General features: G+C 71.1%; 51 protein-coding genes and 3 tRNA genes (2 of these 54 running past the window's edge). 41 read left to right on the top strand and 13 right to left on the bottom strand.

From position 1 onward, the window contains the following. The 4 genes from FB391_RS18365 to metH form a co-directional block, all read left to right on the top strand. Positions 1 to 133, top strand: the 3' end of a protein-coding gene (locus FB391_RS18365) for a PadR family transcriptional regulator (protein WP_141896534.1). 203 nt of this gene lie to the left of the window's left edge; the window shows 133 of its 336 coding nt (coding positions 204-336); its start codon lies beyond the left edge, outside the window; its stop codon occupies positions 131 to 133. A gap of 17 nt (positions 134 to 150) precedes the next feature. After that, complete coding sequence (locus FB391_RS18360; RefSeq protein WP_141896533.1) at positions 151 to 1125, top strand: permease prefix domain 1-containing protein; 975 nt, start codon at positions 151 to 153, stop codon at positions 1123 to 1125. Positions 1126 to 1228: 103 nt separating this feature from the next. Then, positions 1229 to 2029 (top strand): LLM class F420-dependent oxidoreductase, encoded by an 801-nt coding sequence (locus tag FB391_RS18355; RefSeq protein WP_141896531.1) that lies wholly within the window; start codon positions 1229 to 1231, stop codon positions 2027 to 2029. 121 nt (positions 2030 to 2150) lie between these two features. Further along, a complete protein-coding gene (metH, locus tag FB391_RS18350; protein ID WP_141896529.1) occupies positions 2151 to 5783 on the top strand; it encodes a methionine synthase in 3633 nt (1210 codons plus the stop codon). A 210-nt stretch (positions 5784 to 5993) separates the two neighbouring features. Here the strand turns inward: metH and FB391_RS18345 are convergent, their stop codons facing one another. Together FB391_RS18345 and FB391_RS18340 are read right to left on the bottom strand one after the other, a co-directional pair. Next, positions 5994 to 9125, bottom strand: a complete 3132-nt coding sequence (locus FB391_RS18345; RefSeq protein ID WP_141896527.1) for an ATP-binding cassette domain-containing protein — start codon at positions 9123 to 9125, stop codon at positions 5994 to 5996. After that, positions 9122 to 9685: a hypothetical protein gene (locus FB391_RS18340; RefSeq protein WP_246093609.1), complete on the bottom strand. Its 564-nt coding sequence runs from the start codon at positions 9683 to 9685 to the stop codon at positions 9122 to 9124. The genes FB391_RS18345 and FB391_RS18340 overlap by 4 nt, the downstream gene beginning before the upstream one ends. Positions 9686 to 9772: 87 nt before the next feature. Here FB391_RS18340 and FB391_RS18335 point away from each other — a divergent pair, with 87 nt between their 5' ends. Both FB391_RS18335 and FB391_RS18330 read left to right on the top strand, forming a co-directional pair. Next, positions 9773 to 10687 (top strand): 1,4-dihydroxy-2-naphthoyl-CoA synthase, encoded by a 915-nt coding sequence (locus FB391_RS18335; RefSeq protein ID WP_141896525.1) that lies wholly within the window; start codon positions 9773 to 9775, stop codon positions 10685 to 10687. Positions 10688 to 10691: 4 nt separating this feature from the next. After that, a complete protein-coding gene (locus FB391_RS18330) occupies positions 10692 to 11846 on the top strand; it encodes an AMP-binding protein (RefSeq protein ID WP_141896523.1) in 1155 nt (384 codons plus the stop codon). A 4-nt stretch (positions 11847 to 11850) separates the two neighbouring features. Here FB391_RS18330 and FB391_RS18325 read toward each other — a convergent pair whose 3' ends face one another. Beyond that, positions 11851 to 12234 carry a VOC family protein gene (locus tag FB391_RS18325; protein ID WP_141896521.1) on the bottom strand — a complete coding sequence of 128 codons (384 nt, stop codon included), beginning with the start codon at positions 12232 to 12234 and terminating at the stop codon, positions 11851 to 11853. An 86-nt stretch (positions 12235 to 12320) separates the two neighbouring features. Here FB391_RS18325 and FB391_RS18320 point away from each other — a divergent pair, with 86 nt between their 5' ends. Next, entirely contained in the window at positions 12321 to 13304 is a 984-nt protein-coding gene (locus tag FB391_RS18320) for a 1,4-dihydroxy-2-naphthoate polyprenyltransferase (protein WP_141896519.1), read from the top strand. Positions 13305 to 13360: 56 nt separating this feature from the next. On the opposite strand, the gene FB391_RS18315 is transcribed toward FB391_RS18320, so the two are convergent. After that, positions 13361 to 13660, bottom strand: coding sequence for a DUF4229 domain-containing protein (locus FB391_RS18315; protein ID WP_141896517.1), 300 nt, complete (start codon positions 13658 to 13660; stop codon positions 13361 to 13363). Positions 13661 to 13735: 75 nt separating this feature from the next. On the opposite strand from FB391_RS18315, the gene FB391_RS18310 reads away from it, so the two are divergent. The 8 genes from FB391_RS18310 (at position 13736) to FB391_RS18275 (ending at position 21888) form a co-directional block, all read left to right on the top strand. Next, complete coding sequence (locus tag FB391_RS18310; RefSeq protein ID WP_141896515.1) at positions 13736 to 14218, top strand: PLDc N-terminal domain-containing protein; 483 nt, start codon at positions 13736 to 13738, stop codon at positions 14216 to 14218. A 1-nt stretch (position 14219) separates the two neighbouring features. After that, positions 14220 to 16043, top strand: coding sequence for a 2-succinyl-5-enolpyruvyl-6-hydroxy-3-cyclohexene-1-carboxylic-acid synthase (gene menD / locus FB391_RS18305; RefSeq protein ID WP_141896513.1), 1824 nt, complete (start codon positions 14220 to 14222; stop codon positions 16041 to 16043). Positions 16044 to 16078: 35 nt separating this feature from the next. After that, positions 16079 to 16942, top strand: a complete 864-nt coding sequence (locus FB391_RS18300; protein ID WP_141896512.1) for a polyphosphate kinase 2 family protein — start codon at positions 16079 to 16081, stop codon at positions 16940 to 16942. 85 nt (positions 16943 to 17027) lie between these two features. Further along, complete coding sequence (locus FB391_RS18295) at positions 17028 to 17381, top strand: PadR family transcriptional regulator (protein WP_141896511.1); 354 nt, start codon at positions 17028 to 17030, stop codon at positions 17379 to 17381. Beyond that, positions 17378 to 18277, top strand: coding sequence for a permease prefix domain 1-containing protein (locus tag FB391_RS18290; RefSeq protein WP_141896510.1), 900 nt, complete (start codon positions 17378 to 17380; stop codon positions 18275 to 18277). The genes FB391_RS18295 and FB391_RS18290 overlap by 4 nt, the downstream gene beginning before the upstream one ends. Positions 18278 to 18345: 68 nt before the next feature. Then, a complete protein-coding gene (locus tag FB391_RS18285; protein ID WP_141896509.1) occupies positions 18346 to 19371 on the top strand; it encodes an ABC transporter ATP-binding protein in 1026 nt (341 codons plus the stop codon). After that, positions 19368 to 20201, top strand: a complete 834-nt coding sequence (locus FB391_RS18280; protein ID WP_141896508.1) for an ABC transporter permease — start codon at positions 19368 to 19370, stop codon at positions 20199 to 20201. Before FB391_RS18285 ends, FB391_RS18280 begins: the two co-directional genes overlap by 4 nt. A 28-nt stretch (positions 20202 to 20229) precedes the next feature. Further along, positions 20230 to 21888 carry a DUF885 domain-containing protein gene (locus FB391_RS18275; RefSeq protein WP_141896507.1) on the top strand — a complete coding sequence of 553 codons (1659 nt, stop codon included), beginning with the start codon at positions 20230 to 20232 and terminating at the stop codon, positions 21886 to 21888. A 273-nt stretch (positions 21889 to 22161) separates the two neighbouring features. Here the strand turns inward: FB391_RS18275 and FB391_RS18270 are convergent, their stop codons facing one another. Further along, positions 22162 to 23460, bottom strand: a complete 1299-nt coding sequence (locus FB391_RS18270) for an isochorismate synthase (RefSeq protein WP_246093607.1) — start codon at positions 23458 to 23460, stop codon at positions 22162 to 22164. A gap of 22 nt (positions 23461 to 23482) precedes the next feature. Here FB391_RS18270 and FB391_RS18265 point away from each other — a divergent pair, with 22 nt between their 5' ends. The 5 genes from FB391_RS18265 (at position 23483) to FB391_RS18245 (ending at position 28566) form a co-directional block, all read left to right on the top strand. After that, the gene (locus tag FB391_RS18265; protein WP_342778218.1) at positions 23483 to 24217 is read left to right on the top strand and encodes a DUF402 domain-containing protein; all 735 of its coding nucleotides are present in this window, start codon (positions 23483 to 23485) and stop codon (positions 24215 to 24217) included. A 10-nt stretch (positions 24218 to 24227) separates the two neighbouring features. Then, positions 24228 to 25022, top strand: a complete 795-nt coding sequence (gene ubiE / locus FB391_RS18260) for a bifunctional demethylmenaquinone methyltransferase/2-methoxy-6-polyprenyl-1,4-benzoquinol methylase UbiE (protein WP_141896506.1) — start codon at positions 24228 to 24230, stop codon at positions 25020 to 25022. A 9-nt stretch (positions 25023 to 25031) separates the two neighbouring features. After that, complete coding sequence (locus FB391_RS18255) at positions 25032 to 26087, top strand: polyprenyl synthetase family protein (RefSeq protein ID WP_141896505.1); 1056 nt, start codon at positions 25032 to 25034, stop codon at positions 26085 to 26087. A 77-nt stretch (positions 26088 to 26164) separates the two neighbouring features. Further along, positions 26165 to 27538: an FAD-dependent oxidoreductase gene (locus FB391_RS18250; protein ID WP_141896504.1), complete on the top strand. Its 1374-nt coding sequence runs from the start codon at positions 26165 to 26167 to the stop codon at positions 27536 to 27538. 23 nt (positions 27539 to 27561) lie between these two features. Continuing rightward, entirely contained in the window at positions 27562 to 28566 is a 1005-nt protein-coding gene (locus tag FB391_RS18245; protein ID WP_141896503.1) for an alpha/beta hydrolase, read from the top strand. Between the two features lie 263 nt (positions 28567 to 28829). Here FB391_RS18245 and FB391_RS18240 read toward each other — a convergent pair whose 3' ends face one another. Beyond that, positions 28830 to 29321: a hypothetical protein gene (locus FB391_RS18240; RefSeq protein WP_141896502.1), complete on the bottom strand. Its 492-nt coding sequence runs from the start codon at positions 29319 to 29321 to the stop codon at positions 28830 to 28832. A gap of 232 nt (positions 29322 to 29553) precedes the next feature. Here FB391_RS18240 and FB391_RS18235 point away from each other — a divergent pair, with 232 nt between their 5' ends. After that, complete coding sequence (locus FB391_RS18235) at positions 29554 to 31647, top strand: winged helix-turn-helix domain-containing protein (RefSeq protein WP_141896501.1); 2094 nt, start codon at positions 29554 to 29556, stop codon at positions 31645 to 31647. A 9-nt stretch (positions 31648 to 31656) separates the two neighbouring features. Here the strand turns inward: FB391_RS18235 and FB391_RS18230 are convergent, their stop codons facing one another. Both FB391_RS18230 and FB391_RS18225 read right to left on the bottom strand, forming a co-directional pair. After that, on the bottom strand, positions 31657 to 31980 hold the full coding sequence (locus tag FB391_RS18230) for a carboxymuconolactone decarboxylase family protein (RefSeq protein WP_141896500.1): 324 nt from the start codon (positions 31978 to 31980) through the stop codon (positions 31657 to 31659). A 124-nt stretch (positions 31981 to 32104) separates the two neighbouring features. Next, positions 32105 to 32581 carry a CinA family protein gene (locus FB391_RS18225; protein ID WP_141896499.1) on the bottom strand — a complete coding sequence of 159 codons (477 nt, stop codon included), beginning with the start codon at positions 32579 to 32581 and terminating at the stop codon, positions 32105 to 32107. 123 nt (positions 32582 to 32704) lie between these two features. On the opposite strand from FB391_RS18225, the gene FB391_RS18220 reads away from it, so the two are divergent. Next, the gene (locus FB391_RS18220; RefSeq protein WP_141896498.1) at positions 32705 to 33187 is read left to right on the top strand and encodes a GNAT family N-acetyltransferase; all 483 of its coding nucleotides are present in this window, start codon (positions 32705 to 32707) and stop codon (positions 33185 to 33187) included. 11 nt (positions 33188 to 33198) lie between these two features. Here FB391_RS18220 and FB391_RS18215 read toward each other — a convergent pair whose 3' ends face one another. Further along, positions 33199 to 34374, bottom strand: a complete 1176-nt coding sequence (locus tag FB391_RS18215; protein WP_141896497.1) for an alcohol dehydrogenase catalytic domain-containing protein — start codon at positions 34372 to 34374, stop codon at positions 33199 to 33201. A 263-nt stretch (positions 34375 to 34637) separates the two neighbouring features. Here FB391_RS18215 and FB391_RS18210 point away from each other — a divergent pair, with 263 nt between their 5' ends. Next, positions 34638 to 35390: an EAL domain-containing protein gene (locus FB391_RS18210; protein ID WP_185843164.1), complete on the top strand. Its 753-nt coding sequence runs from the start codon at positions 34638 to 34640 to the stop codon at positions 35388 to 35390. Here FB391_RS18210 and FB391_RS18205 read toward each other — a convergent pair. Next, positions 35380 to 36126 carry a TetR/AcrR family transcriptional regulator C-terminal domain-containing protein gene (locus tag FB391_RS18205; RefSeq protein WP_185843163.1) on the bottom strand — a complete coding sequence of 249 codons (747 nt, stop codon included), beginning with the start codon at positions 36124 to 36126 and terminating at the stop codon, positions 35380 to 35382. The two genes, FB391_RS18210 and FB391_RS18205, sit on opposite strands and share 11 nt — an antisense overlap. 269 nt (positions 36127 to 36395) lie before the next feature. Between FB391_RS18205 and FB391_RS18200 the strand changes: the two genes are divergently transcribed. Together FB391_RS18200 and FB391_RS18195 are read left to right on the top strand one after the other, a co-directional pair. Next, positions 36396 to 37130, top strand: a complete 735-nt coding sequence (locus FB391_RS18200) for an alpha/beta fold hydrolase (protein ID WP_141896582.1) — start codon at positions 36396 to 36398, stop codon at positions 37128 to 37130. Further along, a complete protein-coding gene (locus FB391_RS18195; RefSeq protein WP_141896495.1) occupies positions 37127 to 38494 on the top strand; it encodes a GGDEF domain-containing protein in 1368 nt (455 codons plus the stop codon). Before FB391_RS18200 ends, FB391_RS18195 begins: the two co-directional genes overlap by 4 nt. A gap of 58 nt (positions 38495 to 38552) precedes the next feature. On the opposite strand, the gene FB391_RS18190 is transcribed toward FB391_RS18195, so the two are convergent. Further along, positions 38553 to 39041 (bottom strand): YajQ family cyclic di-GMP-binding protein, encoded by a 489-nt coding sequence (locus FB391_RS18190; RefSeq protein ID WP_141896494.1) that lies wholly within the window; start codon positions 39039 to 39041, stop codon positions 38553 to 38555. 256 nt (positions 39042 to 39297) lie between these two features. On the opposite strand from FB391_RS18190, the gene FB391_RS18185 reads away from it, so the two are divergent. The 9 genes from FB391_RS18185 (at position 39298) to FB391_RS18145 (ending at position 49263) form a co-directional block, all read left to right on the top strand. After that, positions 39298 to 40545, top strand: coding sequence for a sugar ABC transporter substrate-binding protein (locus tag FB391_RS18185; RefSeq protein WP_141896493.1), 1248 nt, complete (start codon positions 39298 to 39300; stop codon positions 40543 to 40545). A 75-nt stretch (positions 40546 to 40620) separates the two neighbouring features. Next, a complete protein-coding gene (locus tag FB391_RS18180; protein ID WP_141896492.1) occupies positions 40621 to 42240 on the top strand; it encodes an ABC transporter permease subunit in 1620 nt (539 codons plus the stop codon). A 1-nt stretch (position 42241) separates the two neighbouring features. Beyond that, positions 42242 to 43252 (top strand): sugar ABC transporter permease, encoded by a 1011-nt coding sequence (locus FB391_RS18175; RefSeq protein WP_246093606.1) that lies wholly within the window; start codon positions 42242 to 42244, stop codon positions 43250 to 43252. Positions 43253 to 43255: 3 nt separating this feature from the next. Further along, entirely contained in the window at positions 43256 to 44737 is a 1482-nt protein-coding gene (locus FB391_RS18170) for an alpha-amylase (RefSeq protein ID WP_141896491.1), read from the top strand. Positions 44738 to 44901: 164 nt separating this feature from the next. Next, entirely contained in the window at positions 44902 to 46800 is a 1899-nt protein-coding gene (locus FB391_RS18165) for an alpha-amylase family glycosyl hydrolase (RefSeq protein ID WP_141896490.1), read from the top strand. Beyond that, a complete protein-coding gene (locus tag FB391_RS18160) occupies positions 46797 to 47582 on the top strand; it encodes a hypothetical protein (RefSeq protein ID WP_141896489.1) in 786 nt (261 codons plus the stop codon). The genes FB391_RS18165 and FB391_RS18160 overlap by 4 nt, the downstream gene beginning before the upstream one ends. Positions 47583 to 47680: 98 nt before the next feature. Further along, complete coding sequence (locus FB391_RS18155; protein WP_141896488.1) at positions 47681 to 48181, top strand: FBP domain-containing protein; 501 nt, start codon at positions 47681 to 47683, stop codon at positions 48179 to 48181. Next, positions 48178 to 49089 (top strand): PfkB family carbohydrate kinase, encoded by a 912-nt coding sequence (locus tag FB391_RS18150; protein WP_141896487.1) that lies wholly within the window; start codon positions 48178 to 48180, stop codon positions 49087 to 49089. Before FB391_RS18155 ends, FB391_RS18150 begins: the two co-directional genes overlap by 4 nt. A gap of 89 nt (positions 49090 to 49178) precedes the next feature. Continuing rightward, positions 49179 to 49263: transfer RNA gene (locus FB391_RS18145), tRNA-Tyr, on the top strand. A gap of 43 nt (positions 49264 to 49306) precedes the next feature. On the opposite strand, the gene FB391_RS18140 is transcribed toward FB391_RS18145, so the two are convergent. Further along, entirely contained in the window at positions 49307 to 50896 is a 1590-nt protein-coding gene (locus FB391_RS18140; protein ID WP_141896486.1) for a phytoene desaturase family protein, read from the bottom strand. Between the two features lie 176 nt (positions 50897 to 51072). Between FB391_RS18140 and FB391_RS18135 the strand changes: the two genes are divergently transcribed. The 5 genes from FB391_RS18135 to FB391_RS18115 all read left to right on the top strand — a co-directional run bounded on the left by FB391_RS18135 (position 51073) and on the right by FB391_RS18115 (position 55128). After that, a complete protein-coding gene (locus FB391_RS18135; RefSeq protein WP_141896485.1) occupies positions 51073 to 52107 on the top strand; it encodes a hypothetical protein in 1035 nt (344 codons plus the stop codon). Positions 52108 to 52142: 35 nt separating this feature from the next. After that, entirely contained in the window at positions 52143 to 52946 is an 804-nt protein-coding gene (locus FB391_RS18130; RefSeq protein ID WP_141896484.1) for an inositol monophosphatase family protein, read from the top strand. Between the two features lie 349 nt (positions 52947 to 53295). Beyond that, positions 53296 to 54885 carry a peptidoglycan DD-metalloendopeptidase family protein gene (locus FB391_RS18125; protein ID WP_246093605.1) on the top strand — a complete coding sequence of 530 codons (1590 nt, stop codon included), beginning with the start codon at positions 53296 to 53298 and terminating at the stop codon, positions 54883 to 54885. A 63-nt stretch (positions 54886 to 54948) separates the two neighbouring features. Beyond that, positions 54949 to 55020, top strand: a tRNA-Thr gene (locus tag FB391_RS18120). 34 nt (positions 55021 to 55054) lie between these two features. Further along, positions 55055 to 55128, top strand: a tRNA-Met gene (locus FB391_RS18115). Between the two features lie 64 nt (positions 55129 to 55192). Here FB391_RS18115 and FB391_RS18110 read toward each other — a convergent pair. After that, positions 55193 to 55864 carry a phosphatase PAP2 family protein gene (locus FB391_RS18110; RefSeq protein ID WP_141896483.1) on the bottom strand — a complete coding sequence of 224 codons (672 nt, stop codon included), beginning with the start codon at positions 55862 to 55864 and terminating at the stop codon, positions 55193 to 55195. Between the two features lie 111 nt (positions 55865 to 55975). Here FB391_RS18110 and FB391_RS18105 point away from each other — a divergent pair, with 111 nt between their 5' ends. Both FB391_RS18105 and ppk2 read left to right on the top strand, forming a co-directional pair. Next, positions 55976 to 56779: a DUF1206 domain-containing protein gene (locus tag FB391_RS18105; RefSeq protein ID WP_141896482.1), complete on the top strand. Its 804-nt coding sequence runs from the start codon at positions 55976 to 55978 to the stop codon at positions 56777 to 56779. A 14-nt stretch (positions 56780 to 56793) separates the two neighbouring features. Continuing rightward, on the top strand, positions 56794 to 57279 hold the 5' portion of the coding sequence (gene ppk2, locus FB391_RS18100) for a polyphosphate kinase 2 (protein ID WP_141896576.1). 381 nt of this gene lie beyond the right edge of the window; the window shows 486 of its 867 coding nt (coding positions 1-486); the start codon lies at positions 56794 to 56796; its stop codon lies beyond the right edge, outside the window.

Here is a 57279-nt window from a genome sequence, read left to right as displayed (position 1 = left end):
GTGGAACACCGACGAGGCGCGGCCCCGCAAGTTCTACCGCACCAGTGACGCCGGCATCCGGCTCGCCGGCGCACTGACCGACGACTTCCGTGCGATCGCGACCGCGATCGGCGGGCTCGACACCGAACTGTGAACCCCACGGAGAAAGCCATGACCACCACCGACACCCTCACCGACCGCTACATCGACGCCGCGATGCGCACCGTCCCCGAAGCACAGCGGGACGACCTCGCCGCCGAACTGCGCGGGTCGATCGACGACCAGATCGAGGCGCGGATCGCGGACGGCGCCGACCCCGAGTCCGCCGAGCGCGCCGTGCTCACCGACCTCGGCGACCCCGATGTGCTCGCCGCCGGCTACACCGGCCGGCAGCTGCACCTCATCGGTCCGCGCTACTACCTCGACTGGTGGCGCCTGCTCAAGCTGCTGCTGTGGATCGTGCTGCCCTGCGTCGCCTTCGGTGTCGCGCTCGGCCAGGTCCTCAGCGGTGCGACGATCGGCGAGGTCATCGGGTCCGCCGTCGTCGCCGTGCTGACCGCCGCCCTGCACATCGCCTTCTGGGTGACGCTCGTCTTCGTCGTGCTGGAGCGCACCGGCCACGAGACCATGACCTCCGGCCCCTGGACGCCCGAGCGCCTGCCCGAGCCGCGGCAGCGCGGGGCGGGCCTGGGCGACATGATCACCTCCATCGGCTTCCTGCTGGTGATGGCCGGCGTCATCCTGTGGGACCACTTCATCGGCCTCGTGCCGACGCAGCGCGGTCTGCCGTTCCTGGACGACGGACTGTGGCCGTGGTGGATCATGGCGCTGTTCCTCGTGATGGCCATGGAGGCGGTGCTCGCCATCGCGGTCTACGGCGTCGGGCGCTGGACCGTCGCGCTGGCCGTGGCAAACGGCATCCTGAATCTCATCATCGCGGTGCCGGCGCTGTGGCTGCTGGCAGAGGGGCGCCTGATCAACCCGGACTTCTTCCCGTCGATCATCGAGGGCGCCGACGGCGAGACGGTGCAGACGATCATCGTCACGATCGTCGGGTTCGTGATCGTCGGGGTCGCGATCTGGGACACGACGGATGCCGCACTGAAGGCGGCCAGGTCCCGCCGCGCCGCGCACGCCCTCGACTGAGGGCCGCAGCCGGGATGCGGATCCGATCGCGTGATCGGGTCCGCATCTCAGCGCGTGTCCTCAAACGAGGATGCTCCCCTCGGCGCGGCCCTAGTCTTTCCCCATGCCCCTCCTCGACACTCCCGTGCGCTTCGGCGTACAGATCCAGCCCCAGCACACCCCTTACGACGGGATCCGCGACGCCGTCCGCCGGCTCGAAGACCTCGGCGTCGACATCCTGTTCAACTGGGATCACTTCTTCCCGCTGACCGGCGAGCCCGACGGTCTCCACTTCGAGTCCTGGACGATGCTCGGCGCGTGGGCCGAGCAGACCGAACGCGTCGAGTTCGGCGCCCTCGTCAACTGCAACAGCTACCGCAACGCCGACCTGCAGGCCGACATGGCCCGGACGATCGACCACATCTCGGCGAAGGGCGGCGACACCGGTCGCTTCATCTTCGGCACCGGCGCGGGATGGTTCCAGCGCGACTACGACGAGTACGGCTACGAGTTCGGCACGCCCGGCTCGCGGCTCGACGATCTGGCCGCGGGCCTGGAGCGCGTCGAGGCCCGCTGGGCGAAACTCAACCCCGCTCCGACGCGCAAGATCCCGGTGATGATCGGCGGCAAGGGCGAGCAGAAGACGCTGCGCCTCGTCGCCCGCCACGCCGACATCTGGCACAGCTTCGTGCGGCCCGACGAGATCGCGCACAAGGTCGACGTCATCGAGCGCTGGGCCGAGCGCGAGGGGCGCGACACCTCGAACCTCGTCATCTCGAACGAGGTGTACGGACACGGCGTCGAGCACGGCGACGCGCTGTACGACGCGGGCGCGCGCCTCATCACGTTCGGATTCCGCGGCCCCGACTTCGACTTCGAGCTCATCGAGTCGTGGCTGCGCTGGCGCGACTCCAAGAACGCCTGATCCGCAGACAGCCGGCACGGACGGTGGCAGAGCAGTGGATGCCGCACGCCGGGCGCTCCGCGGGTCTGAGCGGCCCGTCATCAACGGCGCCGGCCGGTCACCCCGCGACTAAAATCGCGGGGTGACCGCTGTGACCTCCGCACCCCGCTTCGCCCTCGACATCGACGGGGTGCCGCGCCCCGAGCGTGCGCAGCGGCTGCTGGACGCCGTGCGCGGCCGTGTCGTGATCGCCGACGGCGCCATGGGCACGATGCTGCAGCGGCACGACCTCACGATCGACGGCGACTTCCAGGGGCTCGAGGGCTGCAACGAGATCCTCAACGTCTCGCGCCCGGACGTCGTCGGCGCGATCCACGACGCCTATCTCGAGGTCGGGGTGGATGCCGTCGAGACGAACACGTTCGGCGCCAACTGGTCGAACCTCGGCGACTACGGCATCGAGGACCGCATCGCCGAGCTCGCCGAGAAGGGCGCGCGCATCGCACGCGAGCGCGTCGAGGCGGCCGAGGCCGCTGACGGCCGGGAGCGCTGGGTGCTGGGGTCGATGGGGCCGGGCACGAAGCTCCCGAGCCTCGGCCACACCACCTACGACAACCTGAAGCAGACGTTCGCGCTGCAGGCGGAGGGCCTCATCGACGGCGGCGCCGACGCCTTCCTCGTCGAGACCAGCCAGGACCTGCTGCAGACGAAGGCCGCCATCAACGGCTGTCGTCAGGCGATCGTGAGCCGCGGCATCCGTCTTCCGATCTTCGTCGAGGTGACCGTCGAGACCACCGGCACGATGCTGATGGGCTCCGAGATCGGCGCGGCGCTCACGGCGATCGAGCCGCTCGGCGTCGACGCCATCGGCCTGAACTGCGCCACCGGACCGACCGAGATGAGCGAGCACCTGCGGCATCTCTCCCAGCACGCCACGGTGCCGATCGCCTGCATGCCCAACGCCGGCCTTCCCGTGCTGGGCGCGAACGGCGCCCACTACCCGCTCTCGCCGGCGGAGCTCGCAACGGCGCACGAGCAGTTCGTGCGCGAGTTCGGCCTGGGCCTGATCGGCGGATGCTGCGGCACGACGCCCGAGCACCTCGAGGCGGTCGTCGAGCGCCTGCGTCCGCTGCGCACCGCCGGTGAGCGCCACCCGGCCGTGGAGCCCGGCGTCGCGTCGCTGTACCAGCACGTGTCGTTCCAGCAGGATGCCTCGTACCTCGCGATCGGCGAGCGCACCAACGCGAACGGCTCGAAGGCGTTCCGCGAGGCCATGCTCGAGGGGCGCTGGGACGACTGCGTCGAGATCGCCCGCGACCAGATCCGCGTGGGCGCCCACCTGCTGGACGTGTGCGTCGACTACGTGGGCCGCGACGGCGTCGCCGACATCCGCGAGGTCGTCTCGCGCTTCGCGTCCGCGTCGACCCTGCCGCTCGTCGTGGACTCGACCGAGCCGGCCGTGATCCGCGCCGGACTCGAGCTCATCGGCGGACGCCCGGTCGTCAACTCGGTGAACTACGAGGACGGCGACGGCGCGGCATCCCGATTCGGACGCATCATGCCGCTCGTGAAGGAGCACGGCACCGCTGTCATCGCCCTCACGATCGACGAGCACGGGCAGGCCCGCACCGCCGACGACAAGGTGCGCATCGCGTCGCGTCTGGTCGACGAGCTGACCGGGGAGTGGGGCCTGCGGGTGAGCGACATCATCGTCGACTGCCTGACCTTCCCGATCGCCACTGGGCAGGAGGAGACCCGGCGCGACGCGATCGAGACGATCGAGGCGATCCGCCGCATCACCGCGAAGTACCCGGGCATCAACACGACCCTCGGCGTCTCGAACGTGTCGTTCGGCCTCAACCCGGCCGCGCGCAGCGTGCTGAACTCGGCGTTCCTGCACGAGGCGGTCGAGGCGGGTCTCACGAGCGGCATCATCGACGCCGCCAAGATCGTGCCGCTCGCCTCCATCTCGGACGAGCAGCGCCAGGTCGCCCTCGACCTGGTATGGGACCGGCGCGAGTACGACGCCGACGGCAACGTCACCTACGACCCGCTGGCGCGCATGCTCGATCTGTTCGCGGGCGTCGACACCGCCGCGCTGCGCAACCAGCGCGCCGCCGAGCTCGCCGCGCTGCCGACGGGCGAGCGCCTGCAGCGACGCATCATCGACGGCGAGGGCAAGGGCCTCGAAGCCGACCTCGACGTCGCGCGCGCCGAGGGCATGACGCCCCTCGCGATCATCAACGACCACCTGCTGGAGGGCATGAAGGTCGTGGGAGAGCGGTTCGGCGCGGGCGAGATGCAGCTGCCGTTCGTGCTGCAGTCGGCCGAGGTCATGAAGAACGCCGTGGCGCTGCTCGAGCCTCACATGGAGAAGTCGGATGCCTCGGGCAAGGGCCGCATCGTGCTCGCGACCGTGCGCGGCGACGTCCACGACATCGGCAAGAACCTCGTCGACATCATCCTGACCAACAACGGGTACGACGTCATCAACCTCGGCATCAAGCAGCCGATCGCCGACATCATCGCCGCCGCCGAGGAGCATGACGCCGACGTGATCGGCATGTCAGGGCTGCTCGTGAAGTCGACGGTCGTGATGAAGGAGAACCTCGAAGAGCTGCAGTCCCGCGGGCTCGGCAAGAAGTGGCCGGTCATCCTCGGCGGCGCCGCGCTCACCCGCGCGTACGTCGAGGACGACCTCGCGAGCCTGTTCGACGGCGAGGTGCGCTACGCACGCGACGCGTTCGAGGGCCTCGCCCTCATGGAGCCGCTCGTCAAGATCGCCCGCGGTGCCGACCCGGCATCGGTCGGACTGCCCGAGCTCAAGAAGCGCCGCCATGCGGCCGGCTCCAAGCTCACGCTGACCGAACCCGAGGCCATGCCGGCACGGTCGGACGTGGCATCCGACAACCCGGTGCCCGCGCCGCCCTTCTGGGGCACCCGGATCGTCCGCGGCATCGCGCTGCAGGACTACGCCGCCTTCCTCGACGAGCGTGCGACGTTCATGGGCCAGTGGGGCCTCAAGCCCGGCCGCGGCGAAGACGGGCTCTCGTACGAGCAGCTGGTCGAGGCCGAGGGCCGGCCGCGGTTGCGCTACTGGCTCGACCGCATCCTCGCCGAGGGCATGCTCGACGCATCCGTCGCGTACGGCTACTTCCCGGTCGTGTCGGAGGGTGATGACCTCGTCGTCCTGCACCACGCCGACGACCCGGCCGGCGTGCTGGGCGTGCCCGGCCTGCTCGCCCCCGACGGCGGCAGCGGCGGCCCCGTCGGCACCGACCGGCTGCGCTTCCACTTCCCGCGCCAGCGCCGCGACCGTCACCTGAACCTGGCGGACTTCGCACGCTCCCGCGCGTCGGGTGAGGTCGACGTGCTGCCGGTGCAGCTGGTGACGGCGGGCGCTGCCATCGACGCCGTGACGGCGAAGCTCTTCGCCGAAGACAAGTACCGCGACTACTACGAGCTCAACGGCCTCGTGATGCAGCTGACCGAGGCGCTCGCCGAGTTCTGGCACGCCCGCATCCGCTCCGAGCTGGGCTTCGCGGCCGAGGACCCGACCGACACCGCGGGCCTGTTCAAGCTGGAGTACCGCGGCGCCCGCTTCTCGCTGGGCTACCCGGCGTGCCCCGACATGGAGGACCGCCGCAAGGTCGTCGAGCTGCTGCGTCCCGAGCGCATGGGCGTCGAGCTCAGCGACGAGCTGCAGCTGCACCCCGAGCAGTCGACCGACGCGTTCGTGTTCCACCACCCCGAGGCGAAGTACTTCTCGGTCTGATCCTCCGGCTCGTGGATGGTGGATGCCGGGGCCCCGGCATCCACCCTTCCCCGGCTGTGCGCGCCGCTGGTGCCCCTCTGTGCGCTGTCGAGATCGGCACGCGCTGCAGCTTCTGCGCCGACCTGGCCTTTCGCGCTGTCGAAACCGTCATGCGCTGTCGCTGTGTTCTGGCGCGCATGCCGATTTCGACAGCGCGGACTGAGCCCGGTCTCAGCGGCGAGCAGGCGCCGTCGCCGCGACACGGCGCCCGACGGGCGTGCCCGTCCACGGCGGCTGCTGCAGGGGCTTGGCGCGACGGAGCGCGGCGAGCACCGGACGCCCGACCACGACCAGGCCGATGACCGTGGTGACGGCGCGCAGGGTGTCCCAGCTGAGCGTCGACGTCACCAGCGAGTACAGCAGGAAGCTCGACAGGTTCACGGACAGCGGCGCCGAGCCGTCGTACGAGATGCCGGTGCCGTAGCCCACCGCGAACGGCCAGTACCAGAGGTTCATGATGAGCCCGAAGAGGTACGAGGCGACGACGCCGTAGACGGCGAGCATCGCGATCTCGCCGGCACGCGAGCGCAGCCGGGGGAGGAGGCCCGCGCCCGCCCCCACCCACGCGCAGGCGAACATCTGGAACGGGGTCCACGGGCCGAATGTGCCGGTGACGAGCGTCGACAGGGCGATCGAGGCCATGCCCAGCAGCATGCCGAAGCGCGCGCCGAACGCGCGGCCGGCGAGGATCAGCAGAACGAACACCGCCTCGACCCCGCCCACCCCGGTGCTCGCGATCCGCACGGCCGCGCCGATCGCGGCGAGCGTGCCGAGCAGCGCGAGCATGTGCGCCGACCGGACGGTGCCGTCGAGCGTCGCGATCACCACGAGCACGGCCAGCGGGGCCAGGGCGAGGGCCGCCACCGGCACGGCCGCGTGCGCCTGAGCGGGCACCGCGGTCGCGACGAGGGGCCAGCAGAACGCGCCGAGCGCCACGAGGTTCGCCGCGACGAGGGCCGCGACCGGAAGGAGGGGACGACGGGATGCCGGCGGCCCGGCGGGTCCCGCGGCCGGTCGTTCCGGGGCCCGGACCGTCGAGACTTCAGGAGATCTGGGGGTCGGCGCCGCGGGCGGTGCGGGATTCCGGGCCTCGCGCCGCTGCGGCGTGCGATTCTGCTGAATTCTGTGCGCCGCCGGCGCGGCAGCCAGTGTCCCGGCCCGCATCTGCAGCACGCGGTCGGCGTGTGCGGCGATCTCAGGCTCGTGCGAGGCGACGAGCACCGCGGTGCCGTCGTCGGCGAGCGTCACGAGCGCCGCCCAGACGACGGCGCGGGCGGCGGGATCGAGGCCGCGCGTCGGCTCGTCGACGAGCATCACCCGCGGGGCGGTCGCGAGCTGGATCGCCAGGGCCAGGCAGCGCCGCTCTCCGGCGGAGAGGTCGAGGGGATGCCGCGCCAGCCGCGCGGCGAACTCGGGGCCCTCCGGATCCAGGCCGAGGAAGCCGGCGAACCGTGCCGCGGTGCCGGCCTGTTCCCGCGCGCCCGGGTCGCGCTTCGTCTCGCTCGTTCCTCGCTCGCTCAGCGTCCGGAGCTCGGCTGCTTCGCTCGGCATCGTCTCCGGGGTGCCAGGGTCGCGCTTCGTCTCGCTCGTTCCTCGCTCGCTCAGCGTCCGGAACTCGGCCCCCCGGTCGCTGAGCGAGCGCCAGCGAGACGAAGCGTGGCGCGTCGACCGGTGCCGATCCGCCCGCGCGCACTCGCCCGCGACGGTGTCGTACACGAACAGGTCGTCCGACGCGTCAGGGACGAGGGCCACCCACCCGGCGGCCGCAACGTCCGACCCTCGTTCCGGCAGCGCGAGCGCGCCGAGCAGGCTCGACTTGCCGGCGCCGTTCGGCCCGGTGAGGGCGACGATCTCCCCGGCGCGCAGGTCGAGATGGGCGCCGGACACGGCCACCGTGCCGCGGTGCGTCACGGTGATGCCGCGGGCCCGAAGCACCGGCTCGGCACCCGGGCCGCGAGGGGCCGACGCGACCTCCGCGGCGCCGTCCGCGGCGCCGTCCGCGACGTCGGACGCCGGCACGACCCGGGCCACCCCGTCGTCGATCCGCAGCACCTCGTCGGCGACCGGCGCCAGCGCCCCGACGCGGTGCTCGGCGACGACGACGCACATCCCGGCCTCGTGCGCGAGCGATCCCAGCTGACCGGCGACCCGCACGCGTGCCTCGGCGTCGAGGTCGGCGAGCGGCTCGTCGACGAGCAGCAGGATGGGGTGCTCGACGATCGCGGCGGCGATGGCGACGAGCGTCGCCTCGCCCGCGGAGAGACCTCGCGTCGGCCGGTCGAGCAGGCGTGCGATGCCGACCCGCTCGGCGACCTCGGCGACGCGGGCCCCGACGATCACGCGCGCGACCCCGCGCAGCTCGAGCGCCAGTCCGATCTCGTCGCGCACGCGTTCGGTCGCGAAGGCCTCGCGGGGATGCTGCAGCACCACCCCGACGCGCTGTGCCAGGTCGCGCGGAGGCACCGCCGCGCGGTCGTGTCCGACGACCCGCAGCGTCCCGGCGATCCATCCGCCGTCGGTGTGGGTGTGCAGCCCCGCGATCGCCCGCAGCAGCGTCGACTTGCCGGAACCGGTCGTGCCCGTGACGAGCGTGAGGGTGCCGGCTTCCAGTGTGAAGACCTCGGGCAGGCGGATGCCGGGGGACGAGGCATCCCGCATCGCCGGCGCCGTGCGACTCCCTGAAGGGGTGTCGAGACCCGCGGTTCCGCGTGTCCGGTCCGCTTCGCTCGCCGGATCGAAACCGATCGACACCGCCCGCGCTTCGACGGGTGCGAGGCAGTCGCCGTCGAGGCCGCGGCCGGCGAAGCCGCGCAGCTCGAGGGCGGCGGCGACGTGCCCCGCGCGCTCCAGGGTGCGCTGCAGCAGGGGCAGCAGCAGGCGGACCCCGCCGCGCTCGCCGCGCAGCCGCTGCGCGAAGCGCACCGCGCGGGCGCCGTCGGCGAGCGAGGGCAGCGTCGCCCAGGCGATCGCGAGCGCCCGGGCGATGCCCCGCAGCGGGCCGCGCCGCGACGCGCGGGCGAACACACGGTGCAGGTCGACGAGGGAGTTCAGCACCCCGAACGCGAGGATCGCCAGGGCGATCGGCAGTGCGCCGGCGACGGCCCCCACGAGGCCGTCCGTCGTGACCGGGCCGAGCAGCACGACGTGCGCGAACGGCGGCGCGAGGCGCACCTCGGGGAGGGGGAGCAGGACCGTTCCCGAGCCATCGGCCCCGTGGAACAGGATGCGGTAGACGACCCGGGCCGCCACGAAGCCGGCGGCGAGCACCGCCGCCGCCCGCAGGGGCCCGGGCCGGAGGATCATGACGCGGGCGCCGCCGGTTCGCCGTTGAGGGTGAACAGCAGCTCGACGGCGTCGCCGGGCTCGAGCTGCTGCGTCGCGAGGCCCTCCTGCGCGTAGCCCCACTCGCCGCCCGTGGGCTTGACCCACAGCGACCAGTAGGCGAAGGCGGCCGGCATCGACTCGCACTTCTCGAAGTAGTCCGAACCGTCCTCGGCGGGGATCGCCTCGTCCTCGGCGGGTACGCCGTTGACGCGGCACACGACCTGATCGCCGTACTGGTCGGTGCCCTCGGTCTGCACCTGAGCGGCGGTGAGCGCGTCGGCCGCCCCGATCGTGTCGTCGGCGCTCACGCACCAGGTGCCCGAGACGTCGTCGGCGTCGCCGAGGGCACTCGCGTCGACGACGACGGTCACGCCCTCGTCGCCCTCGCACGCGTCCGGCACCGCGAGGGCGGCATCGGTCGACGCCTGCGCCGACGCGCTCGTCGTCGGATCGGGCGACGGGGTGGAACAGGCGGAGAGGGTGATCAGCAGAGCGGCGGACGCCGCGGCCACGGCCAGGGTGCGAAGAGTCGAGGTCACCGATCAAGGGTAGTCGGCGGCATCCCCTGTCCGGTTCCGGATGACGCCCGTATGACGCGCGCCTGCGCCCCGCCGTAGGCTGGGCGCGTGAGTGTCTCGGAACTGTTCGACGAAGACGAGTGGATGCCGGCGGCCGGAGCTCCCGAGGGCGGTTACACCGACATCACCTCGCACGTCTCCACGGACGGACGCATCGCGCGCATCGCCTTCGACCGTCCCGAGGTCCGCAACGCGTTCCGTCCGCACACCGTCGACGAGCTCTACCGTGCGCTCGACCTCGCCCGTCAGGATCCGCGCATCGGCGTCGTGCTGCTCACCGGCAACGGCCCGAGCCCCAAGGACGGCGGCTGGGCGTTCTGCTCGGGCGGCGACCAGCGCATCCGCGGCCGTGACGGCTACAAGTACTCCGAGTCCGAGGAGTCCGTCGGCGCGGACGCGCAGGCGCGCGCCGGGCGCCTGCACATCCTCGAGGTGCAGCGGCTGATCCGGTTCATGCCGAAGGTCGTGATCGCGGTGATCCCCGGGTGGGCGGCCGGCGGCGGGCACTCGCTGCACGTGGTCTGCGACCTCTCGATCGCGTCGGCCGAGCACGGCCGCTTCAAGCAGACGGACGCCGACGTGGGCTCGTTCGACGCCGGCTACGGCTCGGCGTACTTCGCTCGGCAGATCGGGCAGAAGTTCGCGCGCGAGGTGTTCTTCCTCGCAGAGGAGTACTCGGCGCAGCGCGCGTACGAGATGGGCGCCGTCAATCGCGTCGTTCCCCACGCGGCGCTGGAGCAGGAGGCCGTGGCCATGGCCCGGACCATCCTCACGAAGTCGCCGACCGCGATCCGCATGCTGAAGTTCGCGTTCAACGCCGTGGACGACGGCATGGTCGGGCAGCAGGTGTTCGCCGGCGAGGCCACGCGCCTCGCCTACGGCACCGATGAGGCGGTGGAAGGCCGCGACGCGTTCCTCCAGAAGCGGGACCCCGACTGGTCGCCGTACCCCTGGCACTACTGACGCCATGAAGCTCGAACCCGTCGTCGGCGACGACCCGCGTGACATCCTGCGGGCGCTGCGCGGTGCCCTCCACGGCGCCGGCCCTGCCCTCGGGCTCGGCATGGTCGAGGGGTTCCCGACGGAGGTGCGTCCCGGCACCGCCGTGGTCGTCACGACGTCGGGGTCTACGGGCGTGCCGAAGAGCGTCGTGCTGAGCCGCGACGCGCTGACCGCCAGCGCGCTGGCCACCGCGGACCGCATCGGCGACGGCGCGTGGCTCCTCGCCCTGCCGGCGAGCTACGTGGCCGGGCTGCAGGTGCTGGTCCGCTCGCTCGTCGCCGACCGCGAGCCCGCGATCCTGTCGGGCGCGTTCACGCCGCAGGCCTTCACGGCGGCGGCGCTGACCATGACGTCGTCGGTGGGAGGGGAACGTGTGCCCACCTACACGTCGCTGGTCCCCGCTCAGCTGTCCAAGCTGCTGGACGCCGCCGACCACCATGCCCACGCCCTGGCAGCGCTCCGCTCGTTCGAGCGCATCCTCGTCGGCGGTCAGGCGCTCCCGGCGGCGACGCTCGAGCGTGCCGAAGCCGCGGGGGTCCGCATCGCCCGCACGTACGGCTCCACCGAGACCAGCGGCGGGTGCGTGTACGACGGCGTGCCGCTGCGCGGCGTCCAGGTGCGCATCGCGGGCGGCGAGGTGCAGATCTCGGGTCCCACGCTGGCCGAGGGCTACCTCGGCGATCCGGCGAGGACGGATGCCGTCTTCCTGCGTGAAGCCGACGGCCGGCGCTGGTATCGCACGGGCGACGCGGGCCTCTTCGAGGACGGCGTGCTGCGCATCCGCGGCCGCATCGACAACGTGATCGTCTCAGGCGGGGTCAACATCTCGCTGGACCGCGTCGAGCGCATCGTCCGATCGGTCCCCGGCCTCCACACTGCGGTGGTCGTCGGGATCCCGGACGAGCGCTGGGGTGAGGCATCCGTCATCGTCGCCTCACGAGGCGAGGCACTCCGCCGCAGCGAAGCGGTGCAGCTCGACGAGGCGCGCGCCGCAGTTCAGGCCGAGATCGGCCCGCACGCCCGCCCCAAGCGGCTCGTGCTGGTCGACGAACTGGCGACGCTGCCGTCGGGCAAACCCGACCGCGAAGCGATCCGCCGCGCGGTCGCCGCCCTGCACTGACGCGTCAGGCCGCGGGATACGGACCGCTCTGCACCACGCAGAACCGGTTGCCCTCGGTGTCTTCGAGCACGATCCAGTCGGCGTCCTCGGGGTAGTGATCCCAGTCGACCTCGCGCGCGCCGAGGCCCAGCAGCCGCTGCACCTCGGCGGCCTGATCCTCGGCGTAGAGGTCGAGGTGGATGCGCGGCGGGTAGTGCTGCGGATACCCCGTCACCGACAGCGCGAGGCTCGCACCCGGCGCAGCCCAGTGGGACTTGCCGGGCGGGTCGAGGATCACCCAGTCGTCGCTCGGCTCGCTCCGGTCGACGTACCCGAGCGCTGCCCGCCAGAAGTCGCCGGCGCGCGCGATGTCTTCGACCGTCAGGACGATGGTTCCGATGCTCAGCATGCCGCCCATCCTGAGCCGCGCTGCGCACCGCCGGCCAGGGGGTTGACGCCGCGCCGACACAAACCCGAGCCCTATGATGTGCTCTCGTGGCAGGAACCCCGAGCAAGAAGCGCAAGACCGCGGGCCCGAAGAAGCAGCACCCGCGCGGCAACCCCCAGAAGTCCCACGTCTCGCGCGACCCCGCGCACGTCGAGAAGGCGACGACGCGCGACTGGATCGGCGCAGCCCGGCTGCGCACACTGCCGCTCGCGATCACGCCGATCCTGATCGGCACGGGCGCCGCGATCATCGTGACCGATGTGTTCCACTGGGTGATCGCGCTGTTCTGCCTCATCGTGTCGGTGTCGCTGCAGATCGGCGTCAACTATGCCAACGACTACAGCGACGGCATCCGCGGCACCGACGACTTCCGGGTCGGCCCGTCGCGCCTGACCGCGAGCCGCCGGGCGAAGCCGCGCACGGTGCTGATCGTGGCGCTGGCGTTCTTCGCGATCGCCGCCCTCGCCGGGCTCGCGATCACGATCCGCACGCAGCAGTGGTGGCTCATCGCCGTCGGCGCGGTGTGCATCATCGCGGCCTGGTTCTACACGGGCGGCAAGCGTCCGTACGGCTACTACGGCCTGGGCGAGCTCTTCGTCTTCGTCTTCTTCGGACTCGTCGCCACGCTCGGCACGACGTGGGTGCAGGCGCTCGCGCTGCCCCAGGAGGCCTGGTTCGGCGCGGTCGGCGCCGGCCTCATCGCGTGCGCCGTGCTGCTCGCGAACAACCTGCGCGACATCGACCAGGACCGTGCCGCCGGCAAGAAGACCCTCACGGTGCTGATCGGCCGTCGCGCGACGCAGGTGCTGTTCACGGTGTTCCTGCTGCTCGCGTTCCTCATCGCCGTGTTCCTGGCGTGGATCGGCTACCCGATCGCGTGGCTGACGCTCCTGGCGCTGCTCGCGGGCCTCCCCGCGATGCTCATCGTCTGGACCTACCGCGATCCGCGCGAGCTCGTCGTCGCCCTCGGCCTCACGTCGCTGACGTCGGTCGCCTACGGCGCGTTCCTCATGTGGGCCTTCATCGGCTGAGGCTCGGGGGACGGGATGCCGCGGCCCGCGGCATCCCGTCGGTCCGAGGTCGGGCGTCAGGCCTTGGGGGACTCGGGGGAGTCCGTGCCGGCCGCGGCGTCGGCGGCGGCATCCTCCGCCTCTTCGTCGGTCGCGGCTGCCCGCGCCTTGGCGCGGCGGTCGGCGAGACCCGTCGTGACCTCGTCGAGCGGCTTGCGCAGGAACAGCACCGACAGGCTGAGCCCGATGAGCGCCGCGAAGATCGCGGCGAGCCAGTAGTACTCGCGCATGATCGGGAACAGCATCATGATGCCGAAGGGCACGAGGAACGCCAGCAGTCGCAGAACCGAGTAGACGATGGCGGAGCGTGCTTTCACCCGTCCATCCTACGTTTGCGTCACGGAGGGCACCCTCGCCGCCCGGATCGGCCCCGTCCCGCCTAGGATGGGTGCATGGCTCGTGGGCTGCTCATTCTGGCCCTGGTGGCGACAGTGTTCTGGGTCTTCACCATCGTCGACTGCGCCATCCAGCCTCCGATCCGCCATCGCGGCGTGAGCAAGCCGGTGTGGGTGCTGATCGTGGTCCTGCTGCCGGTGCTCGGCGGCATCCTGTGGCTCGCCGTCGGCCGCGCCCGCGGATCGGTCGCCGTGCTCCGCCGCGCACCCGACGACGACCCCGAGTTCCTCGGCACGCTCGGCTCGATCAGCGACCAGGACGAGCGCATCCGCCGGCTGGAAGAGGAGCTCGCGGCGCTGGACTCCGAGGACGACGACCCGAAGTGGAACCCGCCTGCCCGTCCCGCGGCGACCGACGACCCCGCCGCCTCCGGAACCGCGACGCCGGGCACCACCGCCGCCGGGGGCACACCGCCCACGCCGCCGGCACGGCCCGAGGGCGACGACGACGCCCGCGGTCAGCGCGGAGCCATCGGCTGACGTGACCGACCCCCACCGCGCCGACGGCGCCGACGACTTCGCGCCCGCCACCGACGCCGCGGCGGCCCTGCTCGGCCGGCTGGTCGAACTGGGCGTGCGGCACGTCGTGGTGAGCCCCGGCTCGCGGTCGCAGGCGCTCGCCCTGGTCGCCGCGGAACTCGAGCGTCGCGTCGCGATCCGCCTGCACGTGCGCATCGACGAGCGCGTCGCAGGGTTCACGGCGCTCGGCATCGGACGGGAGTCCGGGATGCCGGCGGCCGTCGTCTGCACGTCCGGCACCGCGGTCGCGAACCTGCTGCCGGCCGCGCTGGAGGCCCACCACGCCGGCGTGCCGCTGCTGCTGCTGACCGCCGACCGCCCGCCCGAGCTGCGCGGCGTCGGCGCCAACCAGACGACCCGTCAGCCGGGGATGTTCGCACCGACGGTGCGGTTCGAGGCCGACCTTCCCGTGCCCGAGGCACTCGATCCCGATGGCTCGCACGAGCAGAGCGTCATGCTGCGCGCTGTCGCGGCGTCGGCCGTCGCCGCCGCGCTCGGCGAGGGGACGTGGTCTCCGGGCCCGGTGCACCTGAATCTGCCGTACCGCGAGCCGCTCGCCGGCGCGCTGCCGTCGTGGTTCGGCGTGCCGGCGGCCGAACTGCAGACCGCGTCCGATGTCGATCCCGACGGGCCCCCGACCGAGGGGGAGCCGGAGGACGAGCCGTCCGGAGCCCTCTACCAGGGCGGCGGAGGCATCGGAGAGTCCGACGTGCCCGCCGAGCCGGAGGACGCGCCGTACGTGCTCGAGCGCGGCCCGCGCACCGTGGTGCTCGCGGGCGCCGACGCGGGAGCCGACGCGGAGGCCCTCGCGCACGCGGGCGGCTGGCCGCTCATCGCCGAGATCGTGAGCGGTGCGCGCTTCGGCCGGCAGCTGGTGCACGGCTACCGCGCTCTGCTGCGCGACCCCGGGCTCGGCGGGCGCATCGAGCGCGTCGTCGTGCTGGGGCACCCCACGCTCAGCCGAGAAGCCGCACGCCTGCTCGCGGACCCCGACGTCGAGGTCGTCGCGGTGCGCGGCCCGGGCGAGCCGCTCAACCTCAACGGTGCGACCGTCGCCGTCGACCGCATCGCCGTCGCGACGGGCGACGGCGACCGCGCGTGGCTCGGCGAGTGGATGCGGGCGTCCCGCGCCGCGGCCGTCGACCTCACGCCTCCTGCGCCCGACGCCGACGGCCTGTCGTCCGCCGAACCCGCCGAGCGGCTCGGCGCCATCGCCGCCGAGCTGCAGGTCATCCGCGCGCCGCTGGACCGCGTCGCGCTCGTCGACGCGGTGTGGCGCGCGACCTGGCCGCACGACCGGCTCGTGTTCGGGTCGTCGCGTCTGGTGCGGGTGGCCGACGAGGTTCTGCCGGGCAAGAAGGTGCCGGTGCACGCCAATCGGGGACTCGCCGGCATCGACGGCACGATCGCCACCGCGACCGGCATCGCGGTCGCGAGCCAGGCGGGCGCCGGGGCCGGCGTCACGCGCGTGCTGCTCGGCGATCTCGCGGTGCTGCACGACGTGGGCGCGCTGCTGCTGCCGCCCCACGAGGACGAGCCGCGGATCCAGCTCGTCGTGGGCAACGACGGCGGCGGAACGATCTTCGACGGCCTGGAGGTGGCCGGCGTCGCCGGCGCCGAGGCGATGGATCGTGTGCTCTTCACGCCGCACGCGGTGCGACTGGAACAGCTCGCCCTCGCCTACGGCTGGGAGTACCGGCGGGTCACGACCCGGTCCGCGCTCGACCAGGCGCTCACGTCGCCCGTCGGGGGCCGCCAGCTCATCGAGGTCCCGCTGGAGCGTTGAGCCCCGGCATCCCGGATGTGGGCCATGATGGGCCCATGATCGCCACGAGTCAGAAGCACTGGAGCGGCGATGTCGCCGACCTCCTGCGCGTCGGTGACGGGTTCGTCCTCGCCGACGTCGATCCCCGTTCCACGCCTGGATACGAGCACGACAAGCACGCCGCCGCCGAGGATCTGAAGGCCGGCGCGCAGCAGCTCGACGAGTTCCAGGAGCGCCTGTTCGCGCAGAGCCGGGTGGATGCGACGGATGCCTCGGTGCTGCTCGTGCTGCAGGCGATGGACTCGGCCGGCAAGGGCGGGATCATCCGGCACGTCGTCGGGTCGACCGACCCTCAGGGCATCGCGCTCGCCGCGTTCAAGAAGCCCACGCCCGAAGAACTGGAGCACGACTTCCTGTGGCGGGTCGAGAAGCGGCTGCCCGAACCCGGGCTGATCGGCGTGTTCGACCGGTCGCACTACGAGGACGTGCTCATCGGCCGTGTGCGCGCGCTCGCTCCGGCAGAGGAGATCGAGCGTCGGTACGGCGCGATCAACGACTTCGAGAAGCGTGTGGTCGACTCCGGCACGCGCATCGTGAAGGTCATGCTCCACATCTCGCGCGACGAGCAGAAAGAGCGCCTCATGGAGCGCCTGGACCGCCCCGACAAGCACTGGAAGTACAACCCGGGCGACGTCGACGAGCGCGAACTGTGGCCGTCGTACATGGCGGCGTACCAGACCGTGTTCGAGCGGACGTCCACCGACCAGGCCCCCTGGTACGTCGTGCCCGCGAACCGCAAGTGGTACGCGCGGCTGGCGGTGCAGCACCTGCTGCTCGAAGCGCTGGAGTCCATCGACCCGCACTGGCCGGCCGCGACGTTCGACGTCGCCGCCGAGAAGGCACGGCTCGCGGCGAGCTGACCTGGCGCGCGTCAGGGAGGGCCCGGAACTCGGCCTGACAAAGTAGTTGATGCTTGCGAGTACTTGACGTGATACAGTACTTGGCATGACACAAGACGACGCGTTCGCAGCCGACCTGCTGCGCGGGCACACCGACACGATCGTGCTCGGCGTGCTCCGGCGCGGCGACGCGTACGGCTTCGAGATCTACAAGGCGATCCGCGACGCGACCGGCGGCGACTACGAGATCAAAGAGGCGACGCTCTACGCCACGTACCGCCGCCTCGAGAAGGACGGCCTGGTCGAGTCCTACTGGGGCGACGAGTCCCAGGGCGGCCGCCGCAAGTACTACCGCATCACTGACGCCGGCCGCGCGGTCTTCCGCGGCAACGTCGCGGCGTGGACGGCCACCCGGCGCATCATCGACGAACTGCTCGACGTGAAGGAGAGCCAGCAATGAACACCGACATCCATCGCCTTCTCGACGAGGCGTTCCAGGGGATCGAGATGACCCCCGACGCACAGGACCTGAAAGAAGAGGTGCGCGCGAATCTGATGTCCCGCGCCGACGAGCTCGAGGCCGCGGGGGTGACGCCGGGCGACGCCGCGCACCAGGCCATCGCCGAGCTGGGCGACGTGCGGGCCCTCCTCGAAGAGACGGCGGATGCCGCGCCCCAGCGCTCGACCGACGCCTACGTCGCGCTCATGCAGCGCCATCGCGTGCGCCCGAAGCCGGGCTTCGTGGTGCGGACCGTGGTGTGGTCGATCGCGGCGGTGGTCGGGATCACGCTCGCGATCCTCGGCGCGAGCGGCGTCCTCCCGCTTGCGCTCGGCGCCCAGATCGGGCTGTTCGGCATGGCGTCGACGGGTCTCGCGCTGCTCGTCGGCGACTCGCTCTCGCAAGAGACGACCACCAATCACCCGATGCCGCAGAACCGCGCCGCCGGCTACTTCCTCGCGACGCTGCTCGGCGCGTTCGGCCTCGGCTTCGTCGCCCTCGTCGCCTTCGGGTCCATGCCGATGTGGGGGATCGTGTTCGCCGCTCTCGGTGTGATCGCGTCGATCATCCTGTTCTCGTTCCTCGGCGCCACGCAGACCAATCGCCACAAGGCGTGGACGCGCCAGCTCGCCGCCGCCACGCCGCCCAACCGGTTCGAGCGCGAGCCCGAGACCGCCGCGCGATTCGGCGTGTACACCGCCGCCATCTGGCTCGTCACCTTCGCCGTCATCGCGGTGCTGGTGTTCACGGTCGGCTGGTGGTGGGCGCCGATCGCCTTCGTGGGCGGGTTCGCGCTCATGATGCTGCTGCTCGCCCGCATGATGTTCACCCCCGAGAAGTCCGACAAGAAGTCCTGACCCGGGAGGGCCGTGCGGCGGCCCTCCCGGCGACATATCCACCCATTCGAAGGAAGGGATGCTTCGCCATGCCCGAAAACAACGCCATCGTCGCCCGCGACCTCGTGAAGGTCTACCCGGGCCGCGGGCGCCGACCCGCCGTGCGAGCGCTGGACGGCCTCGGATTCTCGGTCGCCGCGGGCCGCGTGTTCGGACTGCTCGGCCCGAACGGCGCCGGGAAGTCCACCACCACCAAGATCCTCACGACCCTGTCACGTCCCACGAGCGGCTCAGCGACCGTCGCAGGCCACGACGTCGCCGCCGACCCGGCGGCCGTCCGCGCCGCGATCGGCTACGTGTCGCAGGGCGTCAGCACGGATGCGCTCCTCACCGCGCGCGAGAACCTCGAGATCGCCGCGCGCTTGCGCGGGGTCGGTGCCGGGGATGCCCGCGGCCGTGCCGCACACCTGCTCGACGAGTTCGGGCTGGCCGAGGCATCCACTCGTCCTGTCGGGTCGTTCTCCGGCGGCATGCGCCGGCGGCTCGATGTGGCGGCGGCGCTCGTGCACCGGCCGCGCGTGCTGTTCCTCGACGAGCCCACGACGGGGCTCGACCCCGAGGCGCGCGCCGCGATGTGGGCCGAGATCCGGCGGCTGTCGGGAGAGGAGGCCCTCACCGTGGTGCTCACCACGCACTACATGGAAGAGGCCGACCGCCTGGCCGACGAGCTCCTGCTCGTCAACAAGGGCCGCGCCGTCGTGCAGGGCACGCCGGACGAGCTGAAGGCGGCGCTCCACGGCGACTCGCTGCGCGTCTCGCTCGTCGAGCCCGACGCCGACGCCGTGCGCGCCGCCATCGCCCGCGTTCCGGGCCTGCGCGACGTCGTGATCGAGGCGTCGGGCGTGGACGGCGTCCTCGCCGCCCGCACCGACGACGCGTCGGCTGCCGTCGGCGCCGTCATCGGGGCGCTGGATGCCGCCGGCATCCGCTTCGGCCAGGTCGCGGCATCCCACCCCACCCTCGACGACGTGTACCTGCATTTCGTCGGCCACACCTTCGGCGACCCTTCGACAGGCTCAGGGACCGGAGAGCTCACCGAAGGAGTCGCAGCATGACCACGATCGCCCTCACCACCGCGCCGGCCGCGCCGTCCCGCGCCGGCTGGTTCACCCAGACAGGCCAGGTGCTGCGCCGCTGGCTCATCGCCACGCTGCGTCAGGTATGGGGACCGGTGATGTCGCTCATCCAGCCGGTCATCTGGATCGTGCTGTTCGGTCAGGTGTTCCAGTCGCTGGGCGCGCTGCCCCAGTTCGCCCCGTCGACAGGCTCAGGGACCGCGGGCTACATCGACTATCTCGTGCCCGGCATCCTCATGATGACGGTGCTGTACTCGGGCGCATGGGCCGGCACGGGCTACATCGACGACATCAACTCGGGCGTCATGGACCAGTACCTGACCTCGCCGGTGTCGCGGTCGGCCATCGTCACGGGGCAGCTCGTGCAGCAGCTGATCATCAACCTCGCGCAGTCACTCGTGGTGCTGGGCATCGGCTGGCTCGCCGGGGCACGCTACCCGGGCGGCGCCGGCGGGATGCTCGTGGCCCTCGGCGTGGCCACGCTGCTCGCGACGATCTTCTGCTGCGCCTCGACGGCCGTCGCGCTCACGGCGCGCAGCCAGGTCGCCCTCATCAGCCTGTCGCAGCTCATCGTGCTGCCGGCGACCTTCCTGTCGACGACCATGATGCCCGCCGACCTCATGCCGCAGTGGGTGCAGGACGTCTCGCGCTGGAACCCGATGACGTGGGCCGTCGAGCTCGGCCGCGGGGGCCTCACCGGCATGTACCCCGACAACGGGTGGTGGCAGGTCGCGGGTCTCACGGTCCTGGCGGCACTCGCCTTCGTGTGGGCGATGCGGTCGATCCGCGCCTACCAGCGCTCGGTGTGACGGGTCCGGTCGAGCTTAGGGTGGACCGGTGAGCTCTGACCCGGTCCGCGACATCGCGGACGCCTACGTCCGCGAACTCGCCCGCCACGAGCCCGACGCCGCACTGGCGCTCGGGCTCGAGGCGCGTCCGCTGCCGGACCTGTCACCGGAGTGGCTCGTCGCCAAATACGACCTGCAGGGATCGACGCTCGCCGCGCTGGAAGCAGCGGGCGCCGGCGATGCGGTCCTGAGCGCCGCCCTGCGCGAGCGGCTCGAGCGGGAGCGGCTGCTGTTCGACACGGGCTTCACGCCGCGCCTCGTCGCGGGGCTCGCGACGCCCGTGCACCTCGTGCGGTACGCGTTCGAAGGCACGACCGTGACGGCGGATGCCGCCGGGCGGGCCGTGCTCGCCAAGCTCGAAGCCGCGCCGGCGGCGGTGCGCGAGTACATCGCCGCCCTGCGCTGGGCGCGCGACCAGTCGGGGCGCTTCCGCGGCGGCGGCGTCGCGCCGGTGCGCCAGCTCGACGGACTCGCGGCCCAGGTCGCGATGTGGGTCGAGACGCACTGGTTCGGCTCGCTGCCGGTCGCCGAGGATGCCGACGCCGCCACCGTCGCGCGCGTGCGGTCGGCGGCGGATGAGATCGGGGTCGCCCTCGCCGAGCTCGTCGCGGTGCTGCGCGACGAGCTGCGCCCGCTCGCCCCGACCGTGGACGGCGTCGGCGATGCCGTCTACGCAGACCTCGCAGCCGGCATGCTCGGCGCTCGCGTCGACCTCGACGACACGTACGCCTACGGCTGGTCCGAGCTGGAGCGACTCGTGTCGGAGGCGCGCGTCCTCGCACGGGAGCTCGGCGGCTCGGGTGATGAGCCGGTGCGGTCGGCGGCATCCCTCCTCGATTCCGACGCCCGGTACCGGCTGGACGGCGTGGCGGCGATCCAGGCATGGCTGACCCGGCGTGTGGGCGAGACGATCGACGCGGTCGTGCCGGCGTTCGACCTGCCGCAGGCGGTGCACGACGTGGAGTGCCTCGTGTCGGAGGCGGCGACCGGCGTCGTCTACTACACCCCCGGTGCGCCCGACGGCTCGACGCCCGGCAAGGTGGTGTGGACGATCCCGAGCGGCGTGCCCGTCGCGGCGACGTGGCAGGAGGTCACGAGCGTGCACCACGAGGGAGTGCCGGGCCATCACCTCCAGTTCGTGCTGACCGCGTCCTACCCCGAGCTGCATCCGTGGCAGCGCCACCTGTGCCACATCCACGGCTATGCCGAAGGGTGGGCGCACTACGCCGAGCAGCTCGCCGACGAGCTGGGCCTGATCCGCGACCCGGCCGAGCGGCTGGGGCTCGTCCTCGGCCAGATCTGGCGCTCGGTGCGCATCGTGGCCGACATCGGGCTGCACACCGGACGACCGATCCCGCCGAACGCGCTCGTCGCGGCGGGGGAGTGGACCCCCGCGATCGCCCGCGACCTGCTCGTCGACCTCGCCCTCGTCGAGCCCGCGCTCGCCGGCTTCGAGGTCGACCGCTACCTCGGGTGGCCGGGGCAGGCGCTCGCCTTCAAGGTCGGCGCGCGGCTGTGGAACGAGGCGCGGACCGCGCACCGTCAGCGGCTCGGGGACGCGTTCTCGCTGCGTGACTTCCACCGCGACGCCCTCGCCCTCGGCCCCATGGGCCTCGACCCGCTGCGGGAGCTGCTGGCCGGCGGCTGACGCGGGAAGCCCGGGCCGACCGACCTGCGGGTGGTCGATCCCGGCCCGCGCGCCGCGGTCGGTCCCCGCCGACGTCGGTCGCGGTCGCAACGGGTACTGTCTCAAAAACGCGATGAACTCCCGGTTCACATGAGTCGATGAACTTCCAGTTCACATGCGTGTTGGGTTGTGTCGTGTGAGCCGGAAGTTCATCGCGGTTTCGGGATACAGCCACCTGCGGGCGAAGCGTCCGGCGTCACGCTGAGCGCGAACGAGGCGACGCGCGACGACGGTTCAGGCGAGGGCGTCGACGATCGGGCGGAACTTCACCCGCGTCTCGAGCAGCTCGCTCTCGGGGTCGCTCGCGGCGACGATGCCGGCGCCGGCGTGGGCGACGACCGGAATGGTGTCGGAGTACTCCGCGTAGCGCCGTGCGGGGCCGGCCCCGATCTGCGCGCAACGCAGCGCGATCGCCCATTCGCCGTTGCCGTCGCCGTCGACCCAGCCGACCGGGCCGGCGTAACGCCCGCGGTCGAAGGGCTCGAGGCGGCGGATCGCGTCGAGTGCGGCATCCGTCGGCGTGCCCGCCACGGCGGCCGTCGGGTGGAGCGCCGCGACGAGGTCGAGCGACGACGCGTGGTCGGCGAGATCGCCCGCGACATCGGTGGCGAGGTGCCACAGGTTCGGCAGCTTCAGGGTGAAGGGCTCGGGGTCGGCACGCAGGTGGCGCGTGTGGGGGCCGAGGGCATCGAGCACGCTCTGCACGGCGAAGCGGTGCTCGCCGAGGTCCTTGTCGCTGTGCGCGAGAGATGTGGATGCGGCCGTGTCGTCGTGTGCGTCGGTCCCGCGCGGGATCGTCCCGGCGAGCACGCGCGCGGTCACGACGCCGCGGGAGGCGGTCACGAGCGTCTCGGGGCTCGCCCCGATCAGGCCGTCGACGGCGAACGTCCACGTGTCGGGGTAGTCGTGGGCGAGGGCGCGCACGAGACGCCGCAGGTCGGCGCCGGCGGGGATCGTGCCGACCAGATCGCGGGCGAGGACGACCTTGTCGAGCTCGCCCGCTCGGATGGCATCCACGGCGGCGCGCACGGCGGCCTGGTAGCCGGCCGGATCGAGGGTGCCCGGTCCGAGCGTGCCCGACCAGTGCGGGCCATACGGCCTCGGCCGGACGACGGGCGCTTCGAGCTCGGCGGCGGTCGAGCGGATGCGCGTGACCCACGAGCGTCCGCGGTGGCGTCCCACGACGACCTGCGGCACGATGAGACGGCTCGTCCCCGAGGAGCGCTTGTCGAACACGAGCGTGCCGAAGGCGACCAGCCCCGTGCCGGGGAGCCCCACCGGGTCGTCGACCTCTGCCATGGCTGCGAGGTGACGCCACGCGTCCGCCGGCGCCGGGATGCTGTGACGGTCGATTCCCGGAGGCATACCGGGACCGTTCTCGTACCCGCCGACGGTGCCGATGCCGACGATGCCGTCGCCGCGGCGCAGCCACGCGAGCGGCTCGTCGGGCGAGGCATAGGCGAGCAGATCGTCGACGTGCTCGATCTCGCGGGTCTCGACCACCAGCTGCGGCGGGCGGCGCGAAGATGTCACCCCTCCAGCCTAGACTCGCGAGGTGACCGACGCCGCCGCCGCACAGCCCAGCCCGCACCGTCCCGACCGGCCCGAGGTCGGAACCGCGCTGCAGTTCCGCTGGCGCAAATGGGACGGCGGGCCGCACTGGGTCAACGACGAGGTCTACCTGGGCAGCGACCGGTGGGGCGACTGGCTCGGCCAGCGCGCCGGCTGGCGCAACGTGCGCCCCGGCCGCGCGTTCCCGGCCGAGCACGACAGCGTCACGCTGCTCCCGCCGACCGGCGACTTCGCGTACACCTACAACGCGGCTCCTCACCCGACGCGCGTCTACATCGACGTCGCGTGGGATGTGCGGTGGGATGACGGCGTCCCGACCGGCATCGACATGGACCTCGACGTCGTCCGGCGCGAACCCGCCGAGCCGTACGTCGACCGCGAGGGCGTGCTGCGCAGCCCCGGCGACGTCTACATCGAGGACCGTGACGAATGGGACGAGCATCGCGTGGCCTACGGCTACCCGCTCGACCTCGTCGACAGGCTCGAAGCCGTCGCGGTGGACCTCGAGCAGCGGGTGCGCGCCGCCGAGCCGCCGTTCGACGACGCGACGGCCGCGCACTGGCTCGCGCGCCTGGCGGCGCTCCCGCCCATCGCACCTCCCGAGCCTGTGACGTTCCCCGCGCCTGACGGCGCGGAGGGTCACGAGGACTCGACGGCCACGGACCCCGCCGATCCCGCCGACGCGTCCGCCCTCGGCGCGCCAGGCCCCGCGGCCTAGACTCGAGCCCGTGGCCCCGCACCCCTCCGATCACGAATCCAACCGCGCCGACCTGCACAAGGACCCGTCGCGCGTGAGCGGCATGTTCGACCAGGTCGCCGCCGGCTACGACCGCACCAACACCGTGCTGAGCCTCGGCAACGACCGGTTCTGGCGGGCCGCGATGGTGCGTGCCGTCGACCCGCGCCGCGGCCAGCGCATCCTCGACCTCGCCGCCGGCACCGCCATGTCCAGCGCGGCCCTCGCCGGACGCGGCGCCGAGGTCGTCGCCGCGGACTTCTCGCCCGGCATGCTCGCCGAGGGCGAGAAGCGCTACGGTCCGAAGGCGCCGGGCGGCGGCATCCCGAACCTCTCATTCGTCGAGGCGAACGCCACCGACCTGCCGTTCGCCGATGACGAGTTCGACGCCGTCACGATCTCGTACGGCCTGCGCAACGTCGATGACCCGAAGAAGGCGCTGCACGAGATGCTGCGCGTGACGAAGCCGGGCGGGCGACTGGTGGTGTGCGAGTTCTCGCAGCCGCCGTCGAAGCTGTGGGGCGGGCTCTACCGCTTCTACAACGACCGCGTGCTGCCGGTCGCCGCGCGGGCGGTGAGCTCGAACGCCGACGCATACGACTACCTGAACGAATCGATCCGCGACTGGCCGGACCAGCGCCGGCTGTCGGCGTGGATCCGCGAGAGCGGCTGGACCGAGGTCGCGTACCGCAACCTGTCGCTCGGGATCGTCGCTCTGCACCGCGCCGTGAAGCCTTTCCCGGTCGTTGAGCGGGCGACGAAGGAGCGAGACGAAACGCCCCGGTAGGCTGGCAGGGTGACACCGACCGTGCCGGGCTCGCGTATCGCGGGCAAGCTGGGCTTGACCGACCGCGTCTTCGCGGGCGCGCGTTCGCGCGGCCTGCGCAAGACGGTCGACGAGGGCCTGAAGCGCGTCGACCTCGCCCTTGAAGCCGAACTGCACGCGACCGACGCCCTGGTCGACGCCACCAGCCGCTACCTGTACGACGCGGGCGGCAAGCGCGTGCGGCCGATGCTGGCTCTGCTGACCGCCCAGCTCGGCGACGGTGCGACCGACGAGGTGATCCAGGCGGCCACGGCCCTGGAGATCACGCACCTCGGCTCGCTGTACCACGACGACGTGATGGATGCCGCAGACAAGCGCCGCGGCGTGCCCAGCGCCCACGCGGTCTGGGGCAACAACATCGCGATCCTGACCGGCGACCTGCTGTTCTCGCGCGCCAGCCAGATCATGGCCCGCAACGGCGACCGCGCCATCCGGCTGCAGGCCGACACGTTCGAACGTCTCGTCCTCGGGCAGATGCACGAGACCGTGGGGCCGACGGACGCGGACGACGCGGTCGAGTTCTACCTGCAGGTGCTGTCCGACAAGACGGGGTCCCTCATCGCCGCCGCCGCACAGGCAGGCGTCATCTTCTCGAACGGACCCGAGGAGTTCGAGCAGCCGATGGTGACGTTCGGCGAGAAGGCCGGCGTGGCCTTCCAGCTTCTGGACGACGTCATCGACCTGTCCGCCGATCCGGGCGAGACCGGCAAGGTTCCCGGAACCGACCTGCGCGCCGGCGTGCCCACGATGCCCTACCTCGTGCTCGCGCAGCGCACGGACGCCGATGCGGTCGCGCTGCGCGCCCGCATCGACGAGGGCGTCGCGCAGATCGCCGACGGGGCCGACCCTGCGCTCCTCGACGAGCCGCTCGCACACCTGCGCGACCACGAGGCCACGCAGGCCACTCTCGACCTCGCGCACGCGTGGTCGCACGAAGCCATCGAGGCGCTGGCGCCCCTGCCCGACGGCGCGGTGCGCGAAGCGCTCACCCGGTTCGCGCAGGCCGTCGCCGACCGCTCCAGCTAGCCGCGTCGGCGTTTCGTCTCGCTTCGCTCGCTCAACGATCGGAGCCGGGGCGAGCCCCGACTTCCGAAAGGACACCCATGACCAAGCTCCGACTGGCGATCGTCGGTGCCGGACCGGCGGGCATCTACGCCGCCGACATCCTGCTGAAGGCCGAGCGCAAGTTCGACGTGTCGATCGACCTGTTCGAGCAGCTGCCGGCGCCCTACGGACTCGTGCGCTACGGCGTCGCCCCCGACCACCCGCGCATCAAGGGCATCATCACGGCCCTCCGCGAGGTGCTCGACCGCGGCGACATCCGCATCTTCGGCAACGTGCGCTTCGGCGAGGACATCACGCTCGATGATCTCAAGCACCACTACAACGCCGTCATCTTCGCCACCGGTGCGGTCCGTGACACCGACCTCGACATCCCCGGCATCGACGCCATCGGCTCGTACGGTGCCGCGGACTTCGTCAGCTGGTTCGACGGGCACCCGGACGTGCCGCGCGAATGGCCTCTGGACGCGGCGTCGGTGGGTGTCATCGGCAACGGCAACGTCGCGCTCGACGTCGCGCGCATGCTCGCCAAGCATGCCGAGGACCTGCTGCCCACCGAGATCCCCGACAACGTGCACACGGGACTGGCCGCTTCGCAGGTCACAGACGTGCACGTGTTCGGCCGCCGCGGGCCCGCGAACGTGAAGTTCACACCGCTGGAGCTGCGTGAGCTCGGCGAGCTGCGCGATGTCGACATGGTCGTCTACGACGAGGACTTCGACTACGACGAGGCCGCGCAGGCGGCGATCGCGAGCAACAAGCAGGTCATGGTGATCGACCGGGTGCTGCAGTCGTGGCGCACGCGGCCGTCGGTCAACAACGCCGGGGGGACGGCATCCCGTCGTCTTCACCTGCACTTCTACGCCAAGCCGGTCGAGGTGAAGACCGACGACCAGGGTCGGGTGTCGGCGTTCGTGTACGAGCGCACGCGTCCCGACGGCGAGGGCGGCGTGGTCGGCACCGGCGAGCTGCGCGAGGTGCCGTTGCAGTCGCTGTACCGCGCGGTCGGCTACTTCGGCTCGCCGCTCGCCGGCGTCCCTTTCGACAAGAAGCACGGCGTCATCCCCAACCGGGAGGGGCAGGTCCTCAGCAAGGACTCCAACCAGCGCGTCAACGGCGTGTACGCCACAGGCTGGATCAAGCGCGGGCCGGTCGGTCTCATCGGCCACACCAAGTCCGACGCGATGGAGACCGTTCGTCACCTGATCAACGACCAGGGCACGTGGTGGCAGCCGGCCGACCCGTCGGAGGAGGCGATCCCCGCGCTTCTCGCCGAGCGCGGTGTGCGCTGGACCGATCTCGACGGCTGGCACCGTCTCGACGAGCACGAGATCGCTCTCGGCGCGCCGCACGAGCGGGCGCGCATCAAGGTCGTCCCGCGCGACGAGATGGTGACGATCTCCCGCGGGGAGTGACGGGGCCGCCATAGGCTGAGCCCATGGCCGGGCCGTCGCTTGCGTGGGTCCCCGACATCCTGGGGAAGCCGTTCGAGCAGCTCACGATGCCGCTCGGCGTCCAGGGCGCACAGGGCGAGCTCGTCGCGACGCTCGTGCGCAGCATCCCGAATCCGCTGCTGACGCTGTTCGCGCCGCTGCGCGACGTCGATGTGCTGTACGTCCACGGCTGGTCGGACTACTTCTTCCAGCGCGAGGTGGCGCAGTTCTGGACGAGCCGCGGCGCCCGCTTCTACGCGCTCGACCTGCGACGCTACGGGCGGAGCCTCCGCCCCGGGATGACGCCCGGCTACATCGACCGGCTCGAGGACTACGACATCGACCTCGCGGCGGCCCTCGACGCGATGGGACAGGGATCACCGCAGGAGCCGTCGGTGCGCCGGCTGGTGCTCATGGGGCACTCGACCGGGGGTCTCATCTTGACGCTGTGGGCGTCGCGGCACGCCGGCCGGGCGGCCGCGCTCGTGCTGAACAGTCCGTGGCTCGAGCTGCAGCTCGGGGCGATCGGGCGCCACGCGCTCGCGCCGCTGGTCGAGATGCGCGCCAGATGGGACCCGCGGGGCGCGCAGCCCGAGGTCGACTTCGGGTTCTACACCCGTGCTCAGCAAGAGATCGGTTCGCTTCCCGACGATCCCGAACGCGCGACGTGGCGGCCCGACCGCGGATTCCCGACCGCGCCGGGCTGGCTCGCGGCGGTGATGGACGGGCACCGCGCGGTCGCGGCGGGGATCGAGGTCGGCTGCCCCGCGTTCGTGATGCTGTCGGCGCACTCGACGCCGCCGCTGTCGTGGAAGGACACGATGACCACGACCGACTCCGTGCTGTGGGTCGATGACATCGCCCGGGCGGCGACGCGCATCGGCCGCAACGTCACGCTGGCGCGCATCGAGGGGGCGATCCACGACGTCTTCCTGTCGCGTCCGGAACCTCGCGCCGAAGCGTTCGCGATGCTGCGGCGCTGGTCAGACGGCTATATCGTCCACCACTGATGCGTGCAGCCTTGTCCCCCGAAGAGGGGACAGACTTGGTTGTACCAATCGGGTTAGGCTTGTCGCGAGGCGTCCCCAGCGCCTCAGGGAAGGGACCTCCCCAAGAAACCTTCCCACCGTCGCAGGTGCCGTTCGCCGGGGGGTGGACGAGCGTGAATGCCAGCGACGACAGGCCCCGGGCGTCCCCAGCGCCCGGGGCCTTCTACGTCGTGCGGGGACAGCCCGATGGCAGGGATGCCGCGGCACCCGGCATCCTCGATCGCTCAGCGCTTGCGGGGCTTCGGCTCGGGACGCACCAGGGCGCGGATGATGAGCGTGTACACCGCGAGCGACAGGACATAGCCGAGCGCGTAGACGACCAGCTCCTGCACCAGGAAGCGGCTGTAGACGAGTTCGCCGTCGACGATCGCCGGTGACGCCACGCCCACGAAATACGCGGCGGTCTGGCCGGCGGCGAAGATCGCCAGCAGCGCCAGCGCCGCCAGGATCGCGAACCAGATGCGGGTGCGCCACACGCGCCCGGTGGCGGCCATCGCCGTCGAGGCCGTCCAGTCCGGCACCTGGGGGTCAAGAGCGCCGTTGACCTTGGGGATCAGGATGATCGCCGCCAGGAACAGGCCGTTGAGCCACGGGCCGCCGAGCGCGGCGAGTCCCGGGTCGCCAGCCCCGCCGTGCACGAACTGCGGGATCAGGAGGAGGACGAGCACCGGCAGGGTCGCCGCGGCGGCGGACAGGACGGCACGGAACAAGCGCATGGCCCGAGCTTAGGGGGCGGATCCTCTGCCGATCGGCGAGGGCGGTTGTCGCAGTTCATGCTGACCCCCTACCATGCGGTGAGTGCCGGAGATGCTCCGCGAATCGGTCCTGGGGGGACGCGATCTGCAAACGGTTCTGCTCGAAAGCAAGACCGAAATCCCACGTCCCACGTCGAGCGCGGTCAAAAGAACGCGCCAGATCAGGCGGGCGCGCGACAGCGGTGCGCGCGTCGTGTCGGTCGCGGCTCCCGCCGGATACGGCAAGTCCACGATGCTCACCGAGTGGGCGGCGACGGAGAGCCGCCGGGTCGCATGGGTCTCGCTCGACCGCACCGACGACGACCCCGCGCTCCTGCTCCCGCTCATCGCCGCGGCCTGCGCGCCGTTCTCGCCTCTGGCCGACGCCGTCATGGCCGACATGCGCGGCGTCGGTGCCGGCGCGCTCGGAAGATCCGCGCCGATGCTGGCGGCGGCTCTCGCATCCACGCCGGTGAGCTTCGTGCTGTTCATCGACGATGCGCACCTGGTCGCCTCCGAGGAATGCCAGGACGCGCTCGAAGTCGTGCTGTCGCGCATCGCGCCCGGATCGCAGGTCGTCCTGGCCAGTCGGCAGGAATCACCGCTCATCGCCCGGCTGCGCAGCACCGGAGACGCGTGGGACGTGTCCGCCGCAGACCTCGTGTTCGACCGCGTGGAGGCACGGGCGGTCTTCGCGGCCGCGGGGGCGGCCGACGTGGACGATGAGGCGCTGGCGGAGGTCGTCGCACGGTGCGAGGGCTGGCCGACCGGTCTGTTCCTCTGCGCCCTCGTCGCCCGGTCGTCCGCGGCACCCGTGACGGCCACCGGGAGCGACCGCTACCTCGCGGACTACCTCTATCGCGAGTGCCTGGCCCGCCTTCCCGAGGAGCTGCAGTCCTTCCTCCGCCGCAGCTCGGTGCTCGACCAGCTGTCGCCCGAGGTCTGCAACGCCGTGCTCGGCATCGAGAACGCGCGCGCCCTGATCCATCGGGTCGAGACCGGCAACCTCTTCCTCGTCCGCGCGGACCGCAACGGGGACTGGTTCAGATTCCACGCCCTGTTCCGCGAGTTCCTCCTCGCCGAGCTGGAGCGCGCCGAGGGCGCGACGGCGGTCGCGGAGCTGCACCGGCGTGCGGCCTCGTGGCATGAAGCGCATCAGGCGCCGATCCTCGCGGTCGAGCACTGGATCAGCGCCGGCGAATACGAGCGCGCGAGCGGTCTCGTGGCCGAACTGGGACTCGGCCTGTACGGGACGGGACAGGTCGCCACCGTGCGTCGATGGCTGCACGATCTCGGCGACGACATCCTGCTGGCGCACCCGGCACTGGTCGTGTCGATGACGTGGACGGCGATCCTCCTCGGCGACGTCCGGGCGGGCGAGCGGTGGGCGAGCGCCCTGGACGACATCCGCGTGGAGGATCTGCCGGCGGCCGACCGCCTGCTCTTCGAGTCCGCGCGGGCGATGGTCCGTGCCGCGATGTGCGAGCACGGCTACAGGAGGGTCGGCGCAGACGCCGCGTTCGCCTTCGAGCACGAGCCGGTGAAGAGCCCGTGGCGGGATCAGGCGCTTCACCTGTACGGCATGGCGGCCCTCCTCGCCGGCGACGAGCAGACGGCCCGCGTCGCCTTCGAGCAGGCCGTCCCGCTCGCGACGGCGATGGGGAACCCCGACACCGTGATCCTCAGCGAGCCCGAGCTCGCGCTGATCGCGATCGACGAGGGCCACTGGGCCGTGGCCGCCGAGCATGCGCAGCGGGGTGTGGACGCGATCGACGCGAGCCACATGGAGGGCTACCCCACGACGGCACTGGCGCTCGCGGTGGCCGCCCGGGTCGCGCTGCACGGCGGCGACCATGCCGCGGGCGGGCGGTTGCTGGCGCGCGGGATGCGCGCTCGGATCGGCTGCACGCACCTCATGCCGTACGTGTCGGTGCGGGTGCGGGTGCAGCTCGCGCGGGCGCACCTGATGCTGGGCGACCGCGCCGCGGCGGCGCACCTGCTCCGAGAGAGCGACGACATCGTGCGGATCCGACCCGACCTGGGGACGGCAGGTGCCCAGGTCGAGGAGCTGCGGGTGGCGCTGTCGGTCGAGCCGATGACCGGCGGATCCGTCCCTCTCACCCCTGCCGAACTGCGGCTCCTGCCCTACCTTCAGACGCACCTGACGATCGCCGAGATCGGCAAGCGGCTCTTCGTCTCGCGCAACACCGTCAGCTCGCAGCTGGGCTCGATCTACCGCAAGCTGTCGGCGACATCCCGCAGCCAGGCCGTCGAACAAGCCGACGCGCTCGGCCTCCTGGGCGACTGAGCGGCGGGCTCAGCCGTCGACGCCGAGGTCGTCGCTGTCGCCGTACCCGAGTGCATGGGCGATCCGCGGCGCCTGTGCCACGACGCGGGGCAGTCCGACGATGCCGACCAGCCCATCGAGGACGGCGATGATCTCGTCGGATTCGACCCCGGCCGCGATGGCGTCGTCGACAGCCGCGCGCATCGACGCGTCGGGGGCCCCGACGGCGATGAGCGCCGCGATGCGCACCAGCGCGGCCGTCCGCCACTCCAGCTGCATCGTGGGCGACTCGGCATTCGACGCGAGGCGCGCGTCGTTGATGCAGTATCGCCGCAGCAGCTCTGGTGCGTCCATGGGGCTCACGTCTCTTCCGATCGCCGGGGGTGGTGCGTAGGTGCCATTCCACGGCGGAAACCGCGATCGCGCACCACCCAGAGTGAATGATCCGACGCGGCACTCGTCGCTCGAGGGGGCAGGATCAGTGAGCGGCGGACGGTGCGTCCGACACCCGGTCGAGCAGCAGCGCCAGGGCGGCGTCGACCGTCTGCGTCAGCACCTCTTCGGGATCGCCGCTGAGGGTCAGCAGGCGTGCGCCGGAGTCTGTCGCCGTCGCCCAGCCGAGGTAGACGGTCCCGGGCGGATGCCCGTCTTCGGGGTCGGGACCGCCGACGCCCGTCGTCGAGACGGCGATGTCGGCGCTGAGCAGCTCCCGTGCCCCGGCCGCCAGCTGCGTCGCGCAGACGTCGGAGCACGGGTCGATGCCGGTCGGCAGGCCCAGCAGTCGCTCCTTCACCTCGGTGCGGTAGGCGACGATGCCGCCGCAGAACCACTCCTGCGCGTCCGGGCCGCTCCCCACGGCACTGGCGAGCATGCCCGACGTGAGCGATTCGGCGACCGCGATGCGCACCCCGCTGCTCCTGCAGGCGTGCGCCAGGCGTTCGGCATCCGTCTTCATCGATCCTCCGAGCCTCGGTGTCAGCCGCGACGTTACCGGGCGCGCCGCGACCAGGGAGCACGATTGTGCACCACAGGACGTCGTGCTACCGGTGCTGGCGCGGCGTGGGGTTGACTGGATGCCATGCCGATCCACGCCGACGATGTGACGATCCGCCCCATCGAGGTCTCGGACGCGGGAGAGGTGCTCACGCTTCAGCGCGCCGCTTTCGTCCAAGAGGCCCTGATCTACGACACGGTCCGGATGCCGGCGCTCACCCAGACGCTCGAAGAGGTCGAGGCCGAGCTCGTCGGCAACCTCGGTTGCGTCGCCCTGGTGCAGCACCGGGTGGTCGGTGCGGTGCGCGCGCGGCGGGACGGCGAGCTGCTCCTCGTCGGTCGCCTCGTGATCGCGCCGGACGTGCAGGGTGCCGGCATCGGATCCCTGCTGCTCGAGGCTGTCGAGGACCGGGGAAGGGCAGTGGGATGCCGCACGACGGAGCTCTTCACCGGCTCACTGAGCGAGGCCAACCTGCGCGTGTACACGAGACTCGGCTATCGCGAGACGCAGCGCGTGGACGGGGATGACGGGATCCAGCAGGTCTTCCTGCGCAAGCCCCTCGGCTGAGGCTCCTCGCGTCACGGGGTGAGGACCACCTTGACGCATCCGTCCTCCTTCTTCTGGAACGTCTCGTACAGGGCGGGCGCATCCTCCAGCGGCACGCGGTGGGTGACCAGATCCATCACCCCGAGCGGATCTGCGGGGTCCTCGACGATGGGCAGCAACTCGTCCGTCCACCGCTTCACGTTGCACTGGCCCATGCTCAGCGTCACCTGCTTGTCGAACAGCGTCTTCATCGGCATGAGATCGGCGTCGCCCGCGTAGACGCCGCTGATCGACACCGTGCCACCGCGGCGGACCAGATCGATGGCGGCGTGGAGCGCTGCGAGGCGGTCCATCCCGGCGGTCTCCATGACCTTCTGTGCGACGGCATCGGGCAGCAGCCCGACCGCCTGCTGCGCGAACTTCACCACGCCGTTCCCGTGGGCTTCGAGCCCGACGGCATCCACCACGGCATCCGGGCCACGGCCGTCGGTCAGATCGCGCAGATGCCCGACGACGTCGTCTGTCAGGTCGAATGCGTCCACGCCGTGCCGCTCGGCCATCGCGCGCCGCTCGGGGACCGGGTCGACCGCGAGCACGCGGCATCCGCGGTGCACACCGATGCGGCTGACGAACTGGCCCACCGGTCCAAGCCCGAGGACCGCCAGCGTGCCGCCCTCGGGCAGCCGCGCGTACTCCACCCCCTGCCACGCCGTCGGGAGGATGTCGCTCAGGAAGAGGTACCGCTGGTCCGGCAGGTCCGACCCGACGCGCACCGAGTTGTACTCGGCGAGCGGCACCCGCAGCAGCTCCGCCTGTCCGCCCGGGACCTGGCCGTACAGCTTCGTATAGCCGAACAGCGCAGCGCCGCTGCCGTACTCGGTCACCTGCGTGGTCTCGCATTGCGATTGCAGGCCGTGCCGGCACATGAAGCAGTGGCCGCACGCGATGTTGAACGGCACGACGACCCGGTCGCCGACGGCGAGCGTCGTCACCTCGGAGCCCACTTCGACGACGACGCCCATCGACTCGTGGCCGAGGATGTCGCCGGCGTCCAAGAACGGCCCGAACAGCTCATAGAGGTGCAGGTCCGAGCCGCAGATCGCCGTCGACGTGATGCGCACGATGGCGTCCGTCGGTTCCTGGATCGTCGGATCGGGCACTGTCTCGACGCTGATGTGCCGCTTTCCCTGCCATGTCACCGCACGCATGGGGCCGCTCCCGTCTGTTCGACCGCGGCGTCAGCCGTGGTGTCAGCCGAATCGCTCACGAGGTGAACGTACGCGGGCGCAGCGGTGGACGCCCGCGGGTTGACGGGAACCCCCGTGGATGCGACGATGGCGCCTCGCCGGACGCGGTGGCCGCATAGTCGGTCGACGACGTCCCGTCAATATGCCGGGCTGCGCCTTCGACCACTGCCATGATGGCTGCAGCGGGGGCCGTCGTCATGCCCCGTGAAGTGGGGATCCGGCACATGGTCGAGTTCGCGGAACTGTCGCGCGCACTGCGTGGTGCGCTGCGGCGTGGCGAGCTGTCGGCGTGGTTCCAGCCCCAGCTCGATCTGCGGACCAATCGCGTCGTCGCCGCCGAGGCGCTCTGCCGGTGGCATCACCCGACCTGGGGGCCCATTCCTCCGACGCAGTTCATCCCGATCGCCGAAGAGGACGGGACGATCGGCGAGATCGGCGAGTTCATGGCGACGGAGGCCATGACGGCGATGACCGACTGGGCGATCGACATGTCGGTGAACGTGTCACCGGCACAGCTGGAGGACGCCGCCTTCACCACCTGGCTGGAGCGCATGATCCTGCGCATCCGCCGGCCGGCGAGGCGCCTGACCTTGGAGATCACCGAAGGACGCCACCTCGGGGACGTCCCGGCCCTGGTCGCCCGGCTCGATCGCCTGCGCGGTCTGGGGGTGGGAATCGCGATCGACGACTTCGGCTCCGGACAGGCCTCGCTCACCCAGGCCCGACGGCTTCACGCCACCGAGCTCAAGATCGACCGCGGACTCGTCAGCGATGACTCGCCCGATGCGTCCCGGGTCGTGGCCGATGCGGTGGCCCTCGCCCATGACGCGCACATCCGCGTGGTCGCGGAGGGCGTCGAGACCGCGGACCAGCTCGACAAGGTCACGCGCCTGGGATGCGACCGTGCGCAGGGCTACCTGCTCAGCCGGCCGGTGTCGAGAGATGCCATGGCACGGCTTGCCGCGGCTATCGTGTGAGCTCGCGGTCCAGCCGGTCCAGGAGGGCCTCGAGCGATACCTCGAACTCCTCGTCGCTGCGGTCCTCACTGAGCATGTCCCGAAGGCGGAGAACCTCGGGAGCGTCCTCGAGCACGGAAGCATCGTCTGTCGGTGCGGCATCGGGGTGCGACGGCGCGGACTCGCCCTCGTCGATGGGCGCGTCCACAGGACCGGTCGGCGCGCCCCGGGTCGCGGACTCCAGCAGCAGCTGGCCGAGCAGGAAGCTGGTGAACGACCGGTAGGTGTCCACCGCCTGCCTGTCCGAGAAGCCCTGCCGGATCAGGGTGGTAAGGAACGCATTCACGGCCTCCACGCTGCGCAGCGGGGGCCGCAGCCACGGCGCCGCCGGATGCCGGGTGGCCACGAGCGGGAACACGCGCGGGTGCTCGATCGCGATGCGCCGGATCGCGTGCGCGCTTGTCTGCAGGTAGCCCTGCCAGTGCTGCGTGGGGTCGGCGTCGAGATGCGGCATCAGATCGGCCATCAGCAGGGCCACGACACCCTCGAGCAGGTCCTCCTTGCCGTGCACGTAGCGGTAGAGCGACATCGCCTCGACGCCCAGTTCCTGCGCGAGCGACCGCATCGACAGGCTCTGCACGCCGGAGACGTCGATCTGTGCGAGCGCCGTCTCGACGATCAGCTCGCGGCTGAGCCGTGCCGCCGAGGGTCTGGCGGCGGCCGAGTCCACGGCGTCCGCGTTCTCATGTGCTGCCATGACGGTCATCCTCCTCCACGTGGGCTCTTGGTTCGAGGGGTTGCTCGCGACGGGCCGCCGCGAGGTATGCTCGCGACAAGGCTTACGCTGTAAGCGGTTGTTCGCGGTCCACCCCTTCTGCATCGCCTGCTCGAAAGGCTCCCCATGCTCGCTCATCCCGCACGAGCCTCGTGATCGGGCACGCCGAAACGGTGTCGTCGGCAGGCGGCGCCGATGTGCTGCGCCGCAACAACGTGAGGGTCGCAGGCGATCCATCCGGGCCCGTCGTCATGTTCGCGCACGGTTTCGGATGCAGTCAGGAGACCTGGAACCTCGTCGCCCCCCAGTTCGAAGCCGATCACGCCGTGGTGCTGTTCGACCATGTGGGGTCCGGACGCTCCGACTGGTCGGCGTACGACCGCGCGAAGTACGCCGGCCTCGACGGGTATGCGCTCGACGTGGAGGAGATCCTCGACCGCCTCGGGGCGCAGGACGTCGTGTTCGTCGGGCACTCCGTCAGCGCGATGATCGGCGTGCTGGCGGCGAACCGCAACCCGGGGCGGTTCCGCGCCCTCGTGCTCGTCAGCCCGTCGCCGCGCTACATCAACGACGTGGGCTACGTCGGCGGCTTCGAGCCGGCCGACATCGACGCCCTGCTCGACTCGCTGGATGCCAACTACCTCGGGTGGTCCCGGCAGACGGCGCCGATGATCATGGGGACGCCCGAGCGGCCGATGCTCGAGGAGCGGCTCACCGAGGGCTTCTGCAGTGTCGACCCCGAGATCGCGCGCCATTTCGCCCGGGTGACGTTCACCTCCGACAACCGCCGCGACCTCGAGCAGGTCAGTGTCCCCACACTCGTGCTCCAGTGTCAGGATGACGTGATCGCGCCGATCGAGGTCGGCCGTTACGTGCACGGCGCGATCGTCGGCAGCACGTTCGAGATGCTCGACACCACCGGTCACGTGCCGATCCTCTCCGCGCCCGAAGACGTGGTCCAGCAGGTGCGGCGGTTCCTGTCATGAGCGCCTCGGAAACGGACTGGTTCCAGCTGGCGCCATGCGGGCTGGTGGCAACCACGCAGGACGGCACGATCGTCGAGGCGAACGACACGTTCCTCGAGTGGACCGCCTACGAACGCGCGGACGTCGTGGGGCGGACCTTCGTCATGCTGCTGGAGCCCGGCAGCCGGCTGTTCTTCGAGACCCGCCATCGACAGGTGCTCCATCTGCGAGGCGCCTTCCACGAAGTCGCGCTCACGCTGCGGCGTGCGGACGGCGAGGAGCTGCCGGTCCTGGTGAACGCGACGCGCGACAGCGACGACGGCGGCGTGGTGCGCTTCGCGATCTTCAACGCCACCGAACGCGTGCGGTACGAACGCGACATCCTCGCGGCCCGCCGAGCCGCCGAGCAGTCGGAACGCCGCGTGCGCGTGCTGCAGGAGGTGTCGACGATGTTCGGCCTCAGCGCGACCGACGAGGAGGTCGCGCAGTCCTTCTCAGCCGTCGCCCGCGACGCGTTCTCGGCGCGCGAGACGGCGGTCCTGATGACCCAGGACGACGGGCGGCTGCTGCTCACGGGCGGCAGCAACCCGCTCGAGGACAAGGTGGCGCCGGTCCCCGAGCTGCGCGGGACCGCCGAGGTGACCGTCGTGCACGACGACGACACCGCCTTTCCCGAGTTGAGCGCGGCGATGCGCGACAACGGCCTCGCGTCGCTGAGCGTGACCCCTCTCATCGCCGACGGCGAGCGGCTGGGCGTGCTGGCGTGCTTCTTCGCCGGCCGCGTCGACGTCGACGACCACTTCATCGATCTGCAGCAGGCGCTCGGGCGACAGGCCTCACAGACGCTGGTCCGGGTGCGACTCCAGCGGCGGCTGGCGCTGCTGGCACTGCACGACCAGCTCACCGGCGTCGCGAATCGGCAGCTGCTGCAGATGTCCCTCGACGACGCCCTCACTCTCGCGGAGGCTTCGCTGGAGCCGCTGGCGGTGCTGTTCCTCGACGTCGACGACTTCAAGGCCATCAACGACACCTTCGGCCACGCCGCCGGCGACAGCGTGCTCGTGGAGCTCGCCTCCCGCCTGCACAGCGGCGTGCGCGCGGGCGACATCGTGGGGCGGATGGGCGGTGACGAGTTCGTCGCGCTCTGCCCGGGCGCCGACTCGTCGGCGGCCGAGAACATCGCGCAGCGCATCCTCGAGGTGTGTCGCGAGCCGATCGCTGTGGCCGACGGCGTCGTGGTGGCCTCGGTCAGCGTCGGCATCTCGCTCTTCCGGCCGGGCGTCGACCCTCAGCCCAGCGCGCAGCAGCTGCTCGTCCGCGCGGACGCCGCCATGTACGACGCGAAGCGCGCCGGCAAGGACCGCTCACAGCTCAGCATCGCCTGAGCGCAGACCGGGCGATCCCGGCCTGACCGGCGGCGGGATCGTCCGTGCCGACGCCGCGTCAGCGGTAGTTGACGAACTGGAGGTCGACGTCGAGGTCGGACGCCTTGAGCAGGCGCTGGACCTCCTGCAGGTCGTCGCGGGACTTCGACTGCACGCGCAGCTCGTCGCCCTGGATCTGGGCCTTGACCGACTTCGGTCCCTCGTCGCGGATGATCTTCGAGATCTTCTTCGCGTTCTCGGACGAGATGCCGTCCTTGATCGTCGAGGTGATGCGGTACTCCTTGGAGCCCGCGACCGGTTCGCCCGTCTCGAGGCTCTTGAGCGAGATGCCGCGCTTGATGAGCTTCGACTGGAACACGTCGAGCACGGCCTTCGCGCGCTCCTCGGTGCTCGCCTTGATCAGCACGGCCTCGCCGCTCCACTCGATCGAGGCGCCGGTGCCCTTGAAGTCGTAGCGCTGCTCGACCTCTTTGCGGGCCTGGTTCAGGGCGTTGTCGGCCTCCTGGTGGTCGACTTTCGAGACGATGTCAAAGGAGCTGTCAGCCATGCCGGGCAGTCTATCCGCGGCTGTCGCGCAGCGTGGAGAAGTGGATGCCGCTGCAAGCGGTTGCAGGCATGCATTGGCGTGCAAGCGGTTCCATGCAGACCGATTGTCACGGGCTGATATCGATCATCCGCTCCCGTGTTGCCCCATTCCATCTCGTCATGCAGAATGTAAGCGCTTGCAGTAATGCGAGACACGAAGACGGCCTCGTCAATCACGCGACGGCCGGCATATCAGCACTCAAGAGAGGCACCCACCAATGAAGGTGAACAAGAGGAGCATCGCGGCTTTCGGCGCGATCGCCGCTGTTTCCGCGCTGACCCTTGTCGGCTGCGCAGGCGGAGGCAACTCGGACTCCGGCGATGACAGCGAGTCGGCCGGCGAGATCACGGTCTGGGTCGACGCCGACCGCGCGACGGTGCTCGAGGACGCGGCGAAGGACTTCACCGCCGACACCGGCGTGAAGGTCAAGCTGGTCCAGAAGGAGTTCGGCGAGATCCGCGACCAGTTCGTGCAGCAGGTGCCGACCGGCAAGGGCCCGGACGTCGCCGTGGGTGCGCACGACTGGCTGGGCACGCTGGTCACCAACGGCGTGGTCGCCCCCGTCGAGCTCGGCGACACCGCCGGCGACTACGAGAAGGTCGCCATCGACGCCTGGAGCTACGAGGGCAAGGTCTACGGCGTGCCGTACGCGATCGAGAACATCGGTCTCCTCCGCAACACCGACCTCGCTCCCGAGGCGCCCACGTCGTATGACGACATGATCGCCAAGGGCCAGGCCGCGGGCACCGAGTACGCGTTCCTCGTCGGTCTCGACCCCGAGGCGGCGGACCCGTACCACCTGTACCCCTTCCAGACCTCCTTCGGCGCTCCCGTGTTCGGCACCAACGCGGACGGCAGCTACAACCCCGACGATCTGCAGATCGGCAACGAGGGCGGCCAGGCGTTCGCCACGTGGCTCGCCTCGCAGGGCGCGACCGGCACCGGCGTGTTCAACTCGAACATCTCGGGTGACCTGGCTCGCGAGAACTTCGTCGCCGGCAAGGCGCCGTTCTACCTCACGGGCCCGTGGAACGTGCCCGCCGCCGAGGAGGCCGGCCTGAACCTCGCCGTCGACCCGATCCCGTCCGCGGGCGGCCAGACCGCACAGCCGTTCGCCGGCGTGCAGGGCTTCTTCCTCAGCTCCGAGAGCAAGAACAAGCTCGCCGCGACGGAGTTCCTCGTCAACTACATCGGCAGCGAAGAGGTCCAGACGGCCCTCTACGAGGTCGGCGGCCGCACCCCGGCCCTGACCGCGGCCTACGACGCGGCTGTCGCGAACGACCCGATCACGGCGGGCTTCGGCGCGGTCGGCGCTGACGCCGTCCCGATGCCGAGCATCCCCGAGATGGGCTCGGTGTGGCAGTACTGGGGCGTCACCGAGACGGCCATCATCAACGGCACCGGCGGCAGCCCGGTCGACCTGTGGAACAAGATGGCGTCCGACATCCAGACCGCCATCCAGTAACCGGCATGATCGGGGCGGCGTCCGCGAGGACGCCGCCCCGACGCCACGTTCCCGCAGTTTCGGAAAGAGGAGCCGATGACGACGCCGACCATCGACCGCGATGCCGCGATCGAGACACCCCCCAGCAAGAAGTCGAGGCGCGCGGCGCGCATCGCCGAGGCGGCAGGCGCCGGCTGGAAGCTGATGATCTTCAAGGTCGTCGCTCTCGGCCTCATCGACGCCCTCGCGCTCTATGCCGCCCTGGTGCTCTTCCAGAGCAGCCAGTGGATCCCGGCGGTCATCGTCCTGGCGATCACGGGCGTCGCCAACTGGGTGTACTTCAGCCGCGGCAACCTGCCCGCGAAGTACCTCATCCCGGGCCTCATCTTCCTGCTGATCTTCCAGATCTTCGTCGCCGGCTACACCGCGTACATCGCCTTCACGAACTACGGCACCGGCCACAACGGCTCGAAGGACAGCGCTGTCAACGCGCTCATGCTGTCGGCGCAGGAGCGCGTCCCCGACTCGCCCGCCTACGACCTGACGGTCGTCGAGCAGCTCGGGGAGTTCTCGTTCCTCGTGACCGACCCCGAAGGCGACGTCGAGCTCGGCGGTGCGGACCGGCCGCTCACCCCCGTCGACAACGCCGAGATGGACGGCGGCAAGGCCGTCGGCGTCCCGGGCTACAACACCCTCAACTTCTCGCAGATCGTCGCGAACCAGGAGGCGATCGCCGACATAGCGGTGCCGATCAGCGACGACCCGAACGACGGTTCGCTGCGCACGCCCGACGGGTCGGTCGCGTACGTGTACCTCTCCAGCCTCGAGTACGACGAGGCCGCCGGCACCATGACCGACACCCAGACCGGGACGGTCTACTCCGACATCGGCACCGGCGCCTTCACGGCGCCCGACGGCACCGAGCTGATGCCGGGCTGGCAGATCAACGTCGGGTTCGACAACTTCGTGCGGGCGTTCACCGAAGAGTCGATCCGCGCGCCCTTCTTCTCCGTGCTGGCGTGGACCTTCGTCTTCGCATTCCTGTCGGTCTTCACGTGCTTCGCGCTGGGACTGTTCCTCGCGATCGTGTTCAACGATCCCCGCATGAAGTCGAAGAAGTACTACCGGGTCATCATGATCCTGCCGTACGCGTTCCCGGGCTTCCTGTCCGCGCTCGTGTGGGCCGGCATGATGAACCAGGAGTTCGGCTTCCTGAACGTCGTGCTGTTCGGGGGAGCGGACATCCCGTGGCTCACCAACGAGTGGCTGGCGAAGTTCAGCATCCTGCTCGTGAACCTGTGGCTCGGCTTCCCGTACATGTTCCTCATCTGCACGGGCGCGCTCCAGTCGATCCCCGACGACGTGCAGGAGGCCGCGAAGGTGGATGGCGCCAGTGCCTGGCAGATCTTCCGCAACATCAAGCTGCCGCTGCTCTTCGTCGCCGTCGCACCGCTGCTGATCGCCTCGTTCGCGTACAACTTCAACAACTTCAGCCTGATCTACATGTTGACCGGTGGCGGGCCCCGCGACGTGACGGCTGACGTCAACGTGGGCGCGACCGACATCCTGATCACGATGGTCTACAAGGTCGCGTTCGTGGGCTCGTCGGCCGACTACGGCCTCGCGAGCGCGTTCTCGATCATCATCTTCCTGATCGTCGGCACGATCTCGGTGATCGCCTTCCGACGCACCAAGGCACTCGAGGAGCTGAACTGACATGAGCGGCACCAACGACACCGAGAAGAAGTCGACGCTCCAGGAGTTCGGCGAGTCCGTCGGGCGCGCCGAGGCGCTGATGGCCGCCCCGGGAGCGATCGACGGGTTCGACTCCCACGAGAGCGCCGGCGTCCGCGGCGAGGCGCCCCTGCCGCGCCGCCCGTTCAAGAAGTACTTCCGCGAGACCGGCTGGCGCCACCTCGTCGGCATCGTGGTCGCGATCTTCGCGATCTTCCCGCTGCTGTACGTCCTGTCGGCGTCGCTGAATCCCGGCGGCACGCTGCTCACGGCCAACGGCCTGTTCGGCAACGTGAGCCTGGAGAGCTACTTCGACCTGTTCCAGTCCGAGACGCACCCGTACGGTGCGTGGTTCGTGAACACGCTCATCATCGGCCTGATCACCGCGGCAGGCACGGTCATCCTCGGCGCTCTCGCGGCGTACTCGTTCTCGCGGATGCGCTTCACCGGGCGCCGCTTCGGCCTCACGACGCTGCTGGTGGTCCAGATGTTCCCGCAGATGCTCGCGATGGTCGCGATCTTCCTGCTCATGGTGCAGATCGGAGACATCTTCCCGGCGATCGGCCTCAACACCCAGATCGGCCTCATCATGGTCTATCTCGGCGGCGCGCTGGGCGTGAACACGTATCTCATGTACGGGTTCTTCAACACCATTCCGGCATCCATCGACGAGGCGGCCAAGATCGACGGCGCCGGCCACGCGCGGATCTTCTTCACGATCATCCTGCGTCTCGTGGCGCCGATCCTCGCCGTCGTGGGCCTGCTGTCGTTCATCGGCACGTCGAGCGAGTTCGTGCTCGCCAGCATCATCCTCGTCGACCCCGAGAAGCAGACGCTCGCGGTGGGCCTGTACAAGTTCATCTCGGACGAGTTCTCGAAGAACTGGAGCCTCTTCGCGGCGGGCGCGGTGCTGGCCGCCATCCTGCCGGTGGCGCTCTTCCTCGCTCTCCAGCGGTACATCGTCGGCGGTCTGACCGCGGGCAGTGTGAAGTAGAGGATGCCGCGACCCGGTGACCCCGGCATCCGCCGGGGTGTGCTCGCCGCGTGTGCGGTGACGGCGATGCTGGCGCTCGCGGCATGCTCCGGTCCGACACCGTCGGTAGAGCGTGCCGCGCCGGACGCCGGCATCCAGCTCTTCCAGCTGCCCTGGTCTTCGATCGCGGAGGAGTGCGAGACCAGGCTCGGACCCGCAGGATTCGCGTGGGTGCTGACGTCGCCGCCGAACGAGTCGATCGCGCGCGAGGAGTGGTGGGCGTCGTATCAGCCCGTCTCGTACGGCCTGAACTCGCGACTGGGCACGCGGGACGAGTTCGCCGACATGGTGAAGCGCTGCGATGCGGCCGGGGTGGCCGTGATCGCCGACGCCGTCATCAACCACATGACGGGTCAGGATGCCGCCGGCACGGGCTTCGCCGGCACCCCGTACGCACACGACGAGTATCCCGGACTCTACGGTCCCGACGACTTCCACCACTGCGGCCTCACGCCCGGCGACGACATCGTGGACTACACGTCGCGCGAGCAGGTGCAGACGTGCGAGCTCGTGAATCTCGCCGACCTCGACACATCCGGCGAGCAGGTGCAGCGGACGATCGTGGCGTACCTCGACGATCTGCTGTCGCTCGGCGTCGCAGGGTTCCGCATCGACGCCGCCAAGCACATGGCGGCAGACGACGTCGCGGCGATCGTGGGCCGGCTGCCCGAAGGCACGCGCATCATGAGCGAGGTCATCCGCAGCGCCCGCGAGCCGGTGCAGCCCGAGGAGTACACCGGCTTCGGCGAGGTCTTCGAGTTCAGCTACGCCCGCGACCTCGACCCCCAGCTGGAGAGCGGCGTGTTCGCCGACCCCGAGCTCGAGGGCGATCGTCCCGCGCATGTGCCGGCCGACCGGGCCGTCGTGTTCATCGACAACCACGACACCGAGCGCGGCGAGGCCGACATCACGTACCGCGACGGCCGGCTGTACGTCATCGCGAACGCACTCATGCTCGCCGACGACTACGGCACCCCGGTCGTGTACTCGGGCTACGCCTTCTCGGACCGTGACAGCGGAGCGCCGGCCGAAGCCGACGGCACGGTGTCGCCGGCGTCGTGCGCGGACGCCGGCGGGCCCGCCGAGTCGTATGCCGACGGCGAGCGCACGTGCGTGCAGGCGTGGCCGGCGATCGCGGGCATGCTGGAGTTCCGCGCCGTCGCGGGCGCCGCCCCACGGTTGGAGGGTGTGAGCGACGGCGACGCCTACGGCTTCGAACGCGAAGGCCGTGGCGTCGTGGCCGTGAACGTCGGCGACGAGACGCAGACGCTCGCGGTGCCGACCACCCTTCCTTCCGGGCAGTACTGCGACGTGGTCTCGGGCGGGAAGGACGCGATCGACGGCGAGGGATGCCGCGGCGCGGCCTACACCGTCGATGGCGGCGTCGTCCGGTTCGAACTGGCTCCGCAGACGGCGGCGGCGATCCATCTGGGGTCACGGCGCTGAGGCTGCGGCATCCGGTCCCGCCCATCGGCGAGGCGTGCCATGATCGGGACCGGCACAACTGAACAACAACTCAAGGGCTCTGTCATGGCTGCGGCCGTGCAACCACGTCGCATCGAAACAACATCCGGCGGCCACGCGCCGCCTGTCCTCGAAAGGCAAGAGCAATGACAACCCTGACCCCTCACCACGACGGCTCGCCGCTGTACGTGTCGGACCTCGCCCCGCAGCTGGGCGATGTCGTCACGGTGCGCCTGCGCGTCCCCGCGGGCTACGGTCCGCTGTCGGCCGTCCGCACCCGCTCCAACCCCGACCACGAGCCCGAGTGGACTGACGCCGCGCTCGTCGGATCGGCTGACGGATGGGACTGGTACGAGGCGGCGGTGACCGTGCGCAATCCGCGTCACGGATACCGGTGGCTGCTCGTCCACGAGGGCGGCCGCGTCGAATGGCTGAACCAGACCGGCCTGCACACGCTGGAGACGCTGGATGCCGAGGACTTCGCGCTCGTGGCCTACCCGGCTCCGCCGGCGTGGCTCGCGGATGCGGTCATGTACCAGGTGTTCCCCGACCGGTTCGCGCGTTCGCCGCAGGCCGACACCCACCCGACGCCCGACTGGGCCATCGCCGCGAGCTGGGACACGCCCGTGGACCCGGTGATGCCCGGACGGTCGCAGCAGTTCTACGGCGGCGACATCGACGGCATCATCGAGAAGCTCGACCACCTCGTCTCGCTCGGCGTCAATCTCCTCTACCTGACGCCGATCTTCCCGGCGGCCTCCAACCACCGCTACGACGCGGCGAGCTTCGACCGGGTCGATCCGCTGCTGGGCGGCGACGAGGCGTACATCCGGCTGATCGAGGCGGCCCACGCGCGCGGCATCCGCGTCATCGGCGACCTGACCAGCAACCATTCGGGTGACCGTCACGAGTGGTTCCAGGCGGCGCTCGGGCACCCCGGCGCGCCGGAAGCGGACTTCTACTACTTCACCGACGACGAGAACACCGAGTACGTGTCGTGGCTGGGGACGCCGACGCTGCCCAAGTTCAACTGGTCGTCGCAGGAGCTGCGCTCGCGGTTCATCGAAGGTCCGGACTCGGTCGTCGCGAAGTGGCTGAAGCCGCCGTACAACGCGGACGGATGGCGCATCGACGTCGCGAACATGACCGGGCGCCTGGGCGACATCGACCTCAACGCCGAGGTGAGGCAGCTGCTGCGCCGCACCATGATCGAGATCAACCCCGACACGATCCTGCTCGGCGAATCGACCAACGATGCGGCGAGCGATCTGCAGGGCGACGGCTGGCACGGCGCGATGACCTATCCGTCGTTCACCCGTCCGCTGTGGGGGTGGCTGTCCGACCCGAAGGGCACGCCCTTCCTCACCGCGGAGGGCGTGGAGCGCACCGAGCCGTGGTTCTTCGGACAGCCCATCGGCGGCATCCCGGCTTACACGGCGCAGCAGTTCGTCGACGCCGTCGTGCGCTTCACCGCCGGCATCCCGTGGCGGGTGCGCCTGGGGAACATGCAGCCGCTCGACACCCACGACACCGGTCGCTTCGCCACGAACGCCGGCGAGGGGACGATCCCCGTGGCGGTCGGTCTGATGATGACGCTGCCCGGGCTGCCGGTGGTCTTCGCGGGCGACGAGTTCGGCCTCGTCGGCGCAGAGGGCGAAGACAGCCGGACCCCGATGCCGTGGGGCACCGAAGGCGACCCGGCCGTCGCGGAGCGCCTCGGACTGTACCGGGACCTCATCGCCCTGCGCCACGCGCATCCTGTCCTGTCGACCGGAGGGCTGCGCTGGGTGCACGTCGACGATGACGCGGTCGTGTTCGTCCGCGAATCCGCGGACGAAACGCTCCTCGTGCTCGCCGCGAAGGGGGACGTCGACGCGGCGATCCCCGCCGGCGCCATGCCCGGGGCTTCGCGCGCCCAGCACGTCTGGGGCGAGGCGACCCTCGCGGTGGCGGCTGACGGCGCGGTCGCCGTGTCGGCCGACGGCCCTGCGTTCGCGGTGTGGCGTCTGGACGGCGTGGAGCTCCCCGCAAGGGCGGAGGGATGAGCGCATCCGCGCGCTTCGATGAGCTGAGCGTGGGTCTTGCGACCGCCGTGCGGGAGCGCGACGGGTTCGTGGGGCTCGTGCTGCTGGGCTCGGCGTCCGAAGAGGCCAGGGAGCGTCGTGACGAATGGTCGGATCACGACTTCTTCGCGGTGACCGAGGCCGGACGCGGTCGCGAGATCCGGCCGGATCTGTCGTGGCTGCCCGATCAGGACCGCCTCGTTCTCACGGCGCGCGAAGGCGAGATCGGCTTCGTCGCGGTGTACGACGACGCGCACGTCTTCGAGTTCGCCTTCTCGGATGCCGCTGAGCTCGCGGACGCTCGGGCCGGCGCGGCCACGGTCGTCGTCGATGACCCCGCCGGAACGACGGCGACGCTGATCGCCGAGTCCCGTGCACGGGCGATCGAGGGCGACCGGTTCGACCCGGCCAACGACACGCGCCTCGTGCTCGTGAAGCTGCTGATCGGCGTGGGACGCGTGCGGCGCGGCGAGCTGCTGAACGGCAACGCCTTCATCCGGCAGTGGGCGGTGCAGCTGCTGGTGCGCGCCATCCGCGGTCGTTTCGCCGATGCGTCGACGGCGGCCCGCGACGCGATCGACCCCATGCGCCGATTCGAGCAGGACTTCCCCCGCTGGGGTGCGGACATCGCGGCGTCCCTCGATCTGCCGGTCGAGGAGTCGGCCTACGAGCTGTTCCGCCTCACCCGTCGGATCCTCGAACCGGGCTGGGACGAGTTCCCCACTCGCGCGGCGGACGCGATCGCCGCGCGTCTCGGCTGGTGAGCGAATGCCGCCGCTGCCCTCCCGCGTGCAACCGCGCATGACGGCACGGGGTGGCGGCGGCATCCGGTCTTCGTAGACTGGGGCGGCGAGGAGGTGCCATGCGCCCGCTGACCGAAGAAGACGTGCGTTCATCGTTCGTGAACGCCTCAACCGACGAGCTGAGACTCGTCGCCCTGCCCGCCGATTTCGTCCTGACGGACTGGGATCACCTCGACTTCCTGGCATGGCGTGACCCGCGCACGCGCGGACGCGGGTATGTCGTCGCCGAGATCGACGGGCACCCCGCCGGCATCGTGATGCGCGCGGCGGAGGGCTCGTCGCACGCCCGTGCGGCGATGTGCAACCTGTGCCACACGATGCAGCCTGCCGACCAGGTCGTGATGTACACGGCCCGCAGGGCGGGCGAGGCCGGTGCCCACGGCGACAGCGTCGGCACGTACATCTGCGCCGACCTCTCGTGCCACGAGAACGTCCGACTGGCCGCACCGCTCGCCCCGAACGAGGTGCGGGCCAGCGTCGACCTGAAGATCGACGGCACCCGCCGGCGCACGGAGGCGTTCGTCGGTCGTGTGCTCGAGACCGCGGGCGTGCGCCGGTGACCGTCGTCGTCGTCGGCGACGCGCTCATCGACGAACTGCGCGACGACCACGGCGTGCGTGAGTTCGTCGGCGGAGCCGCGCTCAACGTCGCGGTCGGCCTCGCGCGACTGGGGGTGCCCGCGACGCTCATCGCAATGCTGGGCGACGACGAGCCCGCGTCGCGCGTCCGGCGCTACCTCGACGACTACGGCGTCGGCCTGATCGCGACCCCGTCCCTGCTGGGCACCGCGCGCGCCGTGTCGACGCGCACCGGCGGCGGCGAGCCGACGTACGTCTTCAACGAGGCCGCACAGCGCCGGCGCATCCGCTTCGGCGAGGCCGAGCGCGCCGCGATGGCGGACGCCGACCTGGTGGTCGTCAGCTGCGTCGCCCTCGACGACGCCGAGCAGGCGACGGAACTGGCGGAGGCGATCGACGAGGCCGCGGCATCCATCGCTCTCGATCCCAACCCGCGCTCGGGCATGATGCACGACAAGGCGGAGTTCGTGCGCGGATTCGAGGCGCTCGCCGCACGGGCGGCCCTCGTCAAGGTCGGCGAGGACGACGCGGCGCTGCTGTACGGCGAACGCATCGACGCTCTGCGGGCGCGTCTGATCGACCTCGGCGCCGAGGCGGTGCTCGCCACCGAGGGCGCCGCGGGCGCCACGATCGAGGCTGGCGAGGTCGTCGTGACGCGACCCGTCTCGAACCTGCCGGGGCGCATCGTCGACACGATGGGCGCGGGCGACGCGGCCTTCGCCGCGACAGTCGCCGCACTGGTCGCGGGCGCTCCCGGGAGCGGCGAGGAGTGGGAGGCGGTGCTGCGGACCGCGATGGATGCCGCCGCCGCGACCTGCCGGTTCGAGGGCGCTCTGCTGCGGACTCCGGAGTCGCTGAGCGGCATGGATCTGGATCGTCTCGGCACGTGAGCGGCGTCGATTTCTGACCTCGCGCATCTACGCGTAAGATGGTGGATCGCGCCTCCGATCGACTGGAAAAGCCGGGCGGGTGCGCACCTGGCGAGTTACCCAAGCGGCCAAAGGGATCTGACTGTAAATCAGCCGTCTTAGACTTCGGGGGTTCGAATCCCTCACTCGCCACCAGCAGAAACGCCCCCTCGCGGGGCGTTTCGTGGTTTCCGGGCGCCTACCTGCCGAGCAGCTCGAGGGTGGCCATGGCCGCGTTGTGGCCGCCGATCCCGCTGACCGCGCCGCCGCGGCGGGCGCTGGAGCCGCACATCAGGATGCGCTCGTGCGGGGTCGCGACACCCCAGCGTCGGGCGGGGGAGTCGAGCACTTCGTCGTCGGCCCACGGCCAGTCCAGGCCGCCGTGGAAGATGTCACCGCCGGCCATCCCGAGCGAGTGCTCGAGATCGAGCGTGGTGCGGGCCTCGACGCACGGCTGGCCGTCGGGGGTGTGGAACAGCACGTCACGCAGCGGCTCCGCGAGCACGGAGCCCAGGCTCGCCTCGGCAGCGGCCAGCAGCTCGGCGCGACGCTCGTCGGGGTCGGTGCCTTCGAGCAGCCGGTGAGGCACCTGGAGTCCGAAGAGCGTCAGTGTCTGCGCGCCGGACGCGCGCAGGTCGTCGCCGAGGATCGAGGGGTCGGTGAGCGAGTGGCAGTAGACCTCGGCCGGCAGCGGTGCGGGCACGCGACCCACCGCGGCGTCGTCGTATGCCCGGTCGAGCTGCGTCATCGTCTCGTTGATGTGGAACGTGCCGGCGAACGCCGTCGCGGCGTCCACCGCGGTGTCGCGCAGTCGCGGCAGCCGGGCCAGCAGCATGTTGACCTTCAGCTGCGCCCCCTCGGGTGCGACGGCCGGGCCGTCGGGGGCTGCCGCGCCGCCGGCATCCAGCAATCGCGCCAGCACCGCCTCGCCGACACCGCTCAGGACGAGGCGTGCGTGCACGACGCGCTCGCCGTCGCCGATCACGACCTCGCCGTCGGGGCTGAGCGCGGTGACCTCCGCGTCGGTCGCGAGCTCGGCGCCGGCGCGCAGCGCGGCGGTCCGCAGAGCGCCCGAGACCTGCCCCATGCCGCCGACCGGGACGTCCCAGTCGCCGGTGCCGCCGCCGATCACGTGGTAGAGGAAGCACCGGTTCTGCCGCAGCGACGGATCGTCGGCGGCGGCGAACGTGCCGATGAGCGCGTCGGTCAGCACCACGCCGCGGGCGAGGTCGGTGCGCAGCGATGCGCGCACGTGGGCGCCGAGCGGCTGGTCGACGATGGCCGACCACAGGCCGTCGTCCGCCACCGCCGCCCGCAGATCGTCTGCGCGCGGCAGCGGGTCGGTCAGGGTGGGGAACACGGCGCGCGCGAGCGGGGCGAGCCGTTCGTAGAAGCCGGCGAAGCGCTCGGCCTCGCGCGCGTCGCCCGTCGCACGCACGAAGGAGTCGGCCGTGGCGCCCGCGTCGGCTGTGTCGATCAGCAGCCCCCGCCGCGGGTCCGCGGGCTCGGGCGTGTACGAAGAGATCCGCCGCCGCAGCAGCCGGATGTCGAGGCCGAGGTCGTCGACGATGCGGCGGGGGAGCAGGCTCACGAGGTACGAGTAGCGCGACAGCCGCGCGTCGACGCCGGCCCACGGGCGTTCCGAGACGGCGGCGCCGCCGACGTGGGACAGGCGCTCCAGGACGATCACGCGGTGCCCGGCACGGGCGAGATAGGCGGCGGCGACGAGGGCATTGTGCCCGCCGCCCACGATCGCGACATCGACGTCGCGCGACGGTGCGCTGTGCATCGCCTCATGCTAGGCCGATCGGGGCTGGGGTCGCGTATGACGGCGGCGGGCCCCGCATCCTTTCGTCGACGGATGCCGCGACCCGAGCGCGTCCGCCGCATTCCGCCCCGGCGGGCCGGGCGCGGGCGTGTCAGGATGGGCATGCGGGGGTCCGCCCGCGTCACGAGAGGAACGCCATGACCGCGCCTGATCCGTATGCGACGGCTCCGCACACGCCGCCTCAGCCCGCCCGCACGGAGGGGTCGATCTCGCCGCTGCTGCGTGCGGCGATCTGGGTGGCGATCGGCGCGCTCATCGCCGCCGCGCTCGTGTGCGTGGTGTGGGTGCTCGTCGGATCCCAGAACGGCATCGTGGGCCGCGCGTTCCTGACGATCCTGCTGCTCGTCGGCTTCGCGGGCGTCGCGATCCTCGACGCGCACCTCGCCCCCTCACGGCCCGCGTGGTTCGCGCTGGCCAGCCTCGGCAGCTGGATCATCGCCCTGCTGCTCGGCGCCATCATGATCTGGATGCCGAACCGCTTCCCGTGGCTCGGGTTCGCGCGGTTCATCCAGTTCCTGCTGATCGTGCTCATCCTGCAGCTCGTGCTGCTGCACGTGCGGCTGTTCCTGAAGGCCTTCCAGCGGTACGAGACGACGTTCACGCGCGTCGTCACGATCGTCACGATCTCGCTCGTCGTCGCGCTCGCCGCGCTGCTGATCATCCCGCTCGCGTTCGGCGAATGGCTGAACCTCGCCGACCTCTACTGGCGCATCGTCGTCGCCGTGGCGATCCTCGCGGCCGTCGGGACCGCCCTGGTGCCGCTGATCAACGTCCTCTTCGCACCGAAGCGGCCGCGCGTGCACGCAGCCGCCTACGGAGCCGCGCCCGCTTACGGCGCGCAGCCGGCGGGCCACCAGGAGCTCCTGCCCTGGCCGACGTACGTCGACGCCGTCACTCCGCTGCCGATGCTGCCCGACGGGTCGCCCGACTGGAACGCGTACTACACGGGCTACCCGACGCCCGGCGCCCACGTGTTCACACCGCAGCCCCAGGTCGAGGCCGCACCGGCGGGCTCGCCGTACGTGCAGCCGCAGGGGGTGGATGCCGCAGCCCAGGCCACGCCCGTCCCGCAGGCCCCGGTCGCAGCCCAGACCCCCGTTGCGACGCAGACTCACACCGGCTCGGGATACGAGGGCTACCCGCCGCCGCCACCGCTGCCGCCCCGGCCGTGATCCGCAATCCACGCCGGGCCCAATAGCGTGGAGGCATGACTCTCGCCACAGAGCTCGAAGCACTGGCCGTCGACATCGCCCAGGAAGCCGGCCGCCTCGCCCGCGTGCGACGCGACGCGGGCGTCGCGATCGCGGCGACCAAGTCGGCGCTCGCCGACATCGTCACCGAGGCCGATCGCGAGGTGGAAGCCCTCATCCGCGCCCGGCTTGCGGCGGAGCGGCCCGGCGACGGGTTCCTCGGAGAAGAGAGCGGCGCCGAGCGCGGCGCATCGGGCATCACGTGGGTGGTCGACCCCATCGACGGGACGGTCAACTACGCGTACGGCATCCCGCACTACGCCGTGAGCATCGCAGCCGTGACGGGCGAGCCGACGCCCGAGCAGTGGGAGGTGCAGGCGGGAGCCGTCTACGCGCCCGTGGCGGGCGAGATGTTCCGCGCGGCCCGCGGTGAGGGTGCGTGGCTCGGAGAGGCCCGCCTCGCGGTGTCGGCGGAGGTCGGACCGGCGGGCGCCCTGCTGGCGACCGGCTTCGGGTACGACCCTGCCACGCGGCCCGGAGACCTTGAGCTGATCGCGCACGTGATGCCGCTGGTGGCGCGCGATCTGCGCCGCAGCGGGTCGGCCGCCCTCGATCACGCCTACGTCGCCGCCGGACGACTGGACGGCTACTTCGAACGCGGGCTGGCGCCGTGGGACCTCGCGGCAGGGTCGCTGCTGGTGACCGAGGCAGGCGGGCGCTACGGCCGCAACCAGCCGGACGGCTCGTGGCGTTCGCCGCTCATCGTCGCTGCCGGACCGGCGCTCTTCGACCGTCTCGCGGAGGCGGCCGGCCTGGTCTGAGGGCGCGTCTCATCGAATCCTCACGAAGCGAAACGGCCAAATTCCGAGCCGCACATGGCATTCCCAGGGCACCCGGTGTAGCGTTTACCCGATCGTTACCTTCGCCGCCCGAACGGCGAGGGTGGTCATAGCCCGAACGACCGCCTTGCCGCGCATCCCCCCTCGCGGCACGACCCGAGAGCCCCCCGCCGCTTTGCCTTTTGACGCTTCCCAGGCTGACTCTGCGCCCACGCGCCGTTCCAGCCGCACTTCCGCGACGCCTGTGCAGGCGACCTCGGAGACCCTGGGAGCAGCAGGCCGCGCCAACGCGCGACGCCAGGCGGCAGGCAGCGCTCCCGAACGACCTGCGGTGGTCTGGGGGCGCTCCGCGGATCCCAAGCGTGTGGATGCCGCGACGCCGGCGGTCGCGACGCCCGAGGCCGTCGCTCCGGTCGCGCCCTCGACGCCGGTCGCGCCGACGGCGACCGCGGCTCGGACCGCCGCCGCGTCGGCCAGCGAGCAGCTCAGCCGCCGGGCGCGCCGCGGGCAGACCGGTGAGCAGCCCGTCGTCGTCCCGCCCATCGCATCCGTCGCGCCCGAGGCCCCCGTGCGCCCGGCCGCGGCGTTCGAGGCCGAGCTGACCGCGCGCCACGAGCCCGCGCCGCTCCGCGAGACGGTCCTCGCCCCTGCCGAGCCCTTCGAGCTTCTGGCTCCGGCCGTCGAGGCTGTGCCGTCCTCGGCCGAACCGGCGTCAGCGCCGTCCGCTCCGGACTGGATGGCCGAGACGCTCGCGAAGCTCATGGCGGCCGAGGCGGCTGCAGCTCCCGCTGCGCCCCCGGCGGTCGTCGAGCCGGTCGTCCCGCCTCAGGCCGCACCGCGTCCCGAGCCGGTCCGTGCGCCTGAGTCCGCGCCGCGGCCCGAGCCGGTCCGTGCGAACGAACCGGTTCGCCCCACCGAGACGGCCGCTCCCGCGCACCAGCCCGCCACCGAGCGTGTCGGGACCGAGCGTCCCCGCACCGAACGCATCGAGCCGTTGACCGGCCCGATCCCCGCTCCCACCGCGCCGGGCGTCGACGAGTTCGAAGCGGCTGCGCGACTGTTCTCGTTCACGGGCGAGACCCCCACGCAGCGTCCCGCCCCCGCGGCCGAAGAGACGTCCGATGCCGCCGACGCGCCTGCGCCGCACGCGGCCACCCGTCGCGTCCAGACCCGGCGCGGCTCGGCCTTCCGTCGCGTGGCGACCACGTCGTTCTCGATCGGCGTGTTCGGTGTCGTCGGCCTCATCGCGGTCGGCATGACCACGCCGGTCGAGGCTGTCGCCGCGATGAACGGAACGGACGCGTCGCTGTCGGTCATCGCTCCGGGTGATGTCGGCGGCGGACTCGACGCCTCCGAGATCCAGGCCTATGTGGCTCCGGGTGACGCCCAGAGCGACCCGCTCGACCGCACCGAGAACTACGCGATCACCACGACCGCCCAGCTCGCCTCCGAGGCCGGCATCCGCAACTTCTCGAACCTGTTCCACAACGACCCGAACTCGAACATCCAGTGGCCCTTCGCGGTCGGCGTCACGATGTCGTACGGCTTCGGAATGCGTTCGGGTCGCATGCACGAGGGCATCGACTTCACGCCGGGTGCCGGTTCGCCGGTCCAGGCGATCGCGGACGGCACCGTGCGCATCGCGTCGGAGTCGGGCGGCGCCTACGGCGTGCACGTCGTGATCGACCACATCGTCGACGGCCAGCTGGTGTCGAGCCACTACGCGCACATGCAGTACGGCTCGCTCAAGGTCGTCGCCGGGCAGCACGTCACGGTGGGCACGGTCATCGGCCGCACGGGCAATACCGGGCGCTCGTTCGGCGCCCACACGCACTTCGAGATCTGGAAGAACGGCACCACGCCGATCGACCCGTGGCCGTGGCTGCAGACGTACACCGACGGAACCCACACTGTGGGTTGACGCGGTTCGGAGCAGGGCCCCGGCTCTGGTATCCTCTTCTAGTTGCCTGCTTGCGGGCAGCACGCCCCGATAGCTCAGTGGCAGAGCACTTCCATGGTAAGGAAGGGGTCGTCAGTTCAATCCTGACTCGGGGCTCGCAGCATCCACATCCACGACCGCGGATGCGTGCGGCAGGGTAGCTCAGTTGGTGAGAGCGCACGACTCATAATCGTGAGGTCGCGGGTTCAAGCCCCGCTCCTGCTACTGGATAGCCCCGGAATCTCGCCGATTCTCCGGGGCTCTCTGCTTTCGTCTTCCCAGTGAAGCCTCATCGATCGCTGACGCCCTCCACGGCGTCCGCTGTGCGGGACACTCGTCTGCGCCGGATGGTCTCCACGATCGCCCAGGCCAGGAGGGCGACCGCCACCCCGAGGAAGATGCCGCCGATGACGTCGGTGAACCAGTGCGCTGCGAGGTAGGTGCGACTCCAGGCCATCCAGAGAACCCAGATTGCGCCGAGGGTCCACCAGAGCCAGTGCCGGAACAGCAGGCAGAGCACCGTGGCGAGAGCCGTCGCGAATGCCACGTGCCCCGAGGGGTAGGACGTGGGGACGGCCTCGGCGAGCGAGTCCTCGGGCCGGATCCGCCCCACGATGCTCGCGAGAGGAGCCGCGATCCCGATGCACAGCACCAGCGTCGCGGCGACGGTGATCGCGGCCCACCACCAACGCAGCACCAACAGGGTCCCGACCACCGCGAGCCCCGTGACGATGGCGAGGACCGGGCCGCCGGCATAGCCGGGGATCCAAGCCAGGACGAGACCGGCGTCCGTGCGATTGCCCACCATCAGGTCGTGCCACCAGACGTCGACCGGGAAAGGCTGGTCGCGGCGGACCGAGGTCACCACCCAGAGGATGACGATCGCGACGACGGCGGCGGCTGCGCCGACGATCAGCGGGATGAGCCGCGAGACGTCGGGGCGCTCATGAGGAGGCTGCACGACGCCATCTTGGCAGTCACGGCAGCAGACGAACCGCCCGTTGCCGTACGCACACTCTTCGGCCAAAATCCACCCTCATCCTCACGCGCGGGCGCTGGATACGATGCGGGCATGAGCGCAACCCAGGCCGCCGCGCGAGCGACGGAGGAATCGACCGTGTTCCGCACGATCGCGCGTATCGGCTACGTCGTCCTCGGCGTCGTGCATATCGTCATCGGCGTCGTGGCGATCTCTTTCGTGACCGGTGGCGGCGGGGGCGAGGCGGATCAGAGCGGCGCGATGGAGCAGATCCGACAGGCGCCGGTGGGCGTGCTGCTGCTGTGGGTCATCGCCGTGGGGCTGGCAGCGCTGGCGGTCTGGCAGATCGCGGACGCCTTTCTCGAGCGGGATCCGGACGCCAAGAAGCGATGGGGGCACCGCGTCAAGTTCGCGGGTACCGCCGTCGCGTACATCGCGATCGCGTGGACTGCTGCGGTCACTGCGGTGGGAGGCCAGTCGGACTCGTCGGAGTCGTCGCAGACCTTCAGCGCCCAGCTGCTCGCCACCCCGGCCGGGGTGGTCCTGCTCGTGCTCGTCGGGCTGCTGATCGCTGCGATCGGCATCGCGTTCATCGTGCGAGGAGTCACCCGCGCGTTCAAGAAGCATCTCGCGCTGCCGACGGGTGCGGCCGCGAAAGGGATCGTCACCTTCGGCGTCCTGGGGTACGTGGCCAAAGGCATCGCCATCGGCGTCACCGGGGTGCTCTTCGTCGTCGCCGCGTTGACGCACGACCCGGAGAAGGCCGGGGGACTGGATGCCGCCCTGCATTCGCTCGCGGACCTTCCTCTCGGGGCGGTCATCCTGTGGATCGTCGGCGCCGGACTGGCGATCTACGGGCTCTTCTGCTTCGCCCGCGCGCGTTACGCGCGGATGTGACGCGCGGTGCAGCGATGTCGGAGAAGAACGTGGAGAAGTCGTCCGTGACGCGGCTCAAGAAGCGCCCGTACAAGGCGGAGCTGAAGCGGCTGCAGACCGAGCTGGTCGAGCTGCAGCAGTGGGTGGCGTCGTCGGGGGAGCGGGTGCTCGTGATCTTCGAAGGTCGCGACGCAGCGGGCAAGGGGGGCGCCATCAAGCGAGTGATGGAGTACCTGAATCCCCGGCACGCGCGCGTGGTCGCGTTGCAGAAGCCGTCGAAGAAGGAACGCGGACAGTGGTACTTCCAGCGATACATCGAGCATCTGCCGACTGCGGGCGAGATCGTGCTGATGGATCGCTCTTGGTACAACAGGGCAGGGGTCGAGCATGTCATGGGGTACTGCTCCGACGAGGAGTACCAGGAATTCCTGCGCCAGGTCCCGATCGTGGAGAATCTGCTCATCGAAGACGGGATCATCCTCATCAAGTACTGGTTCTCGGTCTCGGACCGCGAACAGCAG

Source organism: Microbacterium kyungheense, from assembly GCF_006783905.1.
Lineage (GTDB): Bacteria > Actinomycetota > Actinomycetes > Actinomycetales > Microbacteriaceae > Microbacterium > Microbacterium kyungheense.
Note: the sequence above shows the minus strand (reverse complement) of the source record. Positions and strands in the feature narration are given on the sequence as shown.

Coding starts and splice junctions, on each gene's coding strand:
- FB391_RS18360 (WP_141896533.1), top strand. CDS start 151: ATGACCACCACCGACACCCTCACCGACCGCTACATCGACGCCGCGATG.
- FB391_RS18355 (WP_141896531.1), top strand. CDS start 1,229: ATGCCCCTCCTCGACACTCCCGTGCGCTTCGGCGTACAGATCCAGCCC.
- FB391_RS18345 (WP_141896527.1), bottom strand. CDS start 9,125: ATGATCCTCCGGCCCGGGCCCCTGCGGGCGGCGGCGGTGCTCGCCGCC.
- FB391_RS18330 (WP_141896523.1), top strand. CDS start 10,692: ATGAAGCTCGAACCCGTCGTCGGCGACGACCCGCGTGACATCCTGCGG.
- FB391_RS18325 (WP_141896521.1), bottom strand. CDS start 12,234: ATGCTGAGCATCGGAACCATCGTCCTGACGGTCGAAGACATCGCGCGC.
- FB391_RS18310 (WP_141896515.1), top strand. CDS start 13,736: ATGGCTCGTGGGCTGCTCATTCTGGCCCTGGTGGCGACAGTGTTCTGG.
- FB391_RS18300 (WP_141896512.1), top strand. CDS start 16,079: ATGATCGCCACGAGTCAGAAGCACTGGAGCGGCGATGTCGCCGACCTC.
- FB391_RS18295 (WP_141896511.1), top strand. CDS start 17,028: ATGACACAAGACGACGCGTTCGCAGCCGACCTGCTGCGCGGGCACACC.
- FB391_RS18290 (WP_141896510.1), top strand. CDS start 17,378: ATGAACACCGACATCCATCGCCTTCTCGACGAGGCGTTCCAGGGGATC.
- FB391_RS18285 (WP_141896509.1), top strand. CDS start 18,346: ATGCCCGAAAACAACGCCATCGTCGCCCGCGACCTCGTGAAGGTCTAC.
- FB391_RS18280 (WP_141896508.1), top strand. CDS start 19,368: ATGACCACGATCGCCCTCACCACCGCGCCGGCCGCGCCGTCCCGCGCC.
- FB391_RS18250 (WP_141896504.1), top strand. CDS start 26,165: ATGACCAAGCTCCGACTGGCGATCGTCGGTGCCGGACCGGCGGGCATC.
- FB391_RS18245 (WP_141896503.1), top strand. CDS start 27,562: ATGGCCGGGCCGTCGCTTGCGTGGGTCCCCGACATCCTGGGGAAGCCG.
- FB391_RS18240 (WP_141896502.1), bottom strand. CDS start 29,321: ATGCGCTTGTTCCGTGCCGTCCTGTCCGCCGCCGCGGCGACCCTGCCG.
- FB391_RS18230 (WP_141896500.1), bottom strand. CDS start 31,980: ATGGACGCACCAGAGCTGCTGCGGCGATACTGCATCAACGACGCGCGC.
- FB391_RS18225 (WP_141896499.1), bottom strand. CDS start 32,581: ATGAAGACGGATGCCGAACGCCTGGCGCACGCCTGCAGGAGCAGCGGG.
- FB391_RS18220 (WP_141896498.1), top strand. CDS start 32,705: ATGCCGATCCACGCCGACGATGTGACGATCCGCCCCATCGAGGTCTCG.
- FB391_RS18215 (WP_141896497.1), bottom strand. CDS start 34,374: ATGCGTGCGGTGACATGGCAGGGAAAGCGGCACATCAGCGTCGAGACA.
- FB391_RS18210 (WP_185843164.1), top strand. CDS start 34,638: ATGGTCGAGTTCGCGGAACTGTCGCGCGCACTGCGTGGTGCGCTGCGG.
- FB391_RS18205 (WP_185843163.1), bottom strand. CDS start 36,126: ATGGCAGCACATGAGAACGCGGACGCCGTGGACTCGGCCGCCGCCAGA.
- FB391_RS18200 (WP_141896582.1), top strand. CDS start 36,396: ATGTTCGCGCACGGTTTCGGATGCAGTCAGGAGACCTGGAACCTCGTC.
- FB391_RS18195 (WP_141896495.1), top strand. CDS start 37,127: ATGAGCGCCTCGGAAACGGACTGGTTCCAGCTGGCGCCATGCGGGCTG.
- FB391_RS18190 (WP_141896494.1), bottom strand. CDS start 39,041: ATGGCTGACAGCTCCTTTGACATCGTCTCGAAAGTCGACCACCAGGAG.
- FB391_RS18185 (WP_141896493.1), top strand. CDS start 39,298: ATGAAGGTGAACAAGAGGAGCATCGCGGCTTTCGGCGCGATCGCCGCT.
- FB391_RS18180 (WP_141896492.1), top strand. CDS start 40,621: ATGACGACGCCGACCATCGACCGCGATGCCGCGATCGAGACACCCCCC.
- FB391_RS18175 (WP_246093606.1), top strand. CDS start 42,242: ATGAGCGGCACCAACGACACCGAGAAGAAGTCGACGCTCCAGGAGTTC.
- FB391_RS18170 (WP_141896491.1), top strand. CDS start 43,256: ATGCCGCGACCCGGTGACCCCGGCATCCGCCGGGGTGTGCTCGCCGCG.
- FB391_RS18165 (WP_141896490.1), top strand. CDS start 44,902: ATGACAACCCTGACCCCTCACCACGACGGCTCGCCGCTGTACGTGTCG.
- FB391_RS18160 (WP_141896489.1), top strand. CDS start 46,797: ATGAGCGCATCCGCGCGCTTCGATGAGCTGAGCGTGGGTCTTGCGACC.
- FB391_RS18155 (WP_141896488.1), top strand. CDS start 47,681: ATGCGCCCGCTGACCGAAGAAGACGTGCGTTCATCGTTCGTGAACGCC.
- FB391_RS18140 (WP_141896486.1), bottom strand. CDS start 50,896: ATGCACAGCGCACCGTCGCGCGACGTCGATGTCGCGATCGTGGGCGGC.
- FB391_RS18135 (WP_141896485.1), top strand. CDS start 51,073: ATGACCGCGCCTGATCCGTATGCGACGGCTCCGCACACGCCGCCTCAG.
- FB391_RS18130 (WP_141896484.1), top strand. CDS start 52,143: ATGACTCTCGCCACAGAGCTCGAAGCACTGGCCGTCGACATCGCCCAG.
- FB391_RS18105 (WP_141896482.1), top strand. CDS start 55,976: ATGAGCGCAACCCAGGCCGCCGCGCGAGCGACGGAGGAATCGACCGTG.